We start from the raw sequence: 57,671 nt of genomic DNA on the forward strand, positions 1-57,671 counted from the left end.
TATTCCCAAAGCCCTTCAACCTTATACTGGTTTTGAGGTGATCGCATAGTGCATTCGTGCCCTTACCGGCAAAACAATTGGTACCTGCAGGCGTTTTACAGGTAACGCAATCCCTGCTTTGAAATGAAAAAGCTGTTCTTCGCATTCATACTGGGTTCTTTTGTGCTGATGGCCGTTCCGGCCATTGCACAGGACAGAACCGACGAGCTTTTGGCTGCCCAGTATTTCAGGGAGGGCGATTATGAAAAGGCTGCGGCCCTTTACGAAGCCCTGATGGATAAAAACCCTGATCCGGTGGCCTACAGCAACTACCTGGAATGCTTGTTTGCCCTTGAGGATTTTCGCAAGGCTGAACGCCTGGTGAGAAACCGTATGCGCGAACAGCCCGATCAGGTTGGTTTTGAAATAGACCTGGGATGGGTGTACGACCGCGCCGGAGAAACCCGGAAAATGCAAAGGCAGTTTGACGGCATTATGAAAGAGATGCAGGCTGATCCCCGCAGGGTTGTGGCCCAGGCAGAAGCATTCGGAAATCGCGGATACATTGACCTGGCAATCGACACTTACCTTCGTGGACGCCGCCTGATGGGCAGTAACTACCCCGTTCATTTGAAGCTGGCACCCCTTTACAGGCGTAAAGGTGACCTGAATGCCATGATGGGTGAATACATCGATTATGTGGAAGCTACTCCTTCGGCCACCGAACAGGTGAGGGGCATCCTGCAGGATGCCATTACCGATGACCCTGACTTTTCAAGGAATGATGCCTTGCATGAGGTGCTGTTGACACGAACGCAGGAAAATCCAAGTAACACTCTATATTCTGAGATGCTGCTCTGGCTCTCGCTACAGCAAAAGGATTTCCGGATCGCCCTGATGCAGGCGCGTGCCCTCGACCGCCGCCTCCGCCAGGAAGGTGAACTGGTGCTTGAAGTGGCCCAACTGGCTGCCACCAATGAAGACTATGGCATTGCCAGTCAGGCCTTTCAATACCTCCTCGACAAGGGACCAGATAACCTGCATTATATGGATGCGCTGACTGGATTCCTTGATGCAAGGTTCAAGGAGGTCACTTCTTCGTATGATTATAGCAGAGAAGACCTTTTGAAGGTTGAAGCCGATTATGAAGCAGCCCTTAAGGAGCTTGGGACTCAGGCCGAGACCGTTAAGCTGATCCGTAACCTGGCTAACCTGCAGGCTTTTTACATGGGAAAACTTGAAACTGCCATTGAATTGCTGGAAACCACCCTGGATATGCCCGATGTGAATAATCGGATCAAAGCCGAATGCCGCATTGAACTGGCCGATATCCTGTTGCTTTCCGGGCAGGTTTGGGATGCGACCTTGCTTTACTCACAGGTCGACAAAAGGTTTAGGGATGATCCGCTTGCCCACGAAGCTAAATATAAGAATGCACGCCTTTCGTTTTATATCGGTGAGTTTGATTGGGCGAAGGCACAGCTTGACGTCCTGAAGGCTGGAACCTCAAGGCTGATTGCCAACGATGCCATGCAACTCTCCCTTCGCATCCAGGATAATGTTGGATCTGATGGCAATACGGAACCTCTCCAGATGTATGCCCGGGCCGAATTGCTTACCTTTATGAACCACTATGGGGAAGCCCTTGAGGTATTTGACTCTATCACCAGGATATTTCCAACCCATGCGATTCACGATGATGTGCTTTTTGCCCGTGCACAGATCATGCTTACCCAAAACAATTTTGAAGAGGCCGATCAACTCTTTAACCGCATCGTGGAGACCTACCCCCAGGGTCTGCTGGCCGACGAGGCCCTGTTCAGGCGCGCTGACCTCCAGGAAAAAGTTTTTGGTAGACTTGAAAGTGCCATGACCCTATATCAGCAACTGCTGTCGGATTACCCCGGAAGCCTGAATGCTGTGGCTGCCCGCAACCGTTTCAGGGCCTTAAGAGACGGAATGGTAAATTAATGCTTTATGCCTCAACCCGTCAGACCAAAGAAATTCCTGGGACAGCATTTCCTGCGCGATGAAAACATCGCACGAAAAATTGCCGGCAGTCTTACCGGGTTTGGAAAATACAAAAAGATACTCGAAATAGGACCGGGTACCGGGGTGTTGACAAAATTCCTGATCCACCATGAAGAATACCAATGGCATGGGGTAGAAATCGATCGCGATTCCATTGCCCATTTGAAAGAGCATTTTCCCGCTATTGCTGACAGGCTGATGGAGGCCGATTTTCTGCACATGTCGCTTCCCGGCATTGCCAAGGGAGAACCCTTTGCCATAATTGGTAATTTTCCCTACAATATTTCATCCCAGATTGTTTTTAAGGTTCTTGAGCATAGGGATTTGGTGCCTGAACTTGTGGGTATGTTTCAGAAGGAAATGGGCCAGCGCATTGCCGCCCCTTCGGGAAACAAAACCTATGGGATTCTGAGCGTCCTGACCCAGGCCTTTTACAGGGTGGAATATCTTTTCCAGGTGGATGAACATGTCTTTCATCCGCCCCCCAAGGTGAAGTCGGCCGTTATCAGGATGCAGCGGAAAGATGAGGCGTTGCCCTGTGAAGCCCGCAAGCTGTTTATCGTGGTGAAGGCTGCCTTTAACCAGCGCAGAAAAACATTGCACAATAGTCTGAGAGGTGTGAATATCAATTGGGAAGCCTTGCCGGCTGATTTTGCGGGAAGGCGACCGGAACAGATGAATTTGGAGGATTTTCTCCTGCTGGCCCAACAGGCGGGTGAAGGGGGTCAATAAATCCCAAAATTTTTTATATATTGGCATGCCCCATTCCCAGGAAAAGAATGTTTCTATTTGATTGAAATCGAAAAGCTATGGCTACCAGAAAATTAAAAAACTTTGAATTTGCCGGATTGCATAACACGGATGCAGAAACCTATCCAGTGCTCCATTGTTTTCAGGATTTTGAGACGGCCAATGGTTTTGCGTTTGTCGTCTCGGGTTCTGAAAAGGTTTTGGAAGGGGATCAGCAGTTGTGTGAGGTGATCAACGAACGTGTACGTTATTATTTAGATAATGAAGTGCTGGATGATCCGCGCGAAGCAGTCCGCAATGCGCTGGTCTATGCCAATGGTTTTGTTTATGAGATGACCCGTAAGAAGGAGGGTGTGGAGGCTGAAAAGGCCAGTGTGCTGTGTGTGCTGGTTCAGGATGGAAAGGCTTATTACGCCTGGATGGGCGAGGTATCTTTGTTCCTTTATACAGGTAAAAGGCGTTATCCGCTCACCTGGCCCTTAAAGGAAGAAGGGGCCGATAGTGGGGAACCCCTTTCTAAAACCAGCTCCATTTTATACCTGGGCGTGAAACAACTGGCCGAGCCGGCCCTTTGCGAACAGGCTCTGGTGCCAGTGGACGGCGACCAATTGTTTTTAGGCACCGGAACAACCTGGGCATTGATGCGTGACAAAGCCTTCTGCACGGTGATGGCCGATAGCATGCCCACCCATACCAAGTTGCAGCGCCTGATTAAACTGGCCGGGGAGATCAAAACTGAACAGCCTGCCGCCGCCCAACTCATTGCTTTCTATAATCTAGATCAAACCGAACGCAGTTTTGCGGCTGGGAAAACTACTGCAGGGCCTTCCGTTAAAGAACGCATTCAGGCCAAAATTGAAGACAGGCCTAAAAATAAAGTGCTTAGCAATGTTTTGATCGGACTGGGAATCCTAATTTTGGCCTATATGTTCTACGACCTCTTTTTGGTCAACCCTAATAAGCCGGTGAATGTGCGTGTTTCGCAGGAGACTGCCGCTGAAAATGATACCCTTTCGGTAACTTCAGATGAACAAGCTGGGGACGAGGCGGCAGACCGGACGCTTCCTGCCGATGTGGAATATGTGGTTCGCAGTGGCGATACCTGGGGTAGTATTTACCGGCAATATGAGGTGTGCTCCTGGTTTATACGCAATCATCCTGCCAATGAAGGAAAATTTGACCCGGAAGACAACCCTGTATACAACACCAGGTTGGTGATACCGATAAAATATTCTGGTAGCCGGAGTCTTAATCCGGCCTATTACCAAGAGTTTACCCTGGAAAAAGTGGGCAACTCCTGCCAAAATGTAAACGAAGCCTTTAAGCGCAGGTTTGACCGGAAAGTAGCGTCAGTTAATTAGGCGCAGGACCGCTATCTTAAAGAAATGAATGGAAAGCCCCCTGCATTTTCTGGAGAGGAATGCAGGGGGCGATTGTTTTTTATTCCTTGAATAAATGGGGAAAACCCAACTTTTTGGTTATTTGTTTTTTCTGACCACCATCTGCAAAGTGATGCGGCTTTTTTGTTCAAGGAGGACTTCCTGGCCTGCAATCAGCTGATCCACCTGTGCTTTTTCGTAATGCCTGATGGTGATCAACCCCAGGTCGTAATTGTATTTTACGTTGAAATTTTTTTCAAGGTCGCGCAAAAGGGCAGGGGTTTTGATCAGATCGCGGTCGAAGCAAACAGAAAAACTGATGGCTGAATTTTGCATCAGGTTAATCTTTACACCGTTTTTTGCAAAATCGGAGAAGATTCTTGAAAGGTTATGCTCAGCAATAAAGCTGAAGTCTTTTGGGAATATTGAAACCAGGACCTGGTTGAATTTGAGGATGTAACTGGGCACCAGGCTATCGTGCTCGCTGACCTCGTTGATGATGGTGCCGGGTTCTGCAGGCTGGAAGAAAGACTTAACCTTTAGGGGGATGTTGCGGCTGAGGAGAGGCTTGAGCGTTTTCGGGTGGATGACCGTTGCGCCGTAATAGGAAAGCTCGATGGCTTCCTGATAGCTGATATTGGGCATCAACAAAGTTTGATCGAACAGTTTGGGGTCGGCATTCAGCAGGCCGGGAACATCCTTCCAGATCACTACCTCCGAGGCCTGCAGCGAATAGGCCAGGATGGCCGCCGAGAAGTCAGAGCCTTCACGTCCGAGGGTAGTTGTGAAGCCTTGTGTAGTGGCTCCGATAAAGCCCTGGGTCAGCACAATACCCGGTTTATTGCTGTTTTCGGCAGGTTTGAGGTAAGGTAATAGTGCTTTTTTTACGGCCTGCGGGGTCAAGATCCAGTCGATGCGCGCATCGCGGAAACTGGCATCGGTGATAATCAGCTTGCGGGCATCAAACCACTGGTTGCGAACGCCTGAATAATTCAGGTAGTGGCTAACGATCTGAGTCGATACGATCTCTCCGGTCGACACGATGCGGTCGTATTCATAGTTGTAGTTGCCTGATGGCTTTTCTTCAATGTAACGCAACAGGTGAAAAAAGGTCTGTTCCACATGAAAGAAGGCAGGGTGTTTGGGGTCCCCGAAAAGCCCATGGATAATATTAAGATGAAACTGCCTGACCTCCTCGAAAACCTGTTTCATGGCTTCAGCCTGGCCTTCCATATAATACTGGGTCAGCATTTCAAGGGCATTGGTGGTTTTTGCCATGGCAGAAACCACGATCACCAATGACTTGTCGCCATGCTCGCGTATAATGGATGCAACATTTTTGACCCCTTCCGGGTCTTTTACGCTGGCTCCCCCAAACTTGAATACCCGCATAGTTGTATCTTATCCTGTAAACATAAACGCAAATTTAGCAAATAATGAGCAGCGGCGAAAAAGAAACCCCGGACATTCCTGTACCGGGGTTTCTGGGGGGGATATATATGGGTTGAGGTTGCGGCTTACTGCTCGTTGAGCGCCTCCATTAACTTCTTGCGGGTGAAGAATATACGACTCTTTACTGTACCGATCGAAAGGTTAAGTTGTTCAGCTATTTCCTTGTATTTGTAACCATCGTTGTACATTTCAAAAGGCTTGCGCTGGTCTTCATCAATCCGCTTGATTTCCTTGTGGATCTCTTTGGTAGCATAGCTGCTATCGGGAAGACCTTCATTGCTTTCTTTTGAGAGATTCAGGTAATACAGGTCGTCAGTTTTATCAAGAATGGTGTTGTTGCGCACACTCTGACGGTAATTGTTGATGAAGGTGTTCTTCATGATTGTGAAGGCCCAAGCCTTGAGATTGGTGTCTTCGGTAAACTTATCGCGGTTGGTGAGCGCCTTTAGAAAAGTTTCCTGAACAAGGTCTTGTGCATCTTCGTAATTCGAGGTCAGGGTATAGGCAAAATATTTCAGATTTTTCTGAAGACCCAGGAGCTTATAGTTGAATTCCATTGCTGTCATGACTGTTCGGGTTTTTGGGTTTGTTTAATTTTATTTATTGTAAAGTTAAACAAAAAATTATTACCTCCAAGCTTTTTTTTAAATTTTAACATATACAAATTATAAAAAGAATTCATCTAGCAGCTGATTTATAGCTTGTATAGATTAAATTTAAGCTTTTTCGGGGATATTTTGGTGGATACCCGGTTTAATTATTTGTTAAATAATCTTAAGGAAAAGAGAAACAAGAATTGTGAACAAGTAAAAGGATACCCATTTACCTTTCAATTGCACGTTTCAGTAAGATTAACCGACCTTGTTGAATTTGGCTCACAGCAATGAAATGGTTGGGAAAATGAAAAGCCAAAAAAATTCGAAGTTATTTTTCGGGATTTATTGAATGCCTTCTTGCCAAAAATAAAAGAAAAGGAAATTTAACTTTTAAGTAAAGGATTTAAACCAGTCGTTTAAAATCCTCAGTATTGTTAAGAATGATGATATTTTTGGGCAGCTTGAAATCAATTTCGTGCACTTGGTGTCCGGTAATGAAAATGTTTTTGTCTGGGAGCGCTTTAGAAAGGTCTTGGATATAATAAGGAATGTCTTTCTGAGGCATGGCAGCCACAAAATAAGTCAGCAGGTAATCGGCCTTGCGAATTTTTACCACTTCGGTCACATCCTTAAAAGGAACATTCTGGCCAAGATAAATAACCTTGTGCCCGTTTTTTTTGATCAGGTAGGTGTAAAACAACAAGCCCAACTCGTGCCATTCCTTTTCAGGAAGGAATAACAGAAAGGTCTTTGCATCTTGCGCCAGGGGTTCGTTTTGCCCGTCAATGGCAACGATCATCTTTTGCCTGATCAGGTTAGTAAGAAAGTGCTCCTGGGCAGGATTGATTGTGCCAATCTGCCAAAGCACCCCGATCTTCTCCAGCAGGGGATAGAGAACATGGGTGACGGTCTTCTCAAAACCAATCTTTAATATAGTGCTCGAAAGCACCTTTTCAAAAGATTCTTCATTGAGTTCGATCATGGCCACGATCAGGTTGTTGATCTGGCTCTCAAAGTCAGTGGAAGTCCTCGAAATATCCCGGATCTTTTCGCAGATATCACTTGAAGACATACTGACGATGTCAGAAATCTTGAAACCATGTTTGTTGAGGGTGCTGATATTGAGCAACCGCAGCAAGTCCTCATCATTGTAATACCGAATGTTTGTTGGTGTGCGCTTGGGCGAAACCACATCATACCGCTTTTCCCATATTCTTATGGTATGGGCTTTAATGCCTGTGATCTTTTCAAGGTCGTTGATGGAGTAACGGATCATGGGGTATTCACTTGTTTAATCTTTATCAAAAACCAATAGTCAGAACCTGATCGATTTCTGTAATGTCAAAATAGATTTTTGGTTTCACTTAATCAACAACATCGGTATACAAAAGTTCAAATTTATTCTTTTGTTTCTTGTCATTTTGTTTAATAGAATGGTTTATTTAGGAAACTCTTCAATGCCTGAAACAATATGGGATTCCGTTATCTCGATTCATGGTATTAATCCGGGACTTTTAATGAAATATTAACCGGTCGTATGATTGGAGACAAAAAATGCTTATCTTGGTCAACTTCGACAGTAAAAAGGCTGAAAAATTCTTTCAGAAAAAACATGAAGAAAAAGGCCCCGGTTCTCAGAGATTTGATGATTGCAGCCACCCCTGCCTCTTTTGGCGTTGAGTTTCGGATTAATGAAGGGCTGTTGCGTTTTTCGGGCAATTCTTATCCTGAGAATGCCGTTGATTTTTTTCAACCGCTTCTGAACTGGGTTCGCGATTATGTGCGCAATACTCGCCAGCAAACCCTGGTGGAGTTCAGGATAAATTATTTTAACACCAGTTCTTCAAAATACCTCTTCCAGATCATGGAGATTATGAATGCCTTTCGCCAGAAAGGCAACCCAGTCGAGGTGGTTTGGATATCTAATGCGGAAAACGATGAGATGCTGGAAACCTGGCGGGAAATCATGATTGAACTGGAATTGGAATATACTTTGAAGGACCATTAATTTAACGGTTTTTAGCATCCTATTCCAGTTAATTTTAACTATATTTGGAACTGATGTCGTTCTTTAAAACTTATCGTCATGGAACAAAACACTTTAGAAATCACAGAGCAGTCAGAAGTGTTTGAGTTTGCCAGTATCCGCGAACTGGTAAACCAGGCACTTAAAAAAGACTTCACCGGGCAAGACACCCTTTCCGGTCTTTCAACCGGATTTAAAATGCTCGATCATATTACAGGCGGATTTCAGAAAGGACAACTTTACACAGTGGCGGTTAGGCCCGGTATGGGTAAAACCGCATTTTTATTGTCTGTTGCCAACAACCTGGCCATCAAAAACAACCATTCAGTAGCGATCTTCTCAACCGAACGCTCTAACCTCAAGATCACCAACCGGCTTATTGAAAGTGAAACCGGGATGTCACTTGATAAGCTCCGCAAAGGCTCCATGAAAGCCAGCGAGCGCGATCATATGCATTCTTTGATCAGTTCCATTGCCAAAGCCAAGATCTTTCTCGACGATACCCCTTCGCTCTCTGCGGAAGAACTGGTGAAAAGATCCAGGCAATTAAAAATCGTTCACAACGTCGACCTGGTCATTATTGATTACCTGGAATTGCTTTCCACCAGCATTACCGATACCGATAGCCGCAATGAGCAGCTCAACAAAATAGTATTGATCATCAAGGATATTGCACGCGAACTGAACCTCCCCATTTTGCTCTTTTCGCAAATTGGTTCGCCTTTCAATTTCGTACAACCACCTTCCATCAAAGACCTGCCCGTGTTCCTCAGCGAACTCTCCGATTCAGTTTTGTTCCTCCATCGCAGCGACTTGTTCCGCAAGGCCAGCAACGGTCATAGCAAAGATGCAGTAGAAGTGATTGTTGCCAAAAACCCGCAGGTAAAGGAACCCGTGGTTGTTCCCCTTACTTATATTGAAAGTATTGCCAAATTTGCCGATTTTAGCTAACTGGTGTTTTTGTTTTGTGGCCCGGCATTAGGTTTAATGCCGGGCTTTTTCCCCTGTTTTTCTTAAAATCCCATTCAATGGCCCATATCAAAGAGAATGATCTTCGGAAGGAAGCCCTGATCGATGTGGCAAAAAAAATGGTAATTGCCGCCCGCACTGCCCCTAAGGCCCGGGGAATGGACAACCTGGCTATGGCCATATTGACCGATAATGAGCTCCAACAACTCTGTAAGACCACCAAAGAAATTGGCGATCGCGAACAAAACCATATTTTCCTGCGCGACGCTGTCAATGTGCTCAATGGAGCAGATGTTGTGGTCCTCATAGGCACCCGAATTAAGGTGCTCGGGTTGAAGTATTGCGGTTTGTGCGGATATACCGATTGCGCCACCAAGGGAAAGCATCCCGAGGTGCCTTGCATATTCAACCCGTCCGACCTTGGCATTGCCGTGGGATCGGCCGTTGCCCTTGCAGCCGATCACCGGGTTGACTCAAGGGTGATGTACACCATTGGAATGGCTGCCCGCGAAATGAATATCCTGGGTGAGGAGTATAAAATTATTTATGGTATTCCGCTTAGCGCCACTTCCAAAAACCCTTTCTTCGACAGGAAATAGACCTCTTTATTAATTTTTTATCCGTAAGTTTCTTTCTACAAATTAGAAAAACTTTTATTTATTGCAGATAAAAACCTTCTTTTTTTTACTTTTGATTAAATTCAGTTGAATAATATGCTATTTGTTGTTCCTCTGGAATTTTTCTCTTACGCTTAGGCAAAGGGAAGCCACGGGACACTTTTTCTGCAACCGGAAGCAAGTGCCGCTTTAAATTCTAGTAACAAAAATAGTATAACATGAAAAGAACATCCAATTTAGTGACATTCGGTGGAAACCCTGTGACCCTAATGGGAAAGATGGTGAAACCCGGAAGCAATGCAAAGAACTTTATCGCCCTTGGAGCTGATCTCAAGCCTGTCAGCCTGAGCGACTATCAGGGAAAGGTACGCATCATCTCTTCCGTTCCCAGTGTCGACATGGGCGTATGTGCGGCCCAAACCCGCCGTTTCAATCAGGAGGCAGGCAATTTAGGGAATGTACAGATCATCACCATCTCCTGCGACCTGCCATATGCCCTGAAGCGTTTCTGCGATGCTGAAGGTATCGACAAAATCATCACCGTTTCCGACCACAAGGATACCGACTTTGGGATCAAATATGGCTTCCTGATTGAGGAAATGCGGTTGCTGGCGCGAGGCGTCATTGTCATTGACCGCGATGATACTGTTAAATATTTGGAAATCGTGAAGGAGATTGGGAACGAACCTGATTATGAAAAAGCCCTTGAGGTGGTCAGGAAACTCATTTAAAAAGTATCCTTTCCCGAAAAGAAAAAGGGGTTGAGCCTGAGCTTAACCCCTTTTGTATTTATGAAGTGTTGTTATTTTACTTCTTCAAAATCAACGTCGGTTACTTCGCCGTCGTCTTTTCCCTGGTCGCCGGGGGTTGATTGCTGCTGCTCGGCTCCGGGTTGACCTTCTTGCTGAGTGGCCTGGTACATTTCTGCACTGGCGGCTTGCCAGGCATTGTTCAGGGCAGCCATGGTGGTGTCAATAGCAGCAAGGTCCTTGTTCTTATGAGCTTCCTTCAGGTCAGCCAGGGCCTTCTCAATGGGCTCCTTCTTGTCTGCAGGAACCTTGTCGCCAAATTCCTTCAACTGTTTTTCTGTCTGGAAGATCAGTCCGTCAGCAGTATTCAGCTTGTCTATCTCTTCCTTCAGCTTCCGGTCCTTTTCGGCGTTTTCTTCAGCTTCCTTCTTCATGCGCTCGATCTCGCTGTCGCTGAGGCCACTCGAGGCTTCAATGCGGATTTGCTGCGATTTGCCGGTAGCTTTATCCTTGGCCGAAACGTTCAGGATTCCATTGGCGTCAATGTCAAAGGTGACTTCAATTTGCGGAAGGCCACGGGGTGCCGGTGGGATGCCATCGAGGTGGAAGCGTCCAATGGTGCGGTTGTCGCGTGCCATGGGACGTTCTCCCTGAAGAATATGGATCTCTACGGAGGTTTGGTTGTCAGAAGCCGTCGAGAAGACCTCGGTTTTCTTGGTGGGGATGGTGGTGTTGGCTTCAATAAGCTTGGTCATCACCCCGCCCAGGGTCTCTATACCCAGTGAAAGCGGCGTAACGTCGAGCAGCAACACATCCTTAATCTCCCCTGTCAGCACAGCACCCTGGATAGCAGCGCCCACTGCAACCACCTCATCGGGGTTCACCCCTTTCGAGGGCTTCTTGCCAAAGAATTTCTCAACCACTTCCTGAATCTTGGGGATACGGGTCGAACCGCCCACCAGGATTACTTCGTCAATGTCGCTGGAAGTGTAGTTTGCATCTTTCAGGGCAAGCTTACAAGGCTCAAGGGTGGCCTGAACATACTTGTCGATCAACTGCTCGAACATGCTGCGTGATAATGTGCGCACCAGGTGCTTTGGAATACCGTCAACAGGCATAATATAGGGCAGGTTGATCTCGGTACTGGTTGAACTCGAGAGTTCGATCTTGGCCTTTTCAGCAGCTTCCTTCAGGCGTTGCAAGGCCATGGCATCTTTACGCAAGTCAATGCCTTCGTCTTTTTTGAATTCATCTGCCAGCCAGTCGATGATGGCGTTATCAAAGTCATCGCCCCCCAGGTGGGTGTCACCATGGGTCGATTTTACCTCGAACACCCCGTCGCCCAGCTCCAGGATAGAGATGTCAAATGTACCGCCACCCAAGTCAAAGACGGCAACTTTCATATCCTTGTTTTTTTTGTCGAGGCCATATGCAAGCGATGCCGCGGTAGGCTCGTTAATGATACGGCGAACCTTCAGCCCGGCAATTTCACCGGCTTCCTTGGTGGCCTGACGCTGTGAGTCGTTAAAGTAAGCAGGAACCGTAATGACGGCCTCAGTCACTTCCTGTCCCAGGTAATCTTCAGCGGTTTTTTTCATTTTCTGAAGTACCATGGCCGAAATTTCCTGGGGCGTATACAAACGGTCGTCAATCTTTACGCGCGGGGTGTTGTTGTCACCCTTCACCACAGAATAGGTCGCCCGGCTTCGTTCCTTTATAGAAGAGTCAAAGGTCTCACCCATCAAACGCTTGATAGAGCTGATGGTCTTGGTGGGATTTATGATGGCCTGCCGCTTTGCAGGATCACCTACTTTCCTTTCGCCATTTTCGGTAAATGCCACAATGGAAGGAGTCGTGCGTCGTCCCTCACTGTTGGGGATCACCACAGGCTCATTACCCTCCATGACGGCTACACATGAGTTGGTTGTTCCTAAGTCAATACCAATAATTTTTCCCATTTTTATAATGTTTTTAATGTTCTCGGTTGGTTATTTTGGTCATTGACTTTCAATGATTGTGCCAACCTCCTTTTTGAGGCCATTTTGGAAAATATGTCCACTTATTTGAGGCTTAAGGCTGACAAGGAGGTGACAAAAAGGCAGGAATTATCAGAACCGCGCCACAAGTTTTACATTGATCAGGCGGCTGGTCAGGTAATTTGGCACGGCAAACAAACGGTTCTCCACATCCCTGATCCATAAATAAGATATGGTGTTATTCATCTCCAGCAGGTTAAACACCTCTGCTGAGATCCACATATTGTTGAAATGCCGCAAGGGGTTGCGTTCCGAAAAGCTGGTATTTTCGCTGATAAGCTGTTTGGAGAAGCCAATGTCGACCCTGCGGTAAGCCGGCATGCGCAAGGTGTCGCGTTGGCGTTCATAGGTTGGTGGCCCAAAGGGAAGGCCAGTGCCAAAGATAAAGCCCACCTGCACCTTATAGGATGGATTACGTGGCAGGAAATCCTGGAAAAACAGACTGAAATTCAACCGCTGGTCGGTGGGGCGAGGGATATATCCTGCTGGCACCTGGTTGCCTTCGTCATCGGTGTAAAAGGCCCCCTCGATCTGCTCGGCGGTTTTCATCAGCGACAGGCTCGCCCATGACTCCACCCCGGGGACAAACTCACCGTTCACCTTCATGTCAAGCCCTGTGGCATAGCCCGAGGCCAGGTTCTCGGCATAATACCGGATCCTGACATTGTCGAGTTCATAGGGGATCAGGTTGTTGAGCTGCTTGTAGTAAATTTCGGTGGTGTATTTGAAGGGACGGTTCCAGGCTGTAAAATTGTATTCAGAACCCAACACAAAGTGGATAGACTCCTGGGCTTCAATATCATAGTTAAGTTCGCCCTTAAAGTTGCGCAACTCCCGGTAAAAGGGCGGCTGGTGATAATAGCCTGCCGAAGCCCTGAACACCAGGCGAGGCCAGACCAGAGGCTTATAGAGAAGGGTGGCCCGGGGACTTAGCAGGAATTGCTGATTAAAGTCCCAGTAGTTTATGCGCAGCCCCGCCGTAAGCGAAAATCTGCCATGGTTGCGGTCAATGTCCCAGGTGTTTTGCACAAAGCCCGACAGACGATTGGTCTTGAGTCCGATACGTGCTGAAATGGTATCCTGCAGAAGGATTTGTCCTCCGGGAGGTCGTGGCAGTGAATACCCTGAAGAATCAATCAGGGTCCATTCCTGCAGCCGGTCGAAGATGTCCTCGTGCTGGAATTTAAGCCCCCACCGCAATACCCGGTCTTCACTTACCCAGTCGCCGCGGTGTTCTGCATTCCACACAATGGCATTCAGGTAATTGCGTGCGTGATTGAGAAAAGATCCAACCCCCAGCGCTTCGCCTGTGGGCTGGCCAAAACCGTCCTGACTCATATCCGTCTCCACCCTGTAGAGCCAGTATTGCCCAAGGATGTCAAAATTTTCGGTCTCGTCAGTTTGGAAAACGCTGGCAGTAAGGCGAAGGTTAATTTCCTCCACAGGCTTGTACTTCAGTGACAGGGCGCCCATGGCTGTGACAAACTTGTCCACCTCCTGCCCATCGAAATATACCGTGAGTTGCCTGACCTCTGTAGCCGTTCCAAAACGGGTGTTCTGAACCACGGGCTGAAACAGGTAACGGTTGTTGCTGAAATTTCCCAGAAAGCTGATCTCCAGCTTATTGCTCAGGTCGTGGGTCACCAGTGCCTGCACATCCGAGAACGAGGGCTTATAATCGCCCTTGGTGTCGAGGGTGCCCAGCAGGTATTGGTTCGATTTATGCCGAAGTCCGAAAAGTAAAGTCGTCTTTTTGTTTTCCGTAAGCCCCTCCAGGTGTAAGGAGCCTTCCAGCAGGCTCATTGAGAACGAGCCGGCAAAGGCTTCAGGCTTCCGATACTCAATGTCGAGCACTGATGACATCTTGTCACCGAAGCGGGCTTCAAAGCCCCCGGCCGAGAAGTTGATGCTGCTGATCAGGTCGCTGTTCAGGAAACTCAGCCCTTCCTGCTGCCCCGACCGCACGAGGAACGGCCTGTAGATTTCGATGTCGTTTACATACACCAGGTTCTCGTCGAAGTTACCCCCCCTGACGGAATACTGAGAGGAGAGCTCGGTTGTTGATGAAACACCCGGCAAGGTCTTTACCAGCCCTTCCACACCACTGGAGGGCCCTGGCAACACCGCCACCAGCTTGGGGTCGAGGCGGGTGATATCGGTAGAAAGGATTTGTCTTTCGCGCACCTCCACATCGGGCAAATCGGTCAAGGAGGCTTCCAGGGTGATGTTGATCCGACGGCTCTCACCAGCACTTACGGTAAAAGCGATCCGCCGCGATACATATCCCAGGTGCGATACCAGCAGTGCAGCCGGTCCGGGCGACACTTTTAGCCTGAAATAGCCCGCTTCATTGCTGGTCGTGCCCGTGGTTGTATTTTCCAAAGCCACGTTTACAAACTCAAGCGGAGCCCCCTGCTCGCTGAGGATAAAGCCTTCTACCCACGACTGTTGGGCAAGCGAGGAAAGACTGGGTAAACCCAGGAAAAGAAAAAGGAAGATGTAACGGACTTGCTTCACCTGGCAAAAATAATAAAAAGCCCTTTGCGGTCTCTTGCGTAATTCACGGAAAGACCCTTGTTTGACTCAAATAATAACAGCGGGAAAAAAGAAATATTGCTTTCGCGCGAATATTAATCGCTGCGCTTAAATTTGCCTTCACGCCAGGCCTTGAAGAACTCGGCCCAGGCAAAGGGGTCGAAGATACGCATGGGTGGGGCCTGCCCTGCATAATACAGTCGCTGGGATTGCTGTTGCATGGCGTGGCGGTAGTTCATGCCTCCGTCCATAGGCATTTTCTGCATGCGCTCCTTCATTTCTGCCCGCGCCAGGTTGCGCATCGCACGGTCGTAATCATCGTCGGGGATTTCCGCATGAATGAAGGCGTGGCGAAACTGTTCACGGGTGGGCCAGGGATATATGACGGTTTCCGTCAGGTAAACCGTATCACGACTCATGACCTGTATGGCTGAATACCGGGGCTGGCTCAGGGTGTCGGGCACTACAAAAAGTACTTCCTTGAAGCCCACCGAAGAGAACCGGAGGGTGTCGCGCTCATACACCGCTATGGAGAAAAACCCGTAAAAATCAGTGATGGTACCACGGCGAGTGTTTTTGACCCAAACCGTAGTATAGGGCACCGGGGCCAGGCTGTCGCCCGTCACCACCAAGCCAGAAAACTGGATGACCCGCCGGGGAATCCGCTGAGCCTGCAACGACAGGACCGATATGAAAAATATCAGCCCGGTAAACAGGATCATAAAGGGAAGAAACTTTCGAAAGGTCATCGTGCCAGATAAAAACAAAAGGTAAAATTAACGATAAACTGTTTACAAGCCAAAAACAGCCCCATGCTTGCAGTCGTTTTATGTAAATTTAACAAGGAAACCCCCGCAATTACTGGCAAAAAAAAAGCTGTCGATTCGCTCCGACAGCCTTATTTTTTCCTTTCAGGAAGATAATATTATTGCATGAAGCCTTTTTTGCGGGCTTCCTGGATGCAGGCATAGATCCCTTTTTTGTTGATGATCCTGATCCCTTTTGCAGACACCTTCAGGGTGACCCAGCGATTCTCTTCCGGCACGAAAAACTTCTTCTCCTGGATATTGGGATAAAACCAGCGCTTGGTTTTAATATTTGAGTGCGAAACGTTATGACCAACAATGGGCTTTTTCCCGGTTATCTGACAAATTCGTGACATCTCTGAAAATATTTTTTGTTCTGACTGTAATCTCTACTTTTTTAAGGGAGTGCAAAGTACGGCATTTTTTTTCAGATAGACAAATGTTTTTATTTTTTTGTTTTTCAAAAACTACATCCGTTCTGAAACCACGGTCACGTGACTTTTCCCGTATATTTCTTGCTTGCCCTGCCTCCCTTTTTTCTTCGGGGCACCTGGAGTAAAAAAGTTTCGCCTGTTTTTGATAATACCTTTCTGCCTTTCAGGAATGATTGCCTGCAAAGATAGGCATTTTTATAAGCTATTGACAATCTTCCCAAATGGTTCAGCAATGGGGCTTTCAGCGAATCTTATCCTTTCTTAAACCTTACCACGTTCATAGTTAATACGGAGTTAATACGGAGTTTATACGGTTTAAACCGTATAAACTCCGTATTAACTATGAGCCAGACAGGTCTTTCTTCAAAAAAGGACAGGTCCTTTTTCCGGGAAATTCGCCGGATGGAAGTTACCTTGGCAGAATTGAGCCAATACATTGTATTTATCAGTTAAATAGTTTTTTGCTCATTTGCCAGTTTGCGGGTTTGGGTTCGTGAAGACAGGGCTTCCTCGCTTATTTTCTTTTTTGGTTAAAAAGAATGATATTTGTGGATTGTTAGAAAAAAAGACAGGGGTATGCAATTATTAGTGGTTCAGTTTCTGGAAAGGTTTGCCGAAAAACTTTTTAATGGCATTGGCTTGCCTGCCGAAGCCGTCTCTTCTTTTAAGGTCGTCTTTTTTATTCTCGTGTTGGTTGTGCTGAGCTGGGTTGCAAACTGGATCGCCAAGCAGGTTATCCTGGTGGTGCTCACCAAGGTGATACGCCGCAGCCCAAACCGCTGGGATGATGTTTTCCTCGACAAAAAGGTGTTTTCGCGCATGTCGCACCTGGCTCCTGTGGTCATTATCTTTTGGTTTGGAAGGGCTTTGTTGTCAGAATACCCTGAATTGGTCGACAGGATATACCTGATTACCAATGTCTATATTATCATTGTGGTGACCATGGTGAGCTTTGCCGTGCTCAATGCATTGGAAACCATTTACGAGAACTTCGATATTTCGAAGACCAGGCCCATCAAGGGGTACATGCAGGTGCTGAAGATCCTCGGTATTTTTGTAGTGGTTATTCTCATTTTTTCATTGGTGCTAGACCGCTCTCCCAGATTACTGCTTACCGGCTTGGGGGCTGCGTCGGCGGTGCTGATGCTGATCTTTCGCGACACCATCCTGAACTTTGTGGGCGGGGTGCAGGTGACGGCCAACAACCTGGTGCAGATCGGCGACTGGATCGAAATGCCTAAATACGGCGCCGATGGCGATGTGATTGAGATTAACCTGAATACGGTCAAAGTACAGAATTTTGACCGTACTATTACCACCATTCCCACCTATGCCCTGGTGTCAGACTCCTTCAGGAACTGGCGTGGCATGGTTCAATCGGGCGGAAGGCGCATCAAACGGGCCATAAACATTGATGCCAAAAGTATTAAGGTGTGCGATGAAGAAATGCTTGAAAAGTTTGAAAAGGTTTACTTGCTGAAGGATTACATTAAGCAAAAAAAGGAAGAAGTTGAAAAATACAACCGGGAAAATGATTTTGATGGAAGCATCTCGATTAACGGTCGCAGGCTGACCAATATCGGCACCTTCCGGGCTTATATAAAAAATTACCTGGCCAACCATCCGCATATCCACAAGGACATGATCTTTATGGTTCGGCAACTGGCGCCCAGCGAAAAAGGGGTACCCCTGGAAGTGTATGCATTTACCAACGATATTGCCTGGGTGAATTACGAAAGTATTCAGAGCGATATTTTCGATCACATCTTATCGCGCATCTCATTCTTCGACCTGAAGGTGTTCCAGGATCCTTCTGAGATTTCGTTTAACATCGGGCAACTTACCACAGGCAAGGAGGGGGATGGCAAGGAAGTCTGATTTATTTGCTTGATTTTTTCTTGCCAAATATGTAACTTTAGATAAAGATTCCAGGGAGCTTGGCAGATTATTACCAGATATTGGGTGTTTCACAAAATGCTTCGCAAGAAAGCATCAAGAAGGCTTTTCGCCAGAAGGCAAAGGCCTTGCATCCTGATGTGAACCCCGGGCAGTCGCCAGCTGAGTTTCTCCGGATCAATGAAGCCTACCAGGTACTTTCCGATAACCAAAAGCGCTATCAATACGATTTGCGGCTCAAATACGGGCATCCCGCTCAGCGGGTCTACTACAGGCCTGGAAACGTAAGTTCATATGCCAGGGTTTATTATGCGGCCAGGAAAAAGCAGGAGGAGGATGAGCAGCTCAGCCATTTTGAGCGGATCTTCGACAGCTTTATGTTTTTTTCGCTCCTGGTTGTGGGTTTGTTTGCCATTGGCTTTGGCATTTCGCGCCTTTGGCAGGAACCCATCGACGGGGTAAACCCCCTGAATGGCATTGTGCTGGGAGTGGTGCTGACCAGCCTGCTGGTGACAGGTTGGATCAAATGGAATAAGCTTTCGGAATAAATTCCCTTATTTATTGGTTCCAAATCTCCCAGGCCTCGAGGGCCTGGCCGATCAGCATGGCTTCGCCGTTGAGGGTTTTGCAGCCCTGTGCTTTTCCTTTTTTCAGGAAAAGGGTCTCTGTCGGATTGTAAACCAGGTCGAAGAGGAAGTGGCGGCTGTCGAGCCACTGATAAGGGATTGGAGGATATGTCTCCCAGTTGGGCATCATGCCCAGGGGGGTGGTGTTGATGATCAGGGTATGGCCAAGGATGACTTCCCTGTCGAGGTCATCATAGGACAGGATCTTTCTTCTTGAAGGCTTGCGCGAGACCAGGCGATATTCGCAACCCAGTTCTTTCAACACCCAGCATACGGCTTTTGAGGCACCGCCCGTGCCCAGTACTAGTGCTTTTTGCGGAAGCAGGGTTCCACTGGCGGTCAGGCTTTCCCGGAAGCCATCCACATCGGTATTGTAGCCAATAAGTTCCAGTTTGTTTTCTTTCCTGATAATGCGGATGGTATTGACTGCGTCTATTTCGAGGGCCGTCTTTTCGATGGCATTAAGAAAATTGATTACTTCTTCCTTGTAGGGGATGGTCACGTTGAGGCCTGCAAGTTCAGGTTCAAATTCCAGCAGAGCAGGAAGTTCCTCAATGCTTTCGATGGGAAAATTCTTATATACCGCATCGGTGATGTTTTCCCTGCGGAATTTTTCGTTAAAGAACCGGGCCGACCAGGAGTGACCCAGGGGATATCCGATAAGGCCAAAGATGCGCATTTGTTTCAGGCTTTTTCGCCTACCCCGTGGGTAAGCTTTTCAAAAATAAATATTAATAAAAGCCCAGCCAGGGCGCATACCAGGATGGGGATCATTTGGGTGCTCTGCCCGGTGATCTCTGCAAAGCGGGCCGGGGCGATGCTTTTTTCGAGGAAAGGCACCAGTTCACCATGGCTGTTAAGCCGTTCTTCAAGAACCTGTTTCCACGGCCATAGCTTGTTGAGTGAACCGATCATAAAGCCGGTAAGCAGGGCCAGGGTGGCATTATGGAATTTACGGAACAGCCAGGAGATGACGTTGGAAAAAGCAACAATGCCTACAACACAACCGATACCAAAAATCACCAATACCATCACCTTGAATTCTTTTACGGCATTGAGGATGTATTCGTATTTACCCATCAGCAGCAGGATAAAACTGCCAGATATGCCGGGCAGGATCATGGCGCAAATGGCAATGGCCCCCGAAAGGAAAATGAACCACAAACCCTCGGGCGAAGTGGCCGGGGTGGCAATGGTGATGTAATATGCCAGGGCCGTTCCGCCCAATAACATCAGGATGGTCAAGGCATTCCATCGATTGATCTTCTTCCCTACAAAAATGGCTGAGCCAATGATGAGGCCAAAAAAGAATGCCCATACCAGCATCTGATGGTTGGTAAGCAGCCAGGAGATGAGACGGGCCAGCGAGAAAATGCTGAGAAGGATACCCGAGAAAACCGCCAGCAGAAAGTTGCCGTTGAGTTGTCTCCAGGCTGCCGCAAAACCTTCGCGGAAAAAGGTGCGTAACAGGGAGGCATTGACCGATTTAATGCTGTTGATGAGCTCTTCGTAAATGCCCGTAATAAAGGCAATGGTGCCCCCGGAAACTCCGGGGATGACATCGGCGGCACCCATGCCCATGCCTTTGGCGCCTATAACCAGGTAATCGGGCAGTCTTCGGCTCATATTACAGAATCAATTTTAAAAAGAAATGTGGTTTTTTTAATGATTTAACGACTCCTGGGGTTTCCTTTAAGTTCCTTAGTGGCGTGATTATTTCTTTTTGGAAGGCGAAGCTAGGGTTTTCTCCCCTGATAATAAAACCTTGTCCAAACCCAATGCACTACAAGTATTATTGGGGCGAAAGCTTGAAATGGTTGAAAGATTCGGGCAGGAAGTCAAAGAAGGTATCCCCGCGCAGACCCATTCGCAGGGTTTCAAGCGGGATGATGTCGGCAGGGGCGATGTTGCCCAGGTTGACGTTGTGGCCCAGCAGTTTCAGGAACCAAACCTGCTGGGGTTTCAGGGGGGCTTCCCAGATGACCTTTTCGGGGGGAATGGCTGCCAGGATATCATCAATCAAAGCGGTGTCGGCTTTCCCGCTTTTGTTGTAGATACCCACGGTACCGCTTTCGCGTGCTTCGGCAATCACGTAACTGCTGCCGGCGGCCAGTTCGGCTTTCATCTCGCTGCTCCAGGTGGAATGATCATATACCACCTCAGCTTCCTTGGCACCCACTTCTGACAAGACAATGCGGTCTTTTGCCAGTTGCTCGATGTATTTGCATTTCTGGTCATGGGGCAGGAGTATGGATCCGTCGGAAACTTCTGCAGCATCAACACCCAAGTGGTCGATCCACCGCAGGTAATCGTCTACCTGCCCCCGCACGGCATAGGCTTCAAAGAGTGTCCCGCCCACATAAACTTTGGTGCCGGTAGCCTGGTAAATTTTTACCTTTTCCTTGACATTGTGTGTGAAGACCGAAGTGCCGAAACCAAGCTTCAGGAAGTCGATAAGGTGGCCGGCAGTATCCATCAGGTCTTCGGCCTGGCGCAGGCTCAGTCCCTTATCCATGACCATTGTCACGCCCGTGATGCGTGGTTTGTCTTCGCGGAAGGGCAGGGGTTTTAATTCCATAACGTTATTATTTGTTTTGAATTTTAGGATCGGTAGAGGTCGACCAGGTCCATATAAGCGGGGATGGCTGCCAGGGCGGGGTATGCTTCCAGCAGGGCATCCTGCCCTTCGCGGTTGCGGGTGAGGGCTTCTTCGAGGAAATAGGCCCCCTCTTTGCCTTTGCCGCTCAGGAAAAGATAGGCTGCCAGGCGGTAGCGCAGGGTGTTATTGTCGGGTAGGGTCAGCAGCGAACGGCTGGCCACCAGGATGGCTTCCTCACGCTGGCCCGATTGCCACTGAGCCTCTGCATATTCAAACCAGGTCTCTTCGTCCTGGGGGTCAGATTCGAGGGCTTTTTCAAAGGTTTTCATCCCTTTCTCAGGTTCGCCTGCAGTGATGTAAGCATCGGCCAGCAGGCACAGATAGCCTGGGTTTTCGGGGTCAAGTTCAATGCCTCGTTCCAGGTAACGCAGGGCCTTGCGCGGGTTTCCTGCTTCCAGCTCACAAACCCCAAGGCCCATCCAGGCATCTACAATGGTGGGATCGATGCGGGTGGCACGGTGGTAATAATCGGCCGCCTTGGTATAGTCCTCCATCTTTTCGTAGCATTCACCTATGTAGTAAAACTTCATGCCGTCGGTTTCGTTCTGGGTGACCGATTTTTTGTACGCCTCCAGGGCTTCAGTAAACTGATTTAAGAGGCTGAGGGCATAGCCTTTGTGGAACCAGGAGTGCTCGTGGTCCTCGTCGATGGCAAGGGCATAATCGAAAGCCTCGAGGGCTTTTTCATACAAGCTGGCGTTGATAAACGACACACCCAGGTTAAACCAAGCCTCGACACTGTAGGGATGGCGGTCGATGAGTTTCTGGAAGAAGTCAATGCTTTCCTGGGTCAACGAAAGGAGGTCGAAGCAATAGGCTGCTTCATATATAGCCATATCGTTCTCAGGATTGATCTCCAGGGCCTTTTCCAGGTATTCGATGGTCTTTTTAAAATTGCCCAGGTTTTCGTATTCAAAAGCTATGTTGATATAGATGAAGTCGGGTTCTTCAGCATCGGGCAAGGCTTTCAGGTATTCTTCAATGGCCTTGTCGAAGTTGCGTATTTGGGAGTAAACGGCTCCCTTGATGAGGAAAACCTCACTGTTTGAGGGTTCCATCTTTTCTATCTCAGCCAGCAGCTCAAGGGCACGTTCTTCGCGGTTGAGGGTGGCCAGCAGCTGGGCTTTTTTCAGTAGCAACGCCATGGCACCATCGTGAACTTTAAGGGCATAATCAACCACTTTCAGAGCCCGGGTATAATTGCCACGGAACACGTAAAAGTCAATGACTTCCTCAAAGTCATCCACATCAAAATAAACGGACTGGCGAAGTTTTTCCTGTTCTTCGAACTTCTCAACCTGCCAGGGGATATTGATATTGTCTTCGATCTGATTCTTCATATTTACAAGGTCGCAGGCAGGGTATCTTACCGGGTGCCGGTCAAAAAATCCGCCCGTCAATTTCACTGCAAAGGTAATAAAAAAACAGGTCGTCAATGGAGAGGTTTTGCGACCCTCTTTCAGCATAAAATTACTAAGGAAACGATCACGGACTGGACGGTATTTCCCGATTTTTCAAATTGTTTTCCACACGGGTTGACAGGTTGAGGGAAGGCTTGCACTTCCCATGCGGATTTTCCGGATAAAAATGGTAATTTTGCAAAAATTTTACAGAGAATATGTTTGAAAGTTTAAGTGATAAGCTCGACAGGGCGTTTAAGTTGCTCAAAGGTCAGGGGCACATCAGTGAGATCAACGTTGCAGAGACACTGAAGGATGTCAGGCGGGCCCTGCTGGATGCCGATGTTAACTTTAAAATCGCCAAGACCTTTACCGATACGGTGAAGGAAAAAGCCCTGGGGCAGAATGTGCTCACCGCGGTTTCACCCGGACAACTGATGGTGAAGATAGTTCACGAGGAGCTGACCACCCTGATGGGCACTACAAATGAAGAGATCAACCTCAAAGGCAGCCCTGCCATCATCCTCATTGCTGGCCTTCAGGGGAGTGGTAAAACCACTTTCTCAGCGAAGCTTGCAAATTTCCTGAAGTCGAAGAAAAGCAAAAAGGTTTTACTGGTGGCAGGCGACGTATACCGTCCTGCAGCCATTGACCAGTTAAAGGTGCTTGGTGAGCAAATCGGTGTGGAGGTCTTTACAGAAGAAGGCAGCAAAGACCCGGTAGGCATTGCCAGAAAAGCTGTTGCCCACGCTAAGACCATGGGTCACCAAGTGGTGATTGTGGATACCGCTGGCCGTCTGGCCATCGATGCCCAGATGATGGATGAGATCTCTTCCCTGAAGAAGAACCTGAATCCCCAGGAGACCCTTTTTGTGGTGGATGCAATGACAGGTCAGGATGCCGTAAACACAGCCAAGACCTTTAATGACAGGCTCGACTTTGATGGGGTGGTGTTAACCAAACTGGACGGCGATACGCGCGGGGGTGCCGCCCTGACCATTCGTTCGGTCGTTGACAAACCCATCAAGTTTGTGGGTATCGGGGAGAAGATGGATGCCATCGACCTGTTCCACCCCAAACGTATGGCCGACAGGATCCTGGGCATGGGCGACATCGTGTCGCTTGTTGAAAAGGCACAGGAGCAGTTCGACGTAGAAGAGGCACGAAAATTGCAAAAGAAACTGGCCAAAAACCAGTTTAACTTTGATGACTTCCTGTCACAGCTGCAACAGATCAAAAAAATGGGTAACGTGAAGGACCTGATGGGGATGATCCCGGGTATGGGGAAGGCTCTGAAGGATATCGACATTGAAGATGATGCCTTTAAGAGCATTGAAGCCATTATTCATTCGATGACCCCTGCCGAGCGGAATGATCCTGCGCTGCTGAACGGTAACCGCCGCAAACGCATTGCCGATGGCAGCGGTACCACCATTACCGATGTAAACCGCCTGATCAAGCAATTTGAAGAAACCCGGAAGATGATGCGGGCGGTTACCACAGGAGGACAGGGAAAACTGATGAATATGATGAAAGGCAAGCCGGGGATGAGACGATAAGGCTAGGGGTTTGGAATTCGAATTCAGAAGTTTGGAGTTCAAGGTTTAGAGTTAAGGTTCAAGGTTCAGCGTTTAAGGTTCATGGCCGTGGACAATTATCAGCGTTTTTAAAGTTCCAGGGATAGAATAATTGGTAATTTTTTTTAGGTTTGAACCAGTTGTGTGCATTGTTTGTTAGGGTTTTGTATCCATAAAAACCAGCATTATGAAACTTATTGACGGAAAGAAGATTGCTGAAATCATTAAGGGAGAGATTGCGGCAGAAGTGTCAAAAATTAAAGATGCAGACGGCAAGGTGCCCCACCTGGCTGCCATCCTGGTAGGTGAAGACGCTGCCAGTCAAACCTATGTCAACAGTAAGGCGAAGGCCTGCCATGAGGTGGGTTTCGATTCTTCTACCTACCGGTTTCCTGCTGACATTTCAGAAGAAAAACTGCTGGAAACCGTCGATTTCATCAACAATGATCCTGAAATTGATGGCTTGATCGTACAATTACCTCTTCCTAAGCATATTGACAACCAAAAGATCATCCAGCGCATTCTTCCCAAGAAGGATGTGGATGGGTTCCACCCGATCAACGTGGGTCGGATGACCATCGGGCTTCCCGCCTATGTTTCAGCCACCCCCAATGGCATCATGCAATTGATTGAACGCAGTGGCATCAGGACCACGGGGATGAACTGCGTGGTGCTGGGCCGCAGCAATATCGTGGGCAAGCCCATGAGCATCCTTATGTCGCGCAATGCCGAGCCCGGTAATGCCACAGTGACGGTTTGCCACAGCAAGACTAAAAACCTCAAGGATATAACCTCACAGGCCGACATACTGATTGTGGCTATGGGTCAGCCTGAATTTGTGACGGCCGATATGGTGAAAGAAGGAGCCGTAGTGATCGATGTGGGTATTCATCGTGTGGAATCAGACAAGACAAAATCGGGATTTCGCCTCATTGGGGATGTAAAGTTTGATGAGGTGTCAAAAAAAGCCTCCCATATCACCCCGGTGCCCGGTGGAGTAGGCCCCATGACCATAGTTTCCCTGCTGATGAACACCCTGAAGGCAGCCAAAAAAGAAATTTACCCCTAATATTGTACCATCATAGTTTAACCAAGCTGTCGGCGCTTCAGCAGCAGTTGCTGACTGAAGGCCGTTTACTGCCCGTCATGGAGATGTTTTATTCGCTTCAGGGCGAAGGCTTTCATACGGGCAAGGCAGCTTCCTTTGTGCGTATCGGGGGCTGTGATGTGGGTTGCCACTGGTGCGATGTGAAGGAGTCGTGGGATGCCTCCCTGCATCCCCTTACACCCTCAGAGGAAATCGTTGAGACCGTCTGTTCTTATCCTGCCAAAGCGGTTGTGATTACCGGCGGGGAGCCTCTAATGTATAATCTGGATGTGCTGTGCAGTTTGCTGAGTGAACAAGGGATCGAGACCTTCCTCGAAACCTCGGGCGCTTATCCGTTGAGCGGCAAATTTGACTGGATCTGCCTTTCTCCAAAGTCGCAGCAGCCCCCGCGTTCAGATATGCTTCAAAAGGCCCATGAACTTAAAGTGATCATTCACGGAGATGCAGACTTTGAGTGGGCGGAAGAGAATGCAGGGCAGGTGCGCGAAAACTGCCTGTTGTTCCTGCAGCCCGAGTGGAGTCAGCATAAGATAATGCTTCCCCTGATTGTGGAATATGTGCAGAAAAATCCCCGCTGGATGGTTTCGCTGCAGTCGCATAAGTTTATGAATATTCCCTGACCTTTTTTTCTCCCGAAACTTTCCGTAAATTTGGCTGACAGGAGGTACAATGAAAAATCCTTTCCGCCTAACATTTTTGATGCTGCTGGTATTTTTTGCGGTGGACGGTTTTGCCCAGGGCGACGATCAGCTTACCACTCGCAATCAGCGTGCCCGAAAGTCGTTTGAGCGCGCCATTCAGTCATGGCGCCAACACGACGACAGCCGTACAATTACTGAACTTCGCCTGGCCATTGAGAGCGATCCTGACTTTGTGGAAGCCCACCTGTTGTTGGGTGAGGTGTATTTTTCCCGTGAATATTACCAGGAAAGCATCCCCAGCTACCAGCGAGCTTTGGAAATTGACCCAGATTTTTTCCCGCAGGCCCGGTATTACCTGGGCTCCTCGCTATTGAAAACAGGTCAGTATGCAGAAGCGAAAGAACAATTTCAGGCTTACCTTGGGCTGGAGAATATCAGCGAGAACCTGAAAAATGCCTCTGAAGCCGGTCTTAAAACTTGTGAGTTTGCCCTTAAGTCCATGGCTAATCCAGTGCCTTTCAACCCAGGCAACCTTGGAGATTCTATCAACTCAGTATTTCCTGAATACAGTCCCACGCTGACCACGGATGAACGGACCCTGATCTTTACGCGGAAGATCCCGCGGATGGAAAGCTACGGGCCCTCGGCTAATCATTTCCATGAGGATTTCTTTATCAGCCAGATGGGAGAAGAGGGATGGTCAGCTGCGAGCAATCTTGGGCCGCCCATCAATACCGGCGGAAATGAAGGGGCGCAAAGCCTTTCGGCCGACGGGCGTCACCTCTTTTTTACCGCTTGCAACCGTCAGGATGGGATGGGTAGTTGCGATATTTATTTTGCCCAGCGAACGGGTCGCGAATGGAGTTTCCCAGCCAACCTGGGTCCTGTTGTCAATAGCGGGGCCTGGGACTCCCAACCATCCATTTCGCCCGATGGCAAGACCCTGTTTTTTTCCAGTGCCCGCAATGGTAGCCTCGGGAAAATGGATATTTGGCAAACTACCTTAGGTGAAGATGGCGAGTGGTCATATCCAATAAACCTTGGCCCTGGTATAAATACGGAAGGACGAGAAATGTCTCCTTTCATCCATCCTGATAACGAGACCCTGTTTTTTGCTTCTGATGGCCATCCGGGGATGGGTGGATTGGATATTTTTTTCAGCCGGCGCGATTCTCTGGGCCAATGGTCTGAACCCGTTAATCTTGGCTACCCCATCAACTCATACGGTGACGAATTTTCACTGATTGTGGGGGCAGGAGGAATCAATGCTTATTTTGCCTCTGACCTTTACGGGGGTTTTGGGGATACCGACATTTATCATTTTGAGTTGTATGAGGCGGCGCGGCCTACCCCGGTGACCTTTATGCGTGGGGTGGTATTTGATAAGGAAAATGGCCATAAATTGCGGGCCACTTTTGAACTCACTGAACTTGAAACGGGGCAGGTCATCATGGAATCCACTTCTGACCGGCAGACCGGAGAGTTTCTGGTTGCCATTCCCACAGGGAAATTGCTGGGGCTGAACGTGTCGCACCCGGATTTCCTGTTTTTCTCCGAACACTTCAGCTATGAAGAAACCAGAACAGGGGCGGATCCTTATTTGCGCGACATTCCCTTGCATCCCATCAGGGAAGGGGAAGCCGTGGTGTTGCGCAACATTTTCTTTGACACCGATCGTTATGACTTGAAGCCGGCTTCTGAGGCCGAGCTGCTTAGGCTGGTGAGACTTCTGCAAAGCAACCCACGCATGAGAATTGAGATTAGCGGACATACAGATAACGTGGGTTCGGATGCTTATAACCTAGAACTTTCCAAAAATCGGGCACAAAGTGTCATGCAATTCCTCATTGATGCAGGGATTGATAAAAGCCGGTTGAGTTTTGAGGGTTATGCCGATACCCAGCCTCTTGACAACAATGACACGGAGGAAGGCCGGGCCAATAACAGACGCACCGAATTCAAAATAATGGATTTTTAAACATATTGCTATGCTGGCTAACATTAACTTATTTCGTATTCTGTTCCTTGATATAGAAACCGTGCCCATTGCCCCGGATTTTGAGTCTTTGCCCGAAACTTTTCAGCGGCTTTGGGAAAAGAAGTCAGCCAATCTGAAAAACGTTGAGGAATTCAGTCCTGCTGACCTTTTTGAGCGGGCCGGGATTTATGCCGAGTTTGGCAAGATCATTTGTGTTTCTGCGGGTTTTTTTCACAAGGAGGAAGACCAGCTTTCTTTTCGGGTTAAATCCTTTTACGGGGATGATGAGAAATACCTCCTGATGGATTTCGCCGAATTGCTTAATGAGCACTTTAACTCGGCGGCCCATTACCTGTGTGCCCACAATGGGAAAGAATTTGACTTTCCCTATCTTTCGAGGCGCATGCTGATCAATGGCATGGACCTGCCCTACCTGCTCGACAACTTTGCCAAAAAACCCTGGGAAACTACCTTGCTTGATACCATGGAACTTTGGAAGTTTGGGGATTTCAAGAACTATACTTCCCTTGAACTGCTATCGGCAGTATTTAACATACCGACTCCAAAGGATGACATCTCAGGTAAGGATGTTGCAAGGGTTTATTGGGTGGATCAGGACCTTGAGCGCATCGCCACTTACTGCAGCAAGGATGTTGTGACCATTGCAAGGCTATACCTGAAATACCGTATGGCGGGCGATTTGCTGGACGAACAGGTGTTTTATCTTTCCTGAACCAAGCCTGCCATGACAAAACCCAGCGGTGACAGGGCCATCCTGTCCAAATCTACTTTTATCCGTGGCCTGCAATGCGAAAAGTCGCTGTATTTGCACAAGAACCGTCCATTTTTGCGCGACCGCCTGTCGCCTGAACAGCTGGCCAAGTTTTCCCGCGGGACGGATGTAGGCGTATATGCCTGGGACTTGTTTCCCGGTGGGGTGGATGCCTCGCCCAAGACCCATTTCCAAATGGCCGCTTCTGTAAAAAAAACAGCAGCCTTTATTGAGGCCGGTGAAAAGGTTATCTACGAAGCTGCCTTTGAACACGAGGGTGTTGTTGTGGCTCTAGACATCCTGGTAAAGGAAGACCTTGGCTGGAAGGCCATAGAGGTGAAAAGCAGCCGGGCCATTTCGGATACCTATCTGTGGGACGCTTCGCTTCAATATTACGTTATCAGGGGTGCAGGCCTGGAACTGGTTGACTTTTCCATTGCATACATTGACCAGGCGTTTATTAAGGATGGCCCCGTTCAGCCCGAAAAACTGTTCATCCTGGAAAATGTTTTGCCGATAGTGCTTGATCGTCAGGGAGTTGTTGGTGAAAAGATTGTTCGGTTGAAAGAAGTTATCCCCCTGAAAAACTCACCCAAAATTCCCATCGGCCCGCAATGTCACGATCCATATCCCTGCGACTTTATCGGGCATTGCTGGAAAAAGGTGCCTGCGGGTTCCGTGTTTGAACTGAAATGCCTTGATGAAGAACAAAAATTCAGGTATTTTGAGAATGGGATCGTTCAGGCTGCTGACCTTCCTGAAGAAGAACTTGATGAACTTAGCCTGCGCCAGATACAAAGCATTGCCTTGGGGAAGGAATTGGCAGACAGGGATAAGCTAAGCGATTTTCTTGGACAAGTCAAGCAACCTGTCTCCTTGTTCTCGTGGCTTGATTTTAAGCCAGCAATACCGATTTTTGAAGGAACAAAACCTTATCAACCCATACACTATTCACTGGCGTGGCAAAATCCAGGGAAAGGCAATGAGGAAACCGAGATATATTCTGCTCCGGCATTTCCAGGGGAAGAAACATTAATGCGGCTGGTGGACATATTGGCACGAACGGAAACGATCCTGGTGTTTGGTGTGCTGCCTGACTTTGAGGTGCTGTTTCAGATGACCAAAGGGGGCACAGTGATTCAGGGAAAGTTCAAAAATTTGCTCGATAAAGCCATTGACATATCCAGTCCATTTAGCGATGGCACAATTGTCTGGCCTCAAATGGTTCGTGCCTTTACCCCAGAGGATATTCTGCAGTCGATGGGAAAACCAGTTATTACCCCTGCGGGAAAAATTAAAACCCGTTTGGAAGCTGCCCTGGCCATTGAAAAACTGGCCCGGGGAAACGTTGAGGAGGATTCTGAAACGGTATTAAGGGACATTGAAGCATTTCATTCTGCCCGCTTATCCAATTTGCTAAATTTATTCAGGATACTGGAGAAACTGGTTCAGTAGAGGAAAACATAATTTTTTCAAGCAGCTATGTAAATTTTCCGGATTGTTAATATTTATTCCTGAAAACCTTTTTCGTACCACCCTGATTGATTATTTTTGACAAATGGAAAATAAGGCACAACAGACCCGTGAAACCCTTGCCAGGAAAGGGAAAAGAGCAACCCCAAGTGTAGACTACCTGGACCACGGGCGGGTTCCCCCGCAGGCCGTTGACCTGGAGGAAGCGGTGTTGGGTGCCATGCTGCTCGAGCAGGATGCCGTGAGCAATGTGATTGATATTTTGAAGGAGGATGTTTTTTACAAGGAAGCACACCAAAAAATCTTTGCGGCCATCCTTTCCCTTTTTGCGGACTCAAAACCTGTTGATATCCTAACGGTAACCCAGGAACTAAAAAATCAGGGGAATCTTGAAATGGTTGGCGGTGCCTATTATGTTTCGCAGCTGACCAATCGCGTGGCTTCTGCTGCCAATGTTGAATACCACACCCGCATTGTGCTTCAGAAATACCTGCAGCGACAGCTTATTAAGATCTCCTCAGAAATTATCAGGGATTGTTATGAAGACACAACAGATGTCTTCGACATTCTTGACAAAGCCGAACGGGAATTGTTTGCCGTTAGCGAGCACAACCTTCGTCGCAGCTACAATTCCATGATGGAATTGGTTCGCGATGCCGTTGACCAGATTGAAAAGGCCACCAAACAGGAAGGGCACCTTAGCGGGGTTCCCTCGGGTTTTGCTGCCCTTGACCGTATTACTGCCGGATGGCAGAAATCCGATCTTGTGGTCATGGCTGCACGTCCTGGTATGGGTAAAACGGCTTTCGTGCTGACCATGGCCCGTAATATTGCGGTGGATTTTAAACGTCCCATTGCAGTATTTTCATTGGAAATGTCAGGTGTGCAGCTGGTTACGCGCTTAATTGCCAGTGAGACGGAGCTCGAGGCTGACAAGCTCAAGCGGGGTAGCCTCGAGCAATACGAGTGGCAGCAGCTGAATGCCCGTATAGCCAACCTGACCGATGCCCCTTTGTTTATTGACGATACACCGGCTCTTTCCATTTTTGAGCTCAGGGCCAAATGCCGCCGGTTAAAGGCTCAACACGACATTCAGTTGGTCATTGTCGACTACCTTCAGCTTATGACCGTCGGTTCAGATACACGGGGTAACAGGGAGCAGGAGATCAGCAATATTTCACGCTCCATGAAAAGCCTGGCCAAGGAACTTAACATTCCTGTAATTGCCCTTTCACAGTTGAGCCGGGCAGTAGAAACCCGTGCAGGTTCAAAACGACCTATCCTTTCTGACCTTCGCGAATCAGGGGCCATTGAACAGGATGCAGATATGGTGCTCTTTATTTATCGCCCGGAGTATTACCAGATTACGGAAGACGAGCAGGGGCGGAGCACCGAAGGCCTTGCTCAGATCATCATAGCCAAGCATCGCAACGGAAGCCTTGGGGATGTGAACCTTCGCTTCATCAGCAAGTTTGCCAAATTTGCTGAGTACGAGTCGGCTGAATTTGATTACTCACCATCCATGCGGCCTTCTGCTTCCTTTGATGATGGGCCTAAAACCCTGACCCTCCCTTCTAAAATGAATGAAATGGACGAAGATGACAGCGTGCCATTCTGATAACTGCCAAGTGAACTTTTCTGGGGAATTTTTCTTATATTTATGATTACAACAGCCTTTGGCAAGGTTTTGGTAGAATTTGTTATGTGTTCTGCCGTTTTTTTTAATAGAAATCTATTCCATCAGGAAATGAGACGATTTATAATTACTGCTGTTTTTTTGTTCATTGCTTTATTCAGCCAGGCGGCCTATATCCTGATTCCAATGGACAATACCCAGCGCAATCACCTGAAGGCATATGGTATAGCCTATTTCGTCCTGACAAAGGATGTTGAGGTCAGCTGGCTTTTGAACTACCGCGGGGGCAGTTTTATGTTTCCCCATCATTCAGTTTTTGAGGAGGAATGTATGGTTCGAGGTGTCAGCATGCAGGTGATCGCCGATGTTCAGGCCAGTGCCATCCTTCAGGAAATTAGCGATACAGAGGTAAATATGGAGGAAATCAAACTCCATAAGGTGCCTAAGATCGCCGTTTATACCCCGCCTAACAGCCTTCCCTGGGACGATGCCGTGACCCTTGCACTTACTTATGCCGAGATTCCTTACGACCCTGTTTATGATGAACAAGTTTTGTCGGGTATCTTGCCTATGTATGACTGGCTGCACTTGCACCATGAAGATTTTACAGGGCAGTTTGGAAAGTTTTGGTTTGCTTACCGCAACGCACCCTGGTATCAGGAAGATGTCAGGCTTGCCCAGGAATTGGTCAACAAGTTAGGCTATAAAAAAGTACCCGAACTTAAGCTTGCGGTTGCAATAAAAATCCGTGACTTTGTTGCTGGTGGGGGGTATATGTTTGCTATGTGTTCAGCTCCTGAAAGTATTGATATCGCCCTTTCATCTGAAGGTGTGGACATCGTGCACGAAGTATTGGATGGCGACCCGGTGGATCCAAATGCCCAGCAAAAACTTGACTTCAGCAGGACCTTTGCTTTCGAAAATTTTACCATAGTACCCAACCCCAATATTTACGAGAAGTCAAATATTGATGTAGCCAAGACAGGCCGGGATGAACGAAGCGATTTCTTTACCTTGTTTGAATTCTCAGCCAAATGGGACCCTGTGCCAACCATGCTTACTCAAAGTCATGCTACTATTCTCAAGGGGTTTATGGGGCAAACCACTGCTTTCCGTAATGAAGTGATCAAGCCTACGGTTACCATCCTTGGGGAGACCCGTGCAAAAGAGGAAGCAAGGTATATTCACGGAGCATTTGGTCGGGGAACATTCACCTTCCTCGGTGGCCACGACCCTGAAGATTACCGGCATTTTGTGGGAGATCCTGCTACCGATCTGAATTTGTATGCAAATTCGCCTGGTTACAGGCTGATTCTGAACAACGTCCTTTTCCCTGCAGCCCGTAAGCAAAAACAAAAAACCTGATTTGGCCTGGAATTACTTCTTTCGCTTATAGGTTAGAAAAGTCATATCGTAAATGTTTTTTTCGTCGGCTTTCCTGTCAAGCCGTTCAATCAATTGCCATTGATTAGGATCTACGTCGGGAAAGAACGCATCCCCTTCAAAGGAGGCAAAAACGCGGGTGATATATAGGGTATGGGTTTGGGGCAGGTCAATGGTCTGCTGATAAATTTCGGCTCCTCCTACCACAAAAACCTCCTCACGTTTCCCGACAAGTTTAAATGCCTTTTCCAATGAATGAGCGATTTCGCATCCTGCAGCATCATAATCTTTTTTTCGGGTGATGACAATGGTGTGACGACCCGGTAATGGTTTCCCTATCGATTCAAAGGTTTTGCGCCCCATGACCATTGTGTGGCCAATGGTGAGCTTTTTAAAATGTTGTAGGTCAGCCGGCAAGTGCCATAACAGACGGTTGTCGGCTCCAATGACGTGGTTGTTGGCTACAGCTGCTATTAGGGTAATCTTCATAGTGAAAATTAAATTTCGCATTGGAAATCAATACAATACAAATACTTATTACGGGGATTAAAGGTAATGGTTTTTTTGTGCGAGGTCAAGTTTTGAAGGAACTCACTGTGTGTATTCACTCTTTTTGGCGATATTTGATGCTTTAAATTTACCCAGGTATGAATCCTAACTTTTTTGAGCAGGATTATCTTATTCATTATTATGAAACGGCCCAAAGACAAGAACTTCGGATTACCAACCTGATGAATTACTTTGAGGAGGTAGCCCTGATGCAGAGTGAGGAAAGGAAAGTGGGCCTAAACTATTATCAGAAAAACAATGTTGGTTGGATGTTGCATAAATGGGATATCACCATTCAGCGAAACCCGGTATTTGGGCAGCAGATCCTTGTTCGCACCCTGCCAGTATCCATGGTTGGGTTTATGGGTTTTCGCAAGTTCTGGGTATTTGATTCCAGCGGTAAAACAATGATTACGGCAAAGTCAGCCTGGATCTTTGTCAACACCCTGTATAAACGCCCTATACGCGTGAGCGAAGAAATGAAACGGGCATATCGCACTGTCACCCAGCCTGAAGAAAAACTTGAGATTCCCGATGTCCCGGCTTTACAAAAAGCAGATTTTTCAAGGGAATTCTTTGTCAGACAGGCAGATATCGATATCAATCAGCATGTGAACAATGTGAGATATCTTGACTGGGCCCTCGAAGCTCTTCCCCCTGAAATGAAAATGGATCACCAAATTGAAAACATCGGGATTGTATTTAAAAAGGAAACCACCTACGGGCAGATGATCAACTCGCAGGTGGAGCTTAGGGAAGAGGACGGAGTACTAAATTCCGTTCACAGGATTCTTGACGATCGGGGCCGCGAAGCCTGTGCTCTGATGATCAGGTGGCAGCATGCTGTGCCCGCATAGCCTCCTGGAGCTTTTTGTATATTACGGAATAAGTTTCCCCTTGTAATGCTAAAAGTGATTTTTGTAAATCCTTAAACCGGTTCTGTACTCTAGTTTTCATTTCGCTTGAAGGGGAAAGCTTCTTCAACTGCCCTGTGACTCCCAGCAACAAGATCAGCAGGTGGATTTCCCGATCAGGTTTTCTGCTGTATATCAGTACCCGTTCCAGTTTGAGAAGTTCGGGTTTCAGTTTGTCGGGCTTGTTGACACGAAAACGATACCCAACTTTTATTCCAAGAAATCTTACCACACTGGTCTGGATGAGGCGTTGTTTTCTCATCCAATCAATTTGTTGCGAAACCAGGCGGTTTTTTTTGAGGAGTAAGCCCCTCAGAGCCCAACGGGTTTTCTGTCCATCACGCCCAACAAGAAATTCCAATATGCCATTGAGCACAGGATCTCCTGTATCCTTCTGGACAAAATGCCAGCGGCCGTCTTCTATTTTGAGCAAACCTTTCATTGCAAGATCCATCAGGCTCCCGTACATGATCAGGTTGCTCAACTGACTTCGCTGCCTGAGGTTGCCTTTTTCCTGGTTTATGGAAAAAAGGAAATACGTTTCCTTAAGGCCTGTTTCCATGATTTTTTGTTTTTATTCTTCTTCTTCCTTTGGCTTGACCTTGGATGGTTTATTCCTCCCGGCCTCTTTCAGGGCTCGGTGAATAATCCACTCCAACTGGCCGTTGACACTCCGGAAATCGTCAGCAGCCCATTTCTCCAGCGCCTCCATCATTTCTGGCTGCAGACGCAAAACAAATGGCTTCTTTTTACTCATAAGCCGTTTATTGGTGCAAGGTTCCTGTATTGATCACTGGGCTTGCATCCTTGTCTGAACAAAGCACAACCATGAGGTTACTTACCATCGCGGCTTTTTTCTCCTCATCAAACTCCAGGATGTCCTTTTCGGACAATTGTTGCAGAGCCATCTCCACCATTGAAACTGCGCCTTCGACGATTTTCTGGCGGGCAGCCACAATGGCGGTAGCCTGCTGACGGCGCAACATCGCACCGGCAATCTCGGATGCATAGGCCAGGTAGGCAATGCGTGCCTCAATTACCCGGATTCCCGCAATGGCCAGCCGTTCAACCAATTCTTTTTCCAGTTCATGGTTGACTTCCTCACCCCCTGCGCGAAGCGAAATCTCTGACTCCTCATCATCAAAATTGTCATAAGGATAGGCTCCAGCAAGTTTGCGAATGGCAGCTTCACTCTGCACATCAACAAAGCGAATGTAGTCATCCACTTCAAAGGCGGCCTTGAAAGTGTTCTCCACCTTCCAAACCAGTACAATGCCGATCATGATAGGGTTCCCTAACTTATCGTTCACCTTGATGGGGTCACTGTTCAGGTTACGGGCACGCAACGAGATCTTTTTTCTGCTGTAAAAGGGATTGATCCAGTAAAACCCGTTGCGCTTAATGGTCCCGTTGTAATTCCCGAAAAGAACCAGCACAACTGACTCGTTGGGATTAACGATCTGCAAACCGATCCAGCAAAGAACATCCAGAAGTAAAATAAACAACCACCAGGGGTTCTGTAGTTTGATAGCCGCAAAAATGGGTCCGGCAAGAAGAATCAGGGCAACCAACAGTCCAAGGTAGCCCAGGTAGGGTGACAAGCGTTTTTCTTTTTCCATGGCATGTGATATTAAAATGATATCACAATGATAAAACATTTTCTTATATCACACAAGGATTTTTGAAAAAATATTTTTTTAATTAATCCCCGAATTATGCACAGGCCATATTTTCAGGTATTTAGGTAATAATGGCAGGGTATTATGCTAAAGCAGCAAGTATAAAGGCGGGGAAATAGTTCTGCCCTGTTTAAAAGGAAGAGTGGAAATTTGATTTAAAAACAAGCCCTCCTGCCTTTGCTTGCAGGGAAAAAAGACTTTTGATTTAGGGTTTTTCTAAATCATAAATCATAAATCATCATTCACCAATCCTAAATCAATTATCAGATTGCAACAGGAGCCTTGATATGCGGATGGGGGTCGTAGCCTTCCAGGGAAAAATCCTCGTATTTAAAGTCAAAGATATTCTTTACTTCCGGGTTCAGGTGCATTTTTGGAAGAGGCCTGGGTTCACGGCTGAGTTGCAGGCGAGCCTGGTCAAGGTGATTCAGGTATAAGTGTGCATCGCCGAAGGTATGCACGAAATCGCCTGGCTCGAGATTGCAAACCTGGGCAATCATCAGGGTGAGCAATGCATAGGAGGTAATATTGAAAGGCACGCCCAGGAAAATGTCAGCACTGCGCTGATATAGCTGGCATGAAAGTTTGCCTTGAGCCACGTAAAACTGGAAAAGCACGTGGCAGGGGGGAAGCGCCATTTGTTCGATCTGGCCTACATTCCAGGCACTAACCATGAGTCTCCTTGAATCAGGGTTTCGTTTAATCTGTTCAATCAATTGGCTGATCTGGTCAACGGTACGCCCATCGGCCTGCCAGTTTCGCCACTGCGCCCCGTATACAGGGCCCAGGTTGCCTTCTGTATCTGCCCACTCATCCCAGATGCTTACCCCGTTTTCTTTCAGGTATTTGATGTTGGTGTCCCCCTTGAGGAACCACAGCAACTCATGGATGATGCTGCGCAAGTGCAGTTTCTTGGTGGTGATTACAGGAAAACCTTTACTTAGGTCAAACCGCATCTGATAACCAAACACACTTAAGGTTCCCGTACCCGTGCGGTCATCTTTTTTGGTGCCGGTTTCCAATACATAATTCAAGAGCTCGAGATAGGGGCGCATACTGATTCCTTTTATCCAAAGTTAGGTTTTTGACCTTTAAAAATCAAATCATTTTTTATCAGTTAACGGCCATTCAATATAAAGCCCTGAACAAAAAACATTCTTCTTTTACAGGTTTTTCAATTATTAACCGAAAAGTAAAAATTCATTCAATGACAAAAAGGTTCCCAACGAAGCCGCGGAAAAAGAATATAACCAAGAAGGCCTTCAGATGCTGCCTTAAAATCAGATAACGCTATGGTTTATCCCAGGACTACCCCCACCATCGTGGCGCTCATCAGGGCCGCAAGGGTACCTCCAAGCAGTGCCCGCATCCCATATTGCGACAACAACACCCGTTGATTCGGGGCCAGCGATCCTATGCCCCCAATTTGTATCCCGATGCTGGCAAAGTTGGCAAACCCGCATAAAAGATAAGTGGACATAATGATGGATTTGGGGTCGGCAAAGGCCCCGGCCGCTTTCAGCTCAGCCAGGCTCACATAGCCAATGAACTCCGTCATGATCACTTTCTCTCCCAGCAAACGACCGGCCAGGGTGATGTCGGGGCCACTGACTCCAATCAGCCACATGAGGGGTGAAAAGGCATAGCCAAGGATAAATTGCAGGGACAGGCGCGTGTATTGTCCCTCGGTGAGGTTGGCGATTGAGCCGTTTAGATTGGTCCAGTCGCCGATTTTGCCGGAAATAAAGTTAAACATGGCGATGAAGGCAATGAATACTACTAGCATGGCAGCTACGTTCGCAGCCAGCTTAAGCCCTTCCGACGTACCGTTAGAGATGGAGTCCAACACGTTGCTGCCGATCCTGTCTTTGCTGATCTCCACATTTTCATCAATTTTCTCTGTTTGGGGTACCAGTATCTTTGAGATGACCACCGCGCCTGGGGCCGCCATAATAGAAGCCGCTAGCAGGTGCTTGGCAAAGATCAGTCGCTGTACAGGGTCATCACCACCAAGAAAACTGATATAGGCGGCCAGAACACCCCCTGCCATGGTGGCCATCCCCCCAGTCATCACCAACAGCATCTCTGACTTGTTCATTTTGGGCAGGTAAGCCTTAATCATCAGCGGTGACTCGGTTTGCCCCAAAAAAATGTTGCCGGCAACAGACAAGCTTTCTGCCCCTGAAATCCCCATAGCTTTGGTCATTAGCCAGGCAAGCCCGTATACTACCTTCTGAATAATGCCCAGGTAAAATAACAGGCTGGTCAGTGCTGAAAAGAAAATGATTGTGGGTAACACCTGAAAGGCGAAGATGTATCCGTATTTTGAAGTATCCAGGAATCCCCCAAATAAAAACTCAGTTCCGGCTTTGGTGAAATCCAGCACCAGGACAAAAAGCTTTCCTACAAATTCAAAGAAATGCTGCACCGGTGGGATCTGTAAAATGCTGAATGCAAGTAAAGCCTGGATGGCCAGCCCAATAATCACAACCTTCCAGTTTATTGACTTGCGGTTAGCGCTGAAAATCCAGGCAATAAAGACCAGGGAGATCATCCCCAGCAAGCCTCTGAAAAGATTCCTGAGAGAGAAGCCCTGTTCATAAATTTTTTCGGCATTGGCAACAGTGTTTTGTGGAAGCTCTTCAGCCACCGCTGCCGGTAAACCTTCTGTTACCGCTGTATCCTCCGCTGCTTCACCTGAAACAGCCTGCTCCATGGCTTGCTCTATGTTTTCAACCTGTTCTTCGACTTGATCAGGGGAGGTTTGTTCCTGACCTTGCGCAGAAAGGCCGGTGGATTGAAAAACAAGAAACGCTAAAAGGAAGGCCATCAGTAAATTCAGGGTCTTTTTCATCAGAATCAGATTAAATGGGAATGTGTCTTAACGAAAAAATCCTGTCCTTTCGGACAGGATGCAAACCTATCAATTTTTTTGCTTTGGAAGGAGATCAATCTGTTTTTTTATCTTTATCAATAAAATTATTTTTTGCCTTTGCGCCGTTCGATCTCATCCCTGATTTTTGAGGCCCGTTCGTATGCTTCCTCATCAATGGCGGCCATCAGCATGGTTTCCAGTTCGCCTACTGATAGCTGGCCGTATTCTTCATCAGTTGTTATTTTCTCGCGGGGGACCGGTTCAACTCCCGCTTCCTCTTTTTCATCCTGCAAAACCATACCAGCTTCTTTAAGAATAGATTCGTAGGTATAGATCGGGCAATTAAAACGTACGGCCAGGGCTACCGCATCAGAAGTACGCGAGTCGATCTCCACTTCCCGGCTCCCATCATGGCAAACCAGTTTGGAGAAAAAGATCCCCTGGCTGAATTTGTAAATGATTACCTCATTGATCAAAATATTGAAGGTAGAAGCAAAATTGCGGAAAAGGTCGTGGGTAAGGGGCCGGCTGGGCTTCATCTTTTCCAGTTCTATAGCAATAGCCTGTGCTTCAGAACTACCGATGATGATTGGGAGCCTTCGCTTTTCACCGGTTTCACCTAAAATTAAAGCATAAGCCCCGGCCTGCGATTGGCTGTATGAGATTCCTAGAACTTCAAGTTGAATTTTCTTCATGGTCCTGTTCAGATGCCTGTTTAGTCAAGAAAAGGGCATAACCCCGAAAATCCGTTGACAACAAAATTAGCTTATTTTTATGAGAATTTCATGATTTTCTCCCAGATTCCCCCATTTGATGTCATGGCTTTGACTTTTGGTTGGCAGGTTTTAATTGCAAAAAAAAACAGATTTATATGCATAACCAATTCCATTTTATTAAATAATTTTTACTTTTGGCCACTATTAATGCCACTATTAACCAATAACAACTTAAACTTTAAAAGGAGGGAAAAATGCCTGTATTTTTTTGGTTAGTGCCACTGAGTTCAGTAACAGCTTTGTTGTTTGCCTTTTTCTTTTTTAAGCAGATGATGGGCTACAGCGAAGGGACCGACATGATGAAAAAGATTGCCAAACACGTCAGGGACGGTGCTGGAGCTTATTTGCGACAGCAGTACAAAGTAGTATTTCTGGTTTTTTTGGCGTTGACTGCCATTTTTAGCATCATGGCCTTTGGCCTGGGAATTCAGAACCACTGGGTTCCGTTTGCCTTCTTAACTGGTGGGGCCTTTAGCGGGCTGGCTGGTTTCTTTGGCATGCGCGCTGCCACCTATGCCTCTGCCAGGGTTACCAATGCCTGCCGCGAATCTCTCAACGGAGGTCTCAGGCTGGCTTTCAGAAGCGGGGCCGTCATGGGTCTTGTTGTTGTCGGCCTCGTGCTGCTCGACATCTCCATTTGGTTTATAGTCCTTAACCTGGCTGTGCCCGAGGCTGAGACCGGTTTCAAACTGCTGACGATCACTGCCACCATGCTCACATTCGGAATGGGAGCTTCCACCCAGGCGCTCTTTGCCCGTGTGGGCGGGGGTATTTATACCAAGGCTGCCGACGTGGGTGCCGACCTGGTGGGTAAGGTCGAAGCTGGCATTCCTGAGGATGACCCCCGAAATCCTGCAACCATTGCTGATAACGTAGGCGACAATGTCGGTGACGTAGCCGGTATGGGTGCCGACTTGTTCGAATCTTTCGCCGGTTCCATTCTGGCAACCGCCCTGTTGGGTGCTGCAGCTTTTGCCGGTTTTGGCAATGAAATGCAGATGAATGCCGTCATGGCTCCAATGCTTATTGCTGCCGTGGGCACACTGCTGTCTATTGCCGGGGTTTTTATGGTCCGCACCCGTGAAGGAGCTACCCAAAAGGAACTCCTCAAGGCACTTGGGATCGGTGTCAATACCAGTGCCGGCCTCATCGTGGTCTTTTCTCTTGCCATTCTTTTCCTGCTGGGCTTTGATAATTACCTTGGGCTTTGGGGATCTATTGTCGTTGGTCTTCTCGCAGGAATCGGTATCGGGCAATCGACCGAATATTTTACTGCTTCAGCTTATGGACCCACACAACGCATCGCCAAGGCAAGTGAAACAGGGCCTGCCACCATTATCATTGCGGGCGTTGGTACGGGTTTTATTTCCGCAGCTATTCCAATGGCTATTATCGTGGTCGCTATTACCTTATCCTATTTATTTGCTTCTGGTTTTACATTCGATGCCGGTGCGCTCAATATGGGTTTATATGGCATTGGCATTGCCTCTGTCGGAATGCTTTCCACCTTGGGGATCACACTTGCCACCGATGCTTACGGCCCCATTGCCGACAATGCCGGCGGAAACGCCGAGATGTCAAAGCTGGGTCCTGAGGTGCGCCGCCGTACTGATGCCCTCGACTCCCTGGGCAATACTACTGCCGCCACGGGTAAAGGCTTTGCAATAGGCTCTGCAGCCCTTACTGCTCTGGCCTTGCTTGCTGCCTATTTCGAGGAGATCAAGATGATGTACGTCAAGTTTCTCGACCAGCCCAACTTCCTCATCAATGGCAAGGAAGGCGCTGTGGAAGCTCAGTATGCCAACTTTATCGACTTTATTTACCATTACGAGATTCACCTGATGAACCCCAAGGTGTTGGTGGGGGTATTCCTGGGTGTGATGAGCGTATTCCTGTTCAGCGGGATGACCATGAATGCTGTTGGCCGCGCTGCCCAGAAAATGGTCGATGAGGTACGCCGCCAGTTCCGCACCATTGCAGGCATCCTGGAAGGGACAGCTGAACCTGATTATGCCCGTTGTGTGGCGATTTCTACAAAAGGCGCCCAGCGCGAGATGATGATCCCTTCATTTGTGGCACTTTTGATACCGGTTATCGTAGGACTCATTTTTGGGGTGGCGGGGGTTACTGGACTGTTGATCGGAACCATCACCTCTGGTTTTGCCCTGGCTATCTTTATGGCCAATGCCGGGGGTGCCTGGGACAATGCCAAGAAATACATTGAGGAAGGACATTACGGTGGCAAAGGCTCTGAAAGCCATAAAGCCGCAGTCATTGGCGATACCGTGGGCGATCCTTTCAAAGATACCTCAGGTCCCAGTCTGAACATCCTTATTAAACTGATGACTATGGCTTCGGTGGTTACTGTGGGCGTCGCTGTTTCTTACAGCCTGCTTTAATCTTTCTGCGGACCCTTTGATCAAAGGTTATAATTTTTGTTAAAAAAACGCAGGTAAACATGACGTTTGCCTGCGTTTTTTTTGTTTCAAACGAAAAAATCAATTTTCTTATTTATAGATTTTTGTGCACCCAGTCCCTTCACCAGCCTATGGCTCTTCGTTTTATGTCGATGAGTCTGAAAATAGAGTGGCAAAAAATGTTATCAGGTTGCAGGCCGGAAAAAATAAACATTTTCCGGTCATTGGAGTTAACCTTTTGTAAAGCACCCTAACATTTTAGGACTTAGCTATTTTGATTAACTTTGTAGTATAAATGATCACACACATGAACAACAAACAAGTCAAGACCCTTCGTGAAGCGCTTGACACCAGTGCGACCCTCTTTTCAGAACGTCCTGCCCTTTCTTTTGTAGGAGGACCGGCGCTTACCTATGCAACGGTTCGATCACTGGCCAGGCAAATCATGGCATGGCTGTCAGATAACGGCATTCAGAAAGGCGACCGGGTAGCCCTGTTAAGCCAGAATATGCCCCATTGGGGGGTGGCTTACCTGGCAGTAACCAGTATGGGGGCTGTGGTAGTCCCAATCCTCGTCGATTTTAATGAGCCAGAGATTAATAAAATTATTGCTCACAGTGAGGCTAAAGCCCTTCTTGTTTCTGAAAAACTGTCAGCAAAAATCAATAAACACCTGCCCGCTTCAGTTAATCTGGGTCTCTTACTTGATACGCTGACCCCGATCAGTCTTGAGAAACTGAAGAATGACCGGATTATCCTAGTAAAGGATGGCCTCAGAGAAGTGGATCCCAATGCTGATTTCCCGGCTCCGGCTGAAGAGGATCTGGCTGCCATTCTATATACCTCAGGCACAACAGGAAACCCCAAAGGTGTCATGCTTAGCCACCGGAACCTGGTGTCCAATGCTATCAATACCCTGGGCATCCAGAATGTGGATATCAACGACCGGCTCCTTTCGGTTTTGCCACTGCCTCATACCTACGAATGCACGATAGGTTTTATCATTCCTTTCATCGGCGGCGCCGTGGTGTATTACCTCGAAAAACCTCCGACCGCATCCGTGTTGCTTCCTGCAATGAAAGAGGTAAAACCCACGATGATGCTTACCGTTCCCCTCATTATTGAGAAGGTTTACAACGGCCAGGTAAAGCCTAAACTGCATAAGAGCAAAATGATGCGCGGCATGATGAAGGTCAGGTTAATGCGAAAGTTCTTCCACAAAGTAGCCGGAAAGAAAATCTATAACGCCTTTGGCGGAAACATGCACTTCTTTGGCATAGGCGGCGCCAAGCTGTCAGCCGAAACTGAACGTTTCCTGCGCGATGCAGGATTCCCCTATGCCATCGGTTATGGCCTTACCGAAACATCGCCTTTGCTGGCCGGTTGCTCTCCTAAACTAACCAAATACCGCAGTACGGGCTTCAACCTGCCCAACCAGGAGATAAAGATCCTCGATCCTGATCCCCATACCGGTGAAGGCGAGATCGTGGCCAAAGGTCCCAACGTAATGATGGGCTATTACAAGGATCCTGTGCAAACCGCAGAAGTATTTACCAAGGATGGCTGGTTCAAGACCGGCGACCTGGGCGTGCTCGACAAAGACAATTACCTCTACATCAAGGGCCGCCTCAAGAATATGATACTGGGGCCTTCGGGCGAAAACATCTACCCCGAAGAGATCGAAGCCCTGATCAATGGAGAAGACCTGGTGCTTGAGTCACTGGTCTATGAACTTAAAGGACAATTGGTGGCCAAGGTTCACCTCAATTACGAAGAGCTTGAAAAACGCTACCAGGATTTAAAAGACTCCGCACAGGACTATAAGGAGCGGATGGGTAAGGTTGTTGATGAGAAACTGAATGAAATTCGTGATAAGGTCAATGCGACCATGAACCGCTTTTCGCGCATCAGTTCGATGGAGGAGCAACCAGATCCTTTCGAAAAAACACCCACCCAGAAGATCAAGCGCTTCCTCTATTCCAAGCATCACGATCTGAAACATTAAGGCCTATCCCTCAATGAAATAAAAGGCTGCCTCTAATGGCGGCCTTTTTTTGTTTTTAATGCTAAAGAATGTTTAAAGAATAAATATTTGATTGCTTTTTTCTGTTTATTGAAAATATTCTTTAAATTGCATCTCTAAATTTATACAGTTTTATGATATTTGTTCCTTGAAAAAAGTTTTAAAGTATTTGCAATCAGGCTGAATTAATTAATTATGATTAAACGCTGGTATCTGTGTCTTCTCCTTTGCTGGCAACCTTTTGCAGGGCTGGCGCAGGAAAGCTATTATGCCACTGATACCCTTTTTCAATCCGGGGTAAAAATCGTGGACCGTGGACATAAATCAAATGCGAGGCTCTGCTACGTTGTTGAAGGGAAGGATACACTTGTGTTTACCCCCAATAACATCAATGAATACGGGATCAATGGAACCGTTTATGTGTCTGCCGAGGTTAACATTGTGGACAGGGTTGAAAAGGTTTTCCTCAGGCGCTTGCACCAGGGGGATGTTTCATTGTATGTTTTCCAGGGAAGGAATTTAAAGGCCTATTTTATCCAAAGGCAGGGAAGCCCAATGGTTCTGTTGCCGAAGCGCAATGGAGAAAACCCCGAGCTAACCTTCAGGGATCTTCTGGAGCGGGAAACCGGGGATTGTGGCTATGCCAGCCAAAACCTGAAGCATACCAGGTATTCACCCAGGTCGTTGACTCATTTTCTGGAAAAGTTTGACCAATGCTCACCCATCCCTTTTCCAGCCACCCGGCTGGGTATTCAGGCAGGTTTCAGCGCAAGAGATGTTTCCTTGTCAAAAAATAGCTACGATTTCGGTGGTGGCACTTTTGACTTTGGAGTTTATTCGTCGTGGATTATTGGGGCTTTCATTGACCAACCCCTGTTCTATTCGGGCTTCTCTGCACACCTTGGTGCCAACCTTGTGCAGATGGCTGAAGCATATCTCAGCCGTGAAGATCAATTTGAGCGAAACCTGGTGATGATCTCAACAACACTGGAGGTTCCTTTCCTCATAAGATACACCGCCAATCGAGGCAAGTTTTGGCCATTCTTGAATGGCGGGGGAATTTTTTCTTATGACTTGAAAGCTGAAACAGATTATTATACTTCCTTCTTTTCCCAGGATATCATTATTACCGATGTTATCCCCGATGTTAATTCAGCAAATTTATTGGGGCTGGGTCTTGTGGCAGGTTTTGGTGCCGAATACCGCTTCAGTCGCCGCAATGCTGTTTCCTTTGAAATGCGCTTCTTTCGTCTCAATGCTATAAAGGATGATAATCCTATGTCAGTTTTGTTGAACAAAGCGGGAATTCAATTTTTCACCGGATTTAGTTTTTAATTATGAGATGGCTATTTTTCCTTTGTTTAGTGTTTTTACTGGCTTCCTGCAAGGAGAAGGCTGAGTTATTGGCTGATTCACATCCATTCGTTTTTTCCCCAAGTGTTTCTGATATTAATGCGGATGGGGTCACGCTCAAAGCAAAAGTCATTGAAAGCTCCGATGCGATTGTGGAGTACGGCTTTCGTTTTGGGCTAAGCGAATCATCTACCTTGCATAAGAATGGCCTGAACCTGGATGTGGAAGTCGAAGGAATGGAATTCTCCTCAAAATTGGAAGGACCTGCCCTCAAGGGAAATCAGTTCTATTATTTCAGGCCTGTGGTGAGAACCGAATCCGGTTTTTTTGTTTTTGGGCCTATGTCCTCATTTCAATATGATGGACCGGGTTATCAAATGACGGACATTGATGGAAACCAATACCCGGCCGTACAATTGGGAAATCTGATTTGGATGGCCGAAAACCTGAAGGTTTCCCATTATAGCAATGGCGATCCCATCATAACGGATCTTTCCTATTTCCAATGGTCGAATACGAACCAGGGAGCCTATTCCGTGTATCCGAGTTATTTCATAATGTACCCCTGGTTCTATCACGGGGAGGGGGTGTTGGACAAACTCGGTGGATTATACAATTGGTATGCCGTTGTCGATGAAAGGGGACTGTGCCCAACTGGCTGGAGAGTCCCTACCGATGACGACTGGAAATACCTTGAAGGATATGCTGATTCCGGTTTTGGGATTGGAGATCCGGTTTGGGACCTCTCCGGGCCAGAGGGCAGGGGTAAGGATATTGGTTCAAAGCTTATGATTCGGAAAAGGAGTTGGATTCAAGAGTTCTCGGGCTCCGATGATTTTGGATTCTCCGGACTTCCTGCGGGGTATCTCAAACAATATGGAAATTTTGAAGGAGAATGGGAAAAAGGTCGTTTCTGGTCTGCAACAGAAAGAGACGAAACCACCGCCTGGTGGAGGGGTTTGAGGGTTGACGGAAGAAATATCGTTAGGGATGCCTGGCATAAAACGGTAGGGTTTTCTGTTAGGTGTGTCCGCGATGTTGAGTGAAATCTGAAATAAACCATTTTTTCTTTAACAGGGGCTGCCAGCTATCAGAAGGCAGCCCCTGTTTTGTTATTTATTCATACCAGGCTCGGGGTTTATACGGGGTTCAAACGGAGTTTATACGGTTTAAACCGTATAAACCACGACCCTGGTACCTCCCTGGTACCTCTATGGTAAGTCGGAGCAAAATTAAAAACCCCCTACCCTTAGGAGGCAGGGGGTCGTTTTATTCGTTAATCAATGAATTGAATAACAATTCTTTAGTAATTCCAAACCGGAATTCTTCCGGGGGTGTAGGGGGCATTGGCCTGGTCCATCAGCCTGCGTGCTTCAACCATTTTGACGCGGGCAATGTTGGTGATCTTCTCCAGGACAGGCGGGAATTCCTCTTTCAGGATCTCGACCTGCATCCTCGAGGTGCCGGTGATTTCGGAAGTGCTGTTGATCTGGGTATAGATCACGTCGCGCAGTCTGCTGTTGAGCGGCACTGGGAGGGGAGGCAGCTCTTCCGTGCTGGCCCTGGGTGAGTAACCGTTAAAAGTTAATTGGATCTCTTCCAATTCATCGCTGATTTCCTTTAACAAAGGAAGCAGGTTTTCGTGACTCGTGGGCAGGGTTAAGGCGGTCTGACGCATGGCGGTGACTTCCCTGAGCAGATCGTTGGTCAGCTGTTGTGCACCCACCATGGTCTTTGAAATTTCAGAGATCTCACGCTGGAAGGCTACCATTTCGGCCCGGTTGGCAGCTGGCAGGGTGGTGTTGTTCAGCGCCCTGACGTTAAAGTTGGCCGGGCCTGCCAGGGGCTTGACCTCCCCGTTATGTACCATGGCGATTTCTACCGAATAGGTTCCCGGAAGGACATACACGCTGCCCCGGTCACGGGCCAGGGGGTTAAACTCGTTGGGCGCCTGTGGGCGGGTGTTGCCATAGCTCAGGTCCCAGGTGAAGCGCTGGATGCCCTTCGAAGGACGCTGGGTGAAGGTGCGGATGATGGAACCCTGGCTGTCGCGGATGTTCACCAACAGGTAGGGGGGGAGTTCCTTGCTTTCTGCCTCTAATTCGGCAATGCTGGGCTGGGGAATAGGCTGGCCTTCCTCAAACAACTTTTTCTCCATTTCACGGCGAATGTTTTTCCTGAGTTTTGGAACCTCTTTCAGGTAGAAAGTGAAGGTAGCGCCAAACTCGGGATTGGGCGCGGTAAAATAGGTGGAACCCTGGCTGGATTTGTTGCTGGTTTGGATGAATAGCTTGGCATCCTTGATGTTGAAGAGATGGCTGTCGGCCTTTGGCAGTTCAGGGGTGATCTCACGCAGGGGCGAATAGTCATCGAGGATGTAGAAACCACGTCCGAAGGTGGCCAGCACCAGGTCACATTCCCTTTCCTGGATGGCGATGTCGTAAACGGCTATGGAAGGCAGGCCTGACTTCAGTTGAACCCAACTTTGTCCATCATTGACGGAGAAGAAAACACTGAACTCGGTGCCTACAAAGAGCAGGTCTTCCTTCACGAAGTCCTGTTCAATGGTGTGTACCGGTCCGTTTTCGGGCAGATTAGCCGAAATGGAGGTCCAGGTGCGACCCTTGTCAGTACTTTTCAGCACATAAGGCTTGAGGTCATCGCGCTTGTAGTTGCGGAGGGTGGCATATACCACGCTCTCATCAAAGCGGGAAGCCTTCACATCGCTCACATAGGAATATTCGGGCACGCCGGGGAAGTTGTCGGCCTTGCGCCAGGTTTCCCCAGCATCCTCGCTTACCTGTATGAGCCCGTCGTCGGTGCCCACATAAAGCAGATCTTCCTTTACAGGTGATTCGTCAAGGGCTACGATGGTGCCCCATAGAGAGGTTGAAACGTCCTTGGCGACGGCATCGATGCTCCAGAATTTTCCCATCACCGGCCAGGTGTTGCGGTCGGTTTGGGTGGTTAAGTCGTCGGAGATCACCTCCCATGTGTTGCCGCGGTCGTCGCTGCGGAAGACCTTGTTGGCGGCAAAGTACAGGCGGGTGGGTGAATGGGGGCTGATGATGAGGGGGGCGTCCCAGTTCCATTTATAGGTTTCCTCGCCCTGGCGGGGCTCAGGACGGATGCGGATGCGTTCCCCGCTTTGCTTGTCGTAGCGCACCAGGTTGCCATACTGCGATTCAGAATACACGATGTTGGGGTTACCGGGTTCGATGGCAGGCCAGAAACCGTCGCCTCCCACGGTGATGATCCATTCATCGCTCGAGACACCTGCCCGGTGGGTGTTCTGCGAGGGACCTCCCTGGGTGTTGTTGTCCTGGGTGCCACCATATACATTGTAGAAGGGCTCGGCATCGTCAACGGCCACCCGGTAGAACTGGGTTACCGGCAGGTTGGAGACAAAAAGCCATTCGCCCTGGTCGATGTTATAGGTAATATAGACGCCACCGTCGCCGCCTATCATGACGTGCTGGTTGTTGGTGGGGTCGATCCAGAGGGCGTGGTCGTCCACATGACGATTGCTCTGACTTACGCGCGACCAGGTCTTGCCTCCATCTTCAGTGACAAATGAATAGGTTTCGACGGAATATACCTTATCGAACTCGACGGGGTCGGCAAAGATCTCGTTGTAATACTGACCACTGGAAACGTGGTCGCTCATCTTTTGCCAGGATTCCCCGCGGTTAGCTGAGCGGAAGAAGCCCCCGGCATCGTTGGCGGCTTCGATAATGGCGTAAAGCACATCAGGATTCTGGGGTGAGATGGCGATGCCCATGCCACCCATATGTTCGCGGGGAAGGCCATCGGTAAGTTTGCGCCAGGTCTTGCCGGCGTCTTCCGACTTGTAGAGGGCCGTTTCAGGGCCACCACCGATTTTGGTGAAGGCATGCCTGCGGCGCTGTTCGGAGGAGGCATACAGGATGTCAGGATTTCGCGGGTCGCAAATCACGTTGTTCACGCCGGTTTCCTCACTGATGTAAAGGACGCGTTCCCAGTTTTCTCCGCCATCGGTGGTTTTATAGAGGCCACGGTCACCGCCCGGTCCCCAGGCAGATCCTTCAGCAGCTACATACACCACATCAGAGTCACGGGGATCGATGAGGATCATGCCAATCTGGCGGCTGTCTTTCAACCCCATATTTTTCCATGACTTGCCACCGTTAACCGTTTTGTAAACCCCATTACCGTAACCCAGGGCCCGCTGGTGGTTGTTTTCACCCGTGCCTGCCCAGACCACATTGGTGTTGGTCGGGTCCATGGCCAGGCAACCAATGGAATAAGCACCATAATTGTCGAATACAGGGGTAAAGGTGATCCCCTTGTTGATGGTTTTCCAGATATGGCCGCTGGCCACTGCTACATAAAATTCAGCGTGGTTGTTGGGGTTGACGGCAAAGTCGGCGATACGGCCCGAAGTAAAGGCCGGGCCAATCCCCCGCCACTTTAGTCCTGCCACCAGGCTGCTGCCAATGAGGCTGTCGTTGGCTTCCTCATTGGCCCTGGAGGCATTCCTGCGCTGCCCTGATGCCAGGGAAGGCGAAATAAGCATTAATGCCAGCAGAATGATCAGGCTGGTCTTCATGTTGATTTTGGTTGACTTCATAGTGAATTGGATTTGTGTTTAATGGTTGTCGATTAGGGTTTTTAAAATTAGGGTTTTTAAACAAAGAGAGCTAAAATTCTTTACATTAATACGTCCCTTTACCAGGGTCAAAACTGAACCCTGATCATCAAAACTGATATTCCAGTGCAACGATGAAGTTTGTACCGGGTGCTGCCAGGCCTGAACTGTAAGGCCTGTACCGCTGGTTGGTGATATTTTCAATCCCTCCGGAAACTCTGAAATGATGGTTTAACTGGTATCGCATTTTAAAGTTCAGGGTATGCCAGGCAGGCGACCAGGGATTCCCGTTTGTATCCAAGGCATATAAGTAGGGCTTCCCGCGTTCTTCCTCTGCCAGATTATCATAGGTTACAGCCCCACTAAATTGGGCGTATAACGTCGCGGTCCACTTTTGTCCTGTCCAGGCCAACTGGGTAGTGCCAAACCACGGACTGGCGTGCCTTAATGGACTGAGTTCTCCATTGTCGAGTTCCTCGACGCCTTTCTGGTAATTGAAAGTTGAAGACCATTCGAGTTGAGGGGTGATCAATAGCTCGAAATCAGCCTGTATGCCCCAAACCCGGGCAAAGGCGGCGTTTTGTATCGATAATACACGACTCATCACCCCGTCGTAGGGGATGCTGTCCAGCCCGTTGAGGGTGGCTTCACGTCTGACCATGGCATTCTGAAGATAGGTAAAAAAGGGGAAGACGTCGATCTCAAAGGTCTCGCCGCAGGTTCGGGTGAAGCCCAGCTCAAAGTTATATGCGTATTCAGCCTTTAGTTTGGGGTTGGGCACCACTACTGAACCGGGTTCTGAGTCGAACACTTTGCCCAAATCATCCACATTGGGGGCCCGGAATCCTGTGGAGGCCATTGCCCGGATGCGCCAGTCTTCAGTGGGGTTAAAAATGATCCCGGCAGAACTGGTGAGGGCGCCCTTGTTGATCCTGGCAGTGGTAAAAGGCAGGGGATAAAAGGTCGTGTCGAAGTCCGCCTCAAGCAGGTACTGGTTGTAGCGGGCACCGGCCTGCAGGCTTACCTTTTTCGATAATTCCCGCTGCCAGGTGAGGTAAGCTGCATAAGAAGCCCAGCTTGCCATCGGGTAGCGTGGGGCGCCTGGCGTTTCCCCCTGTGTCAGAATATTCTTGTCCGTGCCTTCAGAATGCACGTCATTCAGAATGGCTTCCGCACCATAAAACAGTGTCTGGCCTTCCCTGAGGGTTTTTTTCAGATCGAGGTTCAGAGAATAGGCGCTGACCTTCTCTACCCGGTTTCTCAGGATAACCTCGTTGAAGTTGCGGTCGTGACGGCTCTCGCGGAAATTCTGGTGGGCGGCAATGACGGTAAACTGATCGTAAGCACGGGTGGCTCGGTAATTCCTCAGGCGCAGGTTGTTCATCATCCAGACTTGCGGACCGTAATACCATTCGGCACTGCGGGGCTCTCCGTTGCGAAAAAGGATCAGGCGGTCGTAGCGGTCAAAGTCGGTGGTTCCCGAACACTGAAAACCATAGGTGAGGTCCCAGTGCCCGTTGGGGCGATAAGAGATCTTCTGCATCAGGCTGCCCTGGGCATAGCCCGTGGGTTGCTGAAGCCTGGGGTCTTCATTGGGAACTACAATATCTTCCTGTCCCTGACGAATGACGTAAGCATCCCGGAGGTAATCATCGGGACCATTTTTGCCCACCCTGAGGTCGCTAAAATCAGTGTAGGAAAAGCTGGTGAGTGAAGCCCATTTCTTCCCCCCGATATTCAGGTTAAGATGTCCTGTTTTCTCACCATTGGCCGAGGCGAAACGGGTGGTGACATTGCCCGATACCAGTGTTTTTTCGAAGGTGGAGTGTTCAGGGGCCAGGGTGTAGAAACTCATCACACCCCCGATGGCATCGCTGCCATAGATCACCGATCCGGAGCCGAACACCACTTCGGCCTGTTCGATGGCAAAGGGATCAAGCGAGATCACGTTTTGCAGGTTGCCGCTGCGGAATATGGCGTTGTTCATCCGCACCCCATCGACGGCAATCAGCAGGCGGTTTGCAGCAAAGCCCCTGATCATCGGGCTGCCCCCGCCCTGCTGGCTTTTCTGAATGAAAACCTGCCCCGAGAGGTTTAACAGGTCGGCTGCAGTTTGCGGGTTATGCAAAATAACTTGTCCCTGGCTGATGGAAGCAACTTTCAGGGGGACTTCCCTGGAAGCCTGGCTCCACCTGCTGGCCGATACCACCACCTGGTCGAGGTAAAAAACCGAAGGGATAAGGCTTACCCTGAACTCCATACCCTCCAGCTCTCTGTAGCTGGTCTTGAGGGTATTATATCCGATCAGGCTGATATGGATGACCTCAGCGCCGGTGAATTCGTATATTTCGGCCTGCCCCTCAGCGTTGGTAGTTGTCGTTTGGCTGAGGTCAGGGGTTATGATGTTGACAAACTCCAGGGGGCGGTTGTTTTCCTGGCTCTTAATAGTAATGACCTGCGCGCTGAGGACATTGGCAAGACAAAGCAGGAAAATTAGCCAGAATGCGCGCATAGATTTAGAAGAGAATTTTGATTATTGAATGTCTGACCGGTTTTTTCGCCTGATCTGCCTGTGGCGATACCATAACCAGAAGCCCGTGATGGTAAAAAGCAGGAGGGCTATCCCCATGAGGGTAGTATAAATTAGCTTGAAGATGCCACTTCTCCAACCAAGATAATGATCGACAATGGATCCATCGTGGATTTTTTCAATGAAGTCCGACCGTCTTCGCTCGATATGCAGCAGCTGGCCTGTGGTACCATCGATCTGGATGCCCCAGAAACCTTCCACAAAGATAAATTTCACCATGCCCTTATCCATTCTTACATCCATTCGTTCGAGGGTAAGGGGCAGAGAAGGTGATACAGAATCGCGGAAGACCTGGCAGGCGCTGGCATACAGGCTGTCGAGAGGGAGCCAGTTCTTTAACTCAGTACTGGTACCTTGGTAGTTTTTATCCTGGATGAGTTCACCGCTGTGCTTCTTCATCCCCAACAGGATGCCCGTAACGGCCATCAGGAAGAAGAAGAGGAACAACAGGGAAGCCGTTATTCTGTGAATTTGCCTGAACGTGCGTAGAAGACTGGCTTCCCTTTTTCTCTTTGCCTGTTGTTCCATTTGGTTTTATCGCTGGGTGCAGAGGGGCGATGACTGCAAATGTAAGAAATATGCAGATTATAAGTAAGACGATTGCCCGATGCGGAAGTTTAATGGGATCAGAATTTTTTTTGAAGCAGGGATAAAAAAAGCCGCCCCCAAGTTAATACAGGAGCGGCTAAATGATATTCAGCAGAATGGGTTATTGCTGATCATAGCTTTCGATGGGATCGCAGGTACACACCAGGTTGCGGTCGCCATAGGCATTGTCAATGCGTGCTACGGGGGTGAAATACTTCATCTCGGCCAGCCATGGCAGGGGGAATGCTGCTTTCTCTCGGCTATAGGGGAATTTCCACTCGCTGGCAATAACCATTGTTGCGGTATGGGGTGAATTCTTCACCACGTTATTATCTTTGTCAGCTTTGCCCTCTTCAATCTCGCGGATCTCTTCGCGAATGGCTACCATAGCTTCCACAAAGCGGTTGAGTTCTGAAAGGGGTTCACTTTCGGTAGGTTCCACCATCAGGGTGCCCGGTACAGGGAATGCTACCGTAGGCGCGTGGAAGCCATAGTCCATCAGGCGCTTGGCAATGTCGATGGCATCAATGTCCACGTTGCGCTTAAAGGGGTTGCAGTCGAGGATCATTTCGTGGGCTACCGTGTCGTTCCTGCCTGTGTAAAGCACTGGGTAATGCGCTTCGAGAGCAGCTTTGAGGTAGTTGGCGCTGAGGATGGCAGCCTTGGTGGCTTCAGTTAGACCCTGTCCGCCCAAAAGCTTGATGTATCCATAGGTAATGGTGAGAATGAATGCGCTGCCAAAGGGCGCCGCAGAAACTGCAGGGATGCCCTTTTCTCCCCCGGTTTTCACCTGGGAGTGGTTGGGCAGGAAGGGCAGCAGGTGTTCAGCCACGCCAATAGGGCCTACGCCGGGGCCACCACCACCGTGGGGAATGGCAAAGGTCTTATGCAGATTCAGGTGGCACACGTCAGCGCCGCAGATGGCTGGGTTGGTCAAACCCACCTGAGCATTCATGTTTGCGCCGTCCATATATACCTGTCCCCCGTTATCGTGGACGATCTTGGTGATCTCAAGGATCTCTTCCTCAAATACTCCGTGAGTCGAAGGATAGGTCACCATAATGGCAGCCAGTTTATCCTTATGTTCTTCGGCTTTTTTGCGCAGGTCTTCCACGTCGATGTTGCCGTTCTCGTCACATTTAACCACTACCACCTGCATACCTGCCATTACAGCACTGGCAGGGTTGGTGCCGTGGGCTGATGAAGGGATCAGGGCTACGTTGCGGTGGCTCTCCCCACGGTTCTCGTGCCAGGCACGGATCACCATCAAACCGGCGTATTCGCCTGAAGCCCCCGAATTGGGCATAAAGCTGATCCCGGCAAAACCGGTCACTTCGCAAAGATCTTTCTCGAGCCGTGTGATCAACTCATGATAACCTTCAGCCTGTTCTGCCGGAACAAAGGGGTGAATGTTGCCAAACTCAGGCCAGCTCAGGGCAAACAATTCACTGGCGGCATTGAGTTTCATGGTACAGGAGCCCAGCGGAATCATCGTGCGGTTGAGCGCCAGGTCGCGGTTCTCCAGCTTTTTCATATAGCGCATCATCTCCGTTTCGGAGTGATACGAATTGAAAGCCGGATGGGTCAGGAACTTACTGGTGCGGACCAGTTCACCGGGAATTGTAGTGATCTTCTCGCATTCCTTCGGGTCACAGACAAAGGCTTTAAAGTCTTTTCCTGCTGCTTTGGCAAACACCTCAAGGATGTCGTTCACATCTACCAGGGCGGTGGTTTCATCCAGGCTGATACCGATGAGCTTGTCATCTACCTTGCGGAAGTTCATTTCCTTCTCCAGGGCAAGCTCGTTCACCTGGTCAGCGGTGATGTTCCCGGGCAATTCAATGAGGACAGTATCGAAGAAGTGGGGGTTAAGTTGCTTAAAGCCATATTTTTCCACTTCCTGTGCCAGCACACCTGTCAGGATATTGATGTGGCGGGCAATCTGTTTCAGGCCTTCGGGGCCGTGATAAGCCGCATACATGCCGGCCATGGTGGCCAGCAGGGCCTGAGCGGTACAGATATTGGAGGTAGCTTTCTCGCGCTTGATATGCTGTTCGCGGGTTTGCAGGGCCATCCGAAGGGCAAAGTCGCCATTCACGTCAATGGAGACCCCGATGATCCGGCCGGGAATCTGGCGCTTGTACTCTTCTTTGGTGGCAAAATAACCGGCATGAGGACCACCATAACCCATCGGAACACCGAAGCGCTGAGTTGAACCTACCACAACATCAGCGCCCCATTCTCCGGGAGGCGTCAGCAGGGTGAGGCTGAGCAGATCAGCGGCTACGGCAATACGTACGCCCTCATCCTGTGCCTTCTTCACAAATGGGGCATAATTGGAAACTTTCCCTCTCTCATTGGGATACTGCACCAAAGCGCCAAAGAAGGTATCGTCGAATTCGATCTCGTCAGCACAGCCCGTCACCAGCTCGATGCCCAGGGGCTCTGAGCGGGTCTTGAGCACGTCGATGGTGTGGGGGAACACCCGGATAGAAACAAAAAACTTATTTGCGCCTCTTTTCACAGCATCACGCGAACGGGCATTGTGCAGCATGATCATCGCCTCGGCTGCAGCCGTACCTTCATCAAGCAGGGAGGCATTGGCAATTTCAAGCCCCGTAAGATCGGAGACCACGGTCTGAAAGTTGAGCAAGGCTTCAAGCCTGCCCTGCGAGATCTCTGCCTGGTATGGGGTGTAGGCCGTGTACCAGCCCGGGTTTTCCAGAATATTGCGCTGAATTACCCCCGGCAGAATGGTGTTGTAGTAACCCATCCCGATATAGGTGCGGAAAAGCTTGTTCTTTGCCCCAAGTCCTTTCAGGTGGTTCAGGTACTCATATTCATTCATCCCGTCAGCAATGTCCAGGGGCTTTTTCATCCGGATCGATGCCGGGATGGTTTTGTCAATGAGTTTATCAACCGAATCAATGCCAATCTTTTTCAGCATCTGGGCCTCGTCGTCGGGACGCAGTCCGTTGTGGCGATTTATGAAGTTATTGGTAATCATAATAGGTGGAAGTTTATGAAGATTTATGTTTATTGCCTCATGCTTGCTCATTCCCTGGCCGTCTTTGAAACGTCAGCCCGAAGGAAGACCTTTTTACCGTTTGGCAAAAGTAATAATTTATGCCTTTCGGCTAAATAATAAATGCAACTCAATCCGCTTTTGTTTAATGGATTAAAAAAGATTTCTTTAAGGAAAGGGAAGTGGAATAAAAAAAGAAAACCTGCCCGGTAATGGGCAGGTTTCTTGGGAATTATTATTGGTTTTCGAGTGAGAACTTTCGTCCGGCGCGGAGGGCTTCCAGGTTAAGGTTCACCACTTCTTCGCCTTTCCGCCCAAACAGGGTATGAATGGCATTTTCGAGCTTGTCATAACTGATGTCGAGGAAAGGGGATGCTGCACCCAGGATGACCATGTTTGCTGATTTGACGCTGCCCAGTTCTGTCGCGATGGCATCTGCATCAAGGGCAATGTGGTGTTTAACCTTGCGCACTTCTTTTTTCAGGGCTTCCTCGTCGGGGTAGTTGTCAATGTTAATGAAGGGCTTGGTGTTGGTGATCAGCCAGCCATCCTTCGACAGGTAAGGCAAGTATCGCAGGCTCTCCATGGGCTCGACCGAAATGATCATATCGGCTTTTCCCTTGGGGATCAGGTCGGAGGCAATTTCCTGGTCAGATAGCCTCATGTGCGACTGCACATCGCCACCCCGCTGGCTCATCCCATGCACCTCAGCCTGTTTGAGATTCAGGCCCGCTTCCACTGCAGCGT

The 57,671-nt window shown here is 48.5% G+C and carries 46 protein-coding genes (2 of these 46 cut by a window edge); 23 read left to right on the forward strand and 23 right to left on the reverse strand.

Features of this window, described 5'->3' with window-relative positions; genetic code table 11:
- The 4 genes from serS to V2I46_04660 all read left to right on the forward strand — a co-directional run.
- Positions 1-49, forward strand: the 3' end of a protein-coding gene (serS, locus tag V2I46_04645) for a serine--tRNA ligase (protein MEE4176778.1). 1,223 nt of this gene lie to the left of the window's left edge; 49 of the gene's 1,272 nt are visible here — the last part of the coding sequence; its start codon lies off the left edge, out of view; its stop codon occupies positions 47-49.
- Between the two features lie 74 nt (positions 50-123).
- Entirely contained in the window at positions 124-1,950 is a 1,827-nt protein-coding gene (locus V2I46_04650) for a tetratricopeptide repeat protein (GenBank protein MEE4176779.1), read from the forward strand.
- Positions 1,951-1,956: 6 nt separating this feature from the next.
- Positions 1,957-2,742: a 16S rRNA (adenine(1518)-N(6)/adenine(1519)-N(6))-dimethyltransferase RsmA gene (gene rsmA / locus V2I46_04655; GenBank protein ID MEE4176780.1), complete on the forward strand. Its 786-nt coding sequence runs from the start codon at positions 1,957-1,959 to the stop codon at positions 2,740-2,742.
- A gap of 77 nt (positions 2,743-2,819) precedes the next feature.
- Positions 2,820-4,121 (forward strand): hypothetical protein, encoded by a 1,302-nt coding sequence (locus V2I46_04660; GenBank protein ID MEE4176781.1) that lies wholly within the window; start codon positions 2,820-2,822, stop codon positions 4,119-4,121.
- A 117-nt stretch (positions 4,122-4,238) separates the two neighbouring features.
- Here V2I46_04660 and V2I46_04665 read toward each other — a convergent pair whose 3' ends face one another.
- The 3 genes from V2I46_04665 to V2I46_04675 all read right to left on the reverse strand — a co-directional run bounded on the left by V2I46_04665 (position 4,239) and on the right by V2I46_04675 (position 7,463).
- Positions 4,239-5,531: an aspartate kinase gene (locus V2I46_04665; GenBank protein MEE4176782.1), complete on the reverse strand. Its 1,293-nt coding sequence runs from the start codon at positions 5,529-5,531 to the stop codon at positions 4,239-4,241.
- Positions 5,532-5,656: 125 nt separating this feature from the next.
- Positions 5,657-6,157, reverse strand: a complete 501-nt coding sequence (locus V2I46_04670) for an RNA polymerase sigma factor (protein MEE4176783.1) — start codon at positions 6,155-6,157, stop codon at positions 5,657-5,659.
- A gap of 433 nt (positions 6,158-6,590) precedes the next feature.
- Entirely contained in the window at positions 6,591-7,463 is an 873-nt protein-coding gene (locus V2I46_04675; GenBank protein MEE4176784.1) for a MerR family transcriptional regulator, read from the reverse strand.
- Between the two features lie 336 nt (positions 7,464-7,799).
- Here V2I46_04675 and V2I46_04680 point away from each other — a divergent pair, with 336 nt between their 5' ends.
- From V2I46_04680 to tpx, 4 genes are all read left to right on the forward strand, one after another.
- Entirely contained in the window at positions 7,800-8,195 is a 396-nt protein-coding gene (locus V2I46_04680; protein ID MEE4176785.1) for a DUF1987 domain-containing protein, read from the forward strand.
- A gap of 78 nt (positions 8,196-8,273) precedes the next feature.
- Entirely contained in the window at positions 8,274-9,164 is an 891-nt protein-coding gene (locus V2I46_04685) for a DnaB-like helicase C-terminal domain-containing protein (GenBank protein MEE4176786.1), read from the forward strand.
- Positions 9,165-9,241: 77 nt separating this feature from the next.
- Positions 9,242-9,781, forward strand: a complete 540-nt coding sequence (locus V2I46_04690; GenBank protein MEE4176787.1) for a DUF2148 domain-containing protein — start codon at positions 9,242-9,244, stop codon at positions 9,779-9,781.
- Between the two features lie 236 nt (positions 9,782-10,017).
- Positions 10,018-10,530: a thiol peroxidase gene (gene tpx, locus V2I46_04695; GenBank protein MEE4176788.1), complete on the forward strand. Its 513-nt coding sequence runs from the start codon at positions 10,018-10,020 to the stop codon at positions 10,528-10,530.
- Between the two features lie 71 nt (positions 10,531-10,601).
- Here tpx and dnaK read toward each other — a convergent pair whose 3' ends face one another.
- The 4 genes from dnaK to rpmB form a co-directional block, all read right to left on the reverse strand.
- On the reverse strand, positions 10,602-12,506 hold the full coding sequence (dnaK, locus tag V2I46_04700) for a molecular chaperone DnaK (GenBank protein ID MEE4176789.1): 1,905 nt from the start codon (positions 12,504-12,506) through the stop codon (positions 10,602-10,604).
- A gap of 150 nt (positions 12,507-12,656) precedes the next feature.
- Positions 12,657-15,101, reverse strand: coding sequence for a TonB-dependent receptor (locus tag V2I46_04705; protein ID MEE4176790.1), 2,445 nt, complete (start codon positions 15,099-15,101; stop codon positions 12,657-12,659).
- A gap of 113 nt (positions 15,102-15,214) precedes the next feature.
- A complete protein-coding gene (locus tag V2I46_04710) occupies positions 15,215-15,868 on the reverse strand; it encodes a carboxypeptidase-like regulatory domain-containing protein (protein MEE4176791.1) in 654 nt (217 codons plus the stop codon).
- A 176-nt stretch (positions 15,869-16,044) separates the two neighbouring features.
- Entirely contained in the window at positions 16,045-16,281 is a 237-nt protein-coding gene (gene rpmB / locus V2I46_04715) for a 50S ribosomal protein L28 (GenBank protein ID MEE4176792.1), read from the reverse strand.
- 654 nt (positions 16,282-16,935) lie between these two features.
- Here rpmB and V2I46_04720 point away from each other — a divergent pair.
- Together V2I46_04720 and V2I46_04725 are read left to right on the forward strand one after the other, a co-directional pair.
- Positions 16,936-18,237, forward strand: a complete 1,302-nt coding sequence (locus tag V2I46_04720; protein MEE4176793.1) for a mechanosensitive ion channel domain-containing protein — start codon at positions 16,936-16,938, stop codon at positions 18,235-18,237.
- Between the two features lie 59 nt (positions 18,238-18,296).
- Entirely contained in the window at positions 18,297-18,803 is a 507-nt protein-coding gene (locus V2I46_04725) for a DnaJ domain-containing protein (GenBank protein MEE4176794.1), read from the forward strand.
- A 10-nt stretch (positions 18,804-18,813) separates the two neighbouring features.
- On the opposite strand, the gene V2I46_04730 is transcribed toward V2I46_04725, so the two are convergent.
- From V2I46_04730 to V2I46_04745, 4 genes are all read right to left on the reverse strand, one after another.
- Positions 18,814-19,560, reverse strand: coding sequence for a shikimate dehydrogenase (locus V2I46_04730; protein ID MEE4176795.1), 747 nt, complete (start codon positions 19,558-19,560; stop codon positions 18,814-18,816).
- Between the two features lie 5 nt (positions 19,561-19,565).
- Complete coding sequence (locus V2I46_04735) at positions 19,566-20,507, reverse strand: DUF368 domain-containing protein (protein MEE4176796.1); 942 nt, start codon at positions 20,505-20,507, stop codon at positions 19,566-19,568.
- A 166-nt stretch (positions 20,508-20,673) separates the two neighbouring features.
- Complete coding sequence (locus tag V2I46_04740; GenBank protein ID MEE4176797.1) at positions 20,674-21,459, reverse strand: phosphosulfolactate synthase; 786 nt, start codon at positions 21,457-21,459, stop codon at positions 20,674-20,676.
- Between the two features lie 23 nt (positions 21,460-21,482).
- Positions 21,483-22,880, reverse strand: coding sequence for a tetratricopeptide repeat protein (locus tag V2I46_04745; GenBank protein MEE4176798.1), 1,398 nt, complete (start codon positions 22,878-22,880; stop codon positions 21,483-21,485).
- Between the two features lie 278 nt (positions 22,881-23,158).
- On the opposite strand from V2I46_04745, the gene ffh reads away from it, so the two are divergent.
- The 8 genes from ffh to V2I46_04785 all read left to right on the forward strand — a co-directional run bounded on the left by ffh (position 23,159) and on the right by V2I46_04785 (position 33,490).
- Positions 23,159-24,499, forward strand: a complete 1,341-nt coding sequence (gene ffh / locus V2I46_04750; GenBank protein MEE4176799.1) for a signal recognition particle protein — start codon at positions 23,159-23,161, stop codon at positions 24,497-24,499.
- Positions 24,500-24,704: 205 nt separating this feature from the next.
- The gene (gene folD / locus V2I46_04755) at positions 24,705-25,586 is read left to right on the forward strand and encodes a bifunctional methylenetetrahydrofolate dehydrogenase/methenyltetrahydrofolate cyclohydrolase FolD (protein ID MEE4176800.1); all 882 of its coding nucleotides are present in this window, start codon (positions 24,705-24,707) and stop codon (positions 25,584-25,586) included.
- Between the two features lie 2 nt (positions 25,587-25,588).
- The gene (locus tag V2I46_04760; protein MEE4176801.1) at positions 25,589-26,245 is read left to right on the forward strand and encodes a 7-carboxy-7-deazaguanine synthase QueE; all 657 of its coding nucleotides are present in this window, start codon (positions 25,589-25,591) and stop codon (positions 26,243-26,245) included.
- 79 nt (positions 26,246-26,324) lie between these two features.
- Entirely contained in the window at positions 26,325-28,244 is a 1,920-nt protein-coding gene (locus V2I46_04765) for an OmpA family protein (GenBank protein ID MEE4176802.1), read from the forward strand.
- Positions 28,245-28,254: 10 nt separating this feature from the next.
- Positions 28,255-28,977: a ribonuclease H-like domain-containing protein gene (locus tag V2I46_04770; protein MEE4176803.1), complete on the forward strand. Its 723-nt coding sequence runs from the start codon at positions 28,255-28,257 to the stop codon at positions 28,975-28,977.
- A 12-nt stretch (positions 28,978-28,989) separates the two neighbouring features.
- Entirely contained in the window at positions 28,990-30,471 is a 1,482-nt protein-coding gene (locus V2I46_04775; GenBank protein ID MEE4176804.1) for a DUF2779 domain-containing protein, read from the forward strand.
- Positions 30,472-30,574: 103 nt separating this feature from the next.
- Positions 30,575-32,107: a replicative DNA helicase gene (gene dnaB, locus V2I46_04780; GenBank protein MEE4176805.1), complete on the forward strand. Its 1,533-nt coding sequence runs from the start codon at positions 30,575-30,577 to the stop codon at positions 32,105-32,107.
- A 129-nt stretch (positions 32,108-32,236) separates the two neighbouring features.
- Positions 32,237-33,490 carry an asparagine synthetase B gene (locus V2I46_04785; protein ID MEE4176806.1) on the forward strand — a complete coding sequence of 418 codons (1,254 nt, stop codon included), beginning with the start codon at positions 32,237-32,239 and terminating at the stop codon, positions 33,488-33,490.
- Between the two features lie 12 nt (positions 33,491-33,502).
- On the opposite strand, the gene V2I46_04790 is transcribed toward V2I46_04785, so the two are convergent.
- A complete protein-coding gene (locus V2I46_04790; protein MEE4176807.1) occupies positions 33,503-33,997 on the reverse strand; it encodes a dihydrofolate reductase in 495 nt (164 codons plus the stop codon).
- Positions 33,998-34,155: 158 nt separating this feature from the next.
- Here V2I46_04790 and V2I46_04795 point away from each other — a divergent pair, with 158 nt between their 5' ends.
- Complete coding sequence (locus V2I46_04795; GenBank protein MEE4176808.1) at positions 34,156-34,914, forward strand: acyl-ACP thioesterase domain-containing protein; 759 nt, start codon at positions 34,156-34,158, stop codon at positions 34,912-34,914.
- On the opposite strand, the gene V2I46_04800 is transcribed toward V2I46_04795, so the two are convergent.
- From V2I46_04800 to V2I46_04825, 6 genes are all read right to left on the reverse strand, one after another.
- Positions 34,886-35,533 (reverse strand): GPP34 family phosphoprotein, encoded by a 648-nt coding sequence (locus V2I46_04800; protein MEE4176809.1) that lies wholly within the window; start codon positions 35,531-35,533, stop codon positions 34,886-34,888. The genes V2I46_04795 and V2I46_04800 overlap by 29 nt on opposite strands.
- A 12-nt stretch (positions 35,534-35,545) precedes the next feature.
- The gene (locus V2I46_04805; protein ID MEE4176810.1) at positions 35,546-35,728 is read right to left on the reverse strand and encodes an Arc family DNA-binding protein; all 183 of its coding nucleotides are present in this window, start codon (positions 35,726-35,728) and stop codon (positions 35,546-35,548) included.
- 7 nt (positions 35,729-35,735) lie between these two features.
- On the reverse strand, positions 35,736-36,590 hold the full coding sequence (locus V2I46_04810) for an SPFH domain-containing protein (protein ID MEE4176811.1): 855 nt from the start codon (positions 36,588-36,590) through the stop codon (positions 35,736-35,738).
- 323 nt (positions 36,591-36,913) lie between these two features.
- Positions 36,914-37,705 carry a thymidylate synthase gene (locus V2I46_04815; GenBank protein MEE4176812.1) on the reverse strand — a complete coding sequence of 264 codons (792 nt, stop codon included), beginning with the start codon at positions 37,703-37,705 and terminating at the stop codon, positions 36,914-36,916.
- A 242-nt stretch (positions 37,706-37,947) separates the two neighbouring features.
- Positions 37,948-39,504: a nucleoside transporter C-terminal domain-containing protein gene (locus V2I46_04820; protein MEE4176813.1), complete on the reverse strand. Its 1,557-nt coding sequence runs from the start codon at positions 39,502-39,504 to the stop codon at positions 37,948-37,950.
- A 125-nt stretch (positions 39,505-39,629) separates the two neighbouring features.
- Positions 39,630-40,220: a bifunctional nuclease family protein gene (locus tag V2I46_04825; protein ID MEE4176814.1), complete on the reverse strand. Its 591-nt coding sequence runs from the start codon at positions 40,218-40,220 to the stop codon at positions 39,630-39,632.
- Positions 40,221-40,495: 275 nt separating this feature from the next.
- Here V2I46_04825 and V2I46_04830 point away from each other — a divergent pair, with 275 nt between their 5' ends.
- The 4 genes from V2I46_04830 (at position 40,496) to V2I46_04845 (ending at position 47,140) form a co-directional block, all read left to right on the forward strand.
- Positions 40,496-42,700 (forward strand): sodium-translocating pyrophosphatase, encoded by a 2,205-nt coding sequence (locus tag V2I46_04830; GenBank protein MEE4176815.1) that lies wholly within the window; start codon positions 40,496-40,498, stop codon positions 42,698-42,700.
- 325 nt (positions 42,701-43,025) lie between these two features.
- Complete coding sequence (locus tag V2I46_04835) at positions 43,026-44,723, forward strand: AMP-binding protein (GenBank protein MEE4176816.1); 1,698 nt, start codon at positions 43,026-43,028, stop codon at positions 44,721-44,723.
- A gap of 213 nt (positions 44,724-44,936) precedes the next feature.
- Positions 44,937-46,076 carry an outer membrane beta-barrel protein gene (locus V2I46_04840; protein MEE4176817.1) on the forward strand — a complete coding sequence of 380 codons (1,140 nt, stop codon included), beginning with the start codon at positions 44,937-44,939 and terminating at the stop codon, positions 46,074-46,076.
- A 2-nt stretch (positions 46,077-46,078) separates the two neighbouring features.
- The gene (locus V2I46_04845; protein ID MEE4176818.1) at positions 46,079-47,140 is read left to right on the forward strand and encodes a fibrobacter succinogenes major paralogous domain-containing protein; all 1,062 of its coding nucleotides are present in this window, start codon (positions 46,079-46,081) and stop codon (positions 47,138-47,140) included.
- A 257-nt stretch (positions 47,141-47,397) separates the two neighbouring features.
- On the opposite strand, the gene V2I46_04850 is transcribed toward V2I46_04845, so the two are convergent.
- From V2I46_04850 to V2I46_04870, 5 genes are all read right to left on the reverse strand, one after another.
- Positions 47,398-50,703, reverse strand: coding sequence for a hypothetical protein (locus V2I46_04850; GenBank protein MEE4176819.1), 3,306 nt, complete (start codon positions 50,701-50,703; stop codon positions 47,398-47,400).
- Positions 50,704-50,830: 127 nt separating this feature from the next.
- Positions 50,831-53,233 (reverse strand): TonB-dependent receptor, encoded by a 2,403-nt coding sequence (locus tag V2I46_04855; GenBank protein MEE4176820.1) that lies wholly within the window; start codon positions 53,231-53,233, stop codon positions 50,831-50,833.
- Positions 53,234-53,254: 21 nt separating this feature from the next.
- The gene (locus V2I46_04860; GenBank protein ID MEE4176821.1) at positions 53,255-53,839 is read right to left on the reverse strand and encodes a PepSY domain-containing protein; all 585 of its coding nucleotides are present in this window, start codon (positions 53,837-53,839) and stop codon (positions 53,255-53,257) included.
- Between the two features lie 181 nt (positions 53,840-54,020).
- On the reverse strand, positions 54,021-56,906 hold the full coding sequence (gene gcvP, locus V2I46_04865) for an aminomethyl-transferring glycine dehydrogenase (GenBank protein MEE4176822.1): 2,886 nt from the start codon (positions 56,904-56,906) through the stop codon (positions 54,021-54,023).
- A gap of 253 nt (positions 56,907-57,159) precedes the next feature.
- On the reverse strand, positions 57,160-57,671 hold the 3' portion of the coding sequence (locus tag V2I46_04870; protein ID MEE4176823.1) for an indolepyruvate oxidoreductase subunit beta. The gene runs 70 nt beyond the window's last position; only the last 512 of its 582 coding nucleotides appear in the window; the start codon falls outside the window, past its right edge; it ends in the stop codon at positions 57,160-57,162.

Source organism: Bacteroides sp. (assembly GCA_036351255.1).
Classification (GTDB): domain Bacteria; phylum Bacteroidota; class Bacteroidia; order Bacteroidales; family UBA7960; genus UBA7960.

Excerpts from the sequence above, each read along its gene's own strand:
- V2I46_04765 (MEE4176802.1), top strand. The coding sequence starts at position 26,325 with ATGCTGCTGGTATTTTTTGCGGTGGACGGTTTTGCCCAGGGCGACGAT.
- V2I46_04840 (MEE4176817.1), top strand. The coding sequence starts at position 44,937 with ATGATTAAACGCTGGTATCTGTGTCTTCTCCTTTGCTGGCAACCTTTT.
- V2I46_04685 (MEE4176786.1), top strand. The coding sequence starts at position 8,274 with ATGGAACAAAACACTTTAGAAATCACAGAGCAGTCAGAAGTGTTTGAG.
- V2I46_04660 (MEE4176781.1), top strand. The coding sequence starts at position 2,820 with ATGGCTACCAGAAAATTAAAAAACTTTGAATTTGCCGGATTGCATAAC.
- V2I46_04860 (MEE4176821.1), bottom strand. The coding sequence starts at position 53,839 with ATGGAACAACAGGCAAAGAGAAAAAGGGAAGCCAGTCTTCTACGCACG.
- gcvP (MEE4176822.1), bottom strand. The coding sequence starts at position 56,906 with ATGATTACCAATAACTTCATAAATCGCCACAACGGACTGCGTCCCGAC.
- V2I46_04775 (MEE4176804.1), top strand. The coding sequence starts at position 28,990 with ATGACAAAACCCAGCGGTGACAGGGCCATCCTGTCCAAATCTACTTTT.
- V2I46_04690 (MEE4176787.1), top strand. The coding sequence starts at position 9,242 with ATGGCCCATATCAAAGAGAATGATCTTCGGAAGGAAGCCCTGATCGAT.
- V2I46_04665 (MEE4176782.1), bottom strand. The coding sequence starts at position 5,531 with ATGCGGGTATTCAAGTTTGGGGGAGCCAGCGTAAAAGACCCGGAAGGG.
- V2I46_04820 (MEE4176813.1), bottom strand. The coding sequence starts at position 39,504 with ATGAAAAAGACCCTGAATTTACTGATGGCCTTCCTTTTAGCGTTTCTT.
- V2I46_04670 (MEE4176783.1), bottom strand. The coding sequence starts at position 6,157 with ATGACAGCAATGGAATTCAACTATAAGCTCCTGGGTCTTCAGAAAAAT.
- V2I46_04770 (MEE4176803.1), top strand. The coding sequence starts at position 28,255 with ATGCTGGCTAACATTAACTTATTTCGTATTCTGTTCCTTGATATAGAA.
- V2I46_04825 (MEE4176814.1), bottom strand. The coding sequence starts at position 40,220 with ATGAAGAAAATTCAACTTGAAGTTCTAGGAATCTCATACAGCCAATCG.
- rpmB (MEE4176792.1), bottom strand. The coding sequence starts at position 16,281 with ATGTCACGAATTTGTCAGATAACCGGGAAAAAGCCCATTGTTGGTCAT.
- folD (MEE4176800.1), top strand. The coding sequence starts at position 24,705 with ATGAAACTTATTGACGGAAAGAAGATTGCTGAAATCATTAAGGGAGAG.
- V2I46_04650 (MEE4176779.1), top strand. The coding sequence starts at position 124 with ATGAAAAAGCTGTTCTTCGCATTCATACTGGGTTCTTTTGTGCTGATG.
- V2I46_04680 (MEE4176785.1), top strand. The coding sequence starts at position 7,800 with ATGAAGAAAAAGGCCCCGGTTCTCAGAGATTTGATGATTGCAGCCACC.
- dnaB (MEE4176805.1), top strand. The coding sequence starts at position 30,575 with ATGGAAAATAAGGCACAACAGACCCGTGAAACCCTTGCCAGGAAAGGG.
- V2I46_04675 (MEE4176784.1), bottom strand. The coding sequence starts at position 7,463 with ATGATCCGTTACTCCATCAACGACCTTGAAAAGATCACAGGCATTAAA.
- V2I46_04785 (MEE4176806.1), top strand. The coding sequence starts at position 32,237 with ATGAGACGATTTATAATTACTGCTGTTTTTTTGTTCATTGCTTTATTC.
- V2I46_04735 (MEE4176796.1), bottom strand. The coding sequence starts at position 20,507 with ATGAGCCGAAGACTGCCCGATTACCTGGTTATAGGCGCCAAAGGCATG.
- V2I46_04850 (MEE4176819.1), bottom strand. The coding sequence starts at position 50,703 with ATGAAGTCAACCAAAATCAACATGAAGACCAGCCTGATCATTCTGCTG.
- V2I46_04800 (MEE4176809.1), bottom strand. The coding sequence starts at position 35,533 with ATGGAAACAGGCCTTAAGGAAACGTATTTCCTTTTTTCCATAAACCAG.
- ffh (MEE4176799.1), top strand. The coding sequence starts at position 23,159 with ATGTTTGAAAGTTTAAGTGATAAGCTCGACAGGGCGTTTAAGTTGCTC.
- V2I46_04805 (MEE4176810.1), bottom strand. The coding sequence starts at position 35,728 with ATGAGTAAAAAGAAGCCATTTGTTTTGCGTCTGCAGCCAGAAATGATG.
- tpx (MEE4176788.1), top strand. The coding sequence starts at position 10,018 with ATGAAAAGAACATCCAATTTAGTGACATTCGGTGGAAACCCTGTGACC.
- V2I46_04835 (MEE4176816.1), top strand. The coding sequence starts at position 43,026 with ATGAACAACAAACAAGTCAAGACCCTTCGTGAAGCGCTTGACACCAGT.
- V2I46_04740 (MEE4176797.1), bottom strand. The coding sequence starts at position 21,459 with ATGGAATTAAAACCCCTGCCCTTCCGCGAAGACAAACCACGCATCACG.
- V2I46_04830 (MEE4176815.1), top strand. The coding sequence starts at position 40,496 with ATGCCTGTATTTTTTTGGTTAGTGCCACTGAGTTCAGTAACAGCTTTG.
- V2I46_04720 (MEE4176793.1), top strand. The coding sequence starts at position 16,936 with ATGCAATTATTAGTGGTTCAGTTTCTGGAAAGGTTTGCCGAAAAACTT.
- rsmA (MEE4176780.1), top strand. The coding sequence starts at position 1,957 with ATGCCTCAACCCGTCAGACCAAAGAAATTCCTGGGACAGCATTTCCTG.
- V2I46_04855 (MEE4176820.1), bottom strand. The coding sequence starts at position 53,233 with ATGCGCGCATTCTGGCTAATTTTCCTGCTTTGTCTTGCCAATGTCCTC.
- V2I46_04815 (MEE4176812.1), bottom strand. The coding sequence starts at position 37,705 with ATGCGCCCCTATCTCGAGCTCTTGAATTATGTATTGGAAACCGGCACC.
- V2I46_04795 (MEE4176808.1), top strand. The coding sequence starts at position 34,156 with ATGAATCCTAACTTTTTTGAGCAGGATTATCTTATTCATTATTATGAA.
- V2I46_04745 (MEE4176798.1), bottom strand. The coding sequence starts at position 22,880 with ATGAAGAATCAGATCGAAGACAATATCAATATCCCCTGGCAGGTTGAG.
- V2I46_04845 (MEE4176818.1), top strand. The coding sequence starts at position 46,079 with ATGAGATGGCTATTTTTCCTTTGTTTAGTGTTTTTACTGGCTTCCTGC.
- dnaK (MEE4176789.1), bottom strand. The coding sequence starts at position 12,506 with ATGGGAAAAATTATTGGTATTGACTTAGGAACAACCAACTCATGTGTA.
- V2I46_04810 (MEE4176811.1), bottom strand. The coding sequence starts at position 36,590 with ATGGAAAAAGAAAAACGCTTGTCACCCTACCTGGGCTACCTTGGACTG.
- V2I46_04710 (MEE4176791.1), bottom strand. The coding sequence starts at position 15,868 with ATGACCTTTCGAAAGTTTCTTCCCTTTATGATCCTGTTTACCGGGCTG.
- V2I46_04730 (MEE4176795.1), bottom strand. The coding sequence starts at position 19,560 with ATGCGCATCTTTGGCCTTATCGGATATCCCCTGGGTCACTCCTGGTCG.
- V2I46_04790 (MEE4176807.1), bottom strand. The coding sequence starts at position 33,997 with ATGAAGATTACCCTAATAGCAGCTGTAGCCAACAACCACGTCATTGGA.